43 protein-coding genes, 4 tRNA genes and 2 pseudogenes are annotated in these 55,667 nt (G+C 34.3%); 15 read left to right on the forward strand and 34 right to left on the reverse strand.

All coding sequences use genetic code 11. From position 1 onward, the window contains the following. Positions 1-220: 220 nt before the first annotated feature. On the reverse strand, positions 221-1,747 hold the full coding sequence (locus tag QO200_RS02080) for a GH3 auxin-responsive promoter family protein (protein WP_371535735.1): 1,527 nt from the start codon (positions 1,745-1,747) through the stop codon (positions 221-223). Between the two features lie 201 nt (positions 1,748-1,948). On the opposite strand from QO200_RS02080, the gene QO200_RS02085 reads away from it, so the two are divergent. After that, positions 1,949-2,743 carry a DUF2797 domain-containing protein gene (locus QO200_RS02085; protein WP_371535736.1) on the forward strand — a complete coding sequence of 265 codons (795 nt, stop codon included), beginning with the start codon at positions 1,949-1,951 and terminating at the stop codon, positions 2,741-2,743. Positions 2,744-3,075: 332 nt separating this feature from the next. Here QO200_RS02085 and QO200_RS02090 read toward each other — a convergent pair whose 3' ends face one another. Both QO200_RS02090 and sppA read right to left on the reverse strand, forming a co-directional pair. Continuing rightward, entirely contained in the window at positions 3,076-5,715 is a 2,640-nt protein-coding gene (locus tag QO200_RS02090) for an AsmA-like C-terminal region-containing protein (protein ID WP_371535738.1), read from the reverse strand. A gap of 290 nt (positions 5,716-6,005) precedes the next feature. After that, entirely contained in the window at positions 6,006-7,766 is a 1,761-nt protein-coding gene (sppA, locus tag QO200_RS02095) for a signal peptide peptidase SppA (RefSeq protein ID WP_371535739.1), read from the reverse strand. Positions 7,767-7,902: 136 nt separating this feature from the next. Here sppA and folK point away from each other — a divergent pair, with 136 nt between their 5' ends. Next, positions 7,903-9,039, forward strand: coding sequence for a 2-amino-4-hydroxy-6-hydroxymethyldihydropteridine diphosphokinase (gene folK, locus QO200_RS02100; protein ID WP_371535742.1), 1,137 nt, complete (start codon positions 7,903-7,905; stop codon positions 9,037-9,039). 1 nt (position 9,040) lies between these two features. Here the strand turns inward: folK and QO200_RS02105 are convergent, their stop codons facing one another. From QO200_RS02105 to QO200_RS02115, 3 genes are all read right to left on the reverse strand, one after another. Then, on the reverse strand, positions 9,041-11,938 hold the full coding sequence (locus QO200_RS02105) for a T9SS type B sorting domain-containing protein (protein ID WP_371535743.1): 2,898 nt from the start codon (positions 11,936-11,938) through the stop codon (positions 9,041-9,043). Between the two features lie 73 nt (positions 11,939-12,011). Then, on the reverse strand, positions 12,012-12,551 hold the full coding sequence (locus QO200_RS02110; protein ID WP_371535746.1) for an RNA methyltransferase: 540 nt from the start codon (positions 12,549-12,551) through the stop codon (positions 12,012-12,014). Between the two features lie 75 nt (positions 12,552-12,626). Beyond that, on the reverse strand, positions 12,627-13,061 hold the full coding sequence (locus tag QO200_RS02115; RefSeq protein ID WP_371535749.1) for a DUF1573 domain-containing protein: 435 nt from the start codon (positions 13,059-13,061) through the stop codon (positions 12,627-12,629). A gap of 161 nt (positions 13,062-13,222) precedes the next feature. Between QO200_RS02115 and mutS the strand changes: the two genes are divergently transcribed. The 4 genes from mutS (at position 13,223) to QO200_RS02135 (ending at position 16,708) form a co-directional block, all read left to right on the forward strand. Next, positions 13,223-15,859: a DNA mismatch repair protein MutS gene (mutS, locus tag QO200_RS02120; RefSeq protein ID WP_371535752.1), complete on the forward strand. Its 2,637-nt coding sequence runs from the start codon at positions 13,223-13,225 to the stop codon at positions 15,857-15,859. Positions 15,860-16,008: 149 nt separating this feature from the next. After that, a tRNA-Gly gene (locus QO200_RS02125) sits at positions 16,009-16,081 on the forward strand. Between the two features lie 14 nt (positions 16,082-16,095). Then, positions 16,096-16,181, forward strand: a tRNA-Leu gene (locus QO200_RS02130). A 179-nt stretch (positions 16,182-16,360) separates the two neighbouring features. Next, complete coding sequence (locus tag QO200_RS02135) at positions 16,361-16,708, forward strand: DUF1508 domain-containing protein (protein WP_371535755.1); 348 nt, start codon at positions 16,361-16,363, stop codon at positions 16,706-16,708. Between the two features lie 135 nt (positions 16,709-16,843). On the opposite strand, the gene QO200_RS02140 is transcribed toward QO200_RS02135, so the two are convergent. Both QO200_RS02140 and QO200_RS02145 read right to left on the reverse strand, forming a co-directional pair. Next, a complete protein-coding gene (locus QO200_RS02140; RefSeq protein ID WP_339918861.1) occupies positions 16,844-17,032 on the reverse strand; it encodes a hypothetical protein in 189 nt (62 codons plus the stop codon). A 462-nt stretch (positions 17,033-17,494) separates the two neighbouring features. After that, a pseudogene (locus QO200_RS02145) lies at positions 17,495-17,833 on the reverse strand (3-deoxy-D-manno-octulosonic acid transferase); the annotation flags it as partial. Positions 17,834-18,339: 506 nt separating this feature from the next. Between QO200_RS02145 and QO200_RS02150 the strand changes: the two are divergent. The 3 genes from QO200_RS02150 (at position 18,340) to QO200_RS02160 (ending at position 22,549) form a co-directional block, all read left to right on the forward strand. After that, the gene (locus QO200_RS02150) at positions 18,340-20,343 is read left to right on the forward strand and encodes an alpha/beta hydrolase family protein (RefSeq protein WP_371535758.1); all 2,004 of its coding nucleotides are present in this window, start codon (positions 18,340-18,342) and stop codon (positions 20,341-20,343) included. Between the two features lie 319 nt (positions 20,344-20,662). Next, complete coding sequence (locus QO200_RS02155) at positions 20,663-21,736, forward strand: sensor histidine kinase (protein WP_371535761.1); 1,074 nt, start codon at positions 20,663-20,665, stop codon at positions 21,734-21,736. Positions 21,737-21,826: 90 nt separating this feature from the next. After that, the gene (locus QO200_RS02160) at positions 21,827-22,549 is read left to right on the forward strand and encodes a LytR/AlgR family response regulator transcription factor (protein WP_371535764.1); all 723 of its coding nucleotides are present in this window, start codon (positions 21,827-21,829) and stop codon (positions 22,547-22,549) included. Here the strand turns inward: QO200_RS02160 and QO200_RS02165 are convergent. Next, entirely contained in the window at positions 22,539-23,771 is a 1,233-nt protein-coding gene (locus tag QO200_RS02165; RefSeq protein ID WP_371535767.1) for a 3-deoxy-D-manno-octulosonic acid transferase, read from the reverse strand. The genes QO200_RS02160 and QO200_RS02165 overlap by 11 nt on opposite strands. Positions 23,772-23,992: 221 nt before the next feature. Between QO200_RS02165 and QO200_RS02170 the strand changes: the two genes are divergently transcribed. Both QO200_RS02170 and galE read left to right on the forward strand, forming a co-directional pair. Then, positions 23,993-25,123, forward strand: coding sequence for a DegT/DnrJ/EryC1/StrS family aminotransferase (locus QO200_RS02170; protein ID WP_371535769.1), 1,131 nt, complete (start codon positions 23,993-23,995; stop codon positions 25,121-25,123). 58 nt (positions 25,124-25,181) lie between these two features. Next, entirely contained in the window at positions 25,182-26,201 is a 1,020-nt protein-coding gene (galE, locus tag QO200_RS02175) for a UDP-glucose 4-epimerase GalE (RefSeq protein WP_371535772.1), read from the forward strand. A 37-nt stretch (positions 26,202-26,238) separates the two neighbouring features. Here galE and QO200_RS02180 read toward each other — a convergent pair whose 3' ends face one another. The 13 genes and pseudogenes from QO200_RS02180 to QO200_RS02240 form a co-directional block, all read right to left on the reverse strand. After that, complete coding sequence (locus QO200_RS02180; RefSeq protein ID WP_371535775.1) at positions 26,239-26,490, reverse strand: hypothetical protein; 252 nt, start codon at positions 26,488-26,490, stop codon at positions 26,239-26,241. A 190-nt stretch (positions 26,491-26,680) separates the two neighbouring features. Beyond that, positions 26,681-27,556 (reverse strand): ACP S-malonyltransferase, encoded by an 876-nt coding sequence (fabD, locus tag QO200_RS02185; protein ID WP_371535778.1) that lies wholly within the window; start codon positions 27,554-27,556, stop codon positions 26,681-26,683. A gap of 291 nt (positions 27,557-27,847) precedes the next feature. Then, the gene (locus QO200_RS02190) at positions 27,848-28,375 is read right to left on the reverse strand and encodes an NADPH-dependent FMN reductase (RefSeq protein ID WP_371535780.1); all 528 of its coding nucleotides are present in this window, start codon (positions 28,373-28,375) and stop codon (positions 27,848-27,850) included. Between the two features lie 32 nt (positions 28,376-28,407). Then, positions 28,408-28,563, reverse strand: coding sequence for a (4Fe-4S)-binding protein (locus QO200_RS02195; protein ID WP_371535782.1), 156 nt, complete (start codon positions 28,561-28,563; stop codon positions 28,408-28,410). A gap of 39 nt (positions 28,564-28,602) precedes the next feature. Continuing rightward, positions 28,603-29,010, reverse strand: a complete 408-nt coding sequence (locus QO200_RS02200; RefSeq protein ID WP_371535785.1) for an OsmC family protein — start codon at positions 29,008-29,010, stop codon at positions 28,603-28,605. A gap of 35 nt (positions 29,011-29,045) precedes the next feature. Continuing rightward, entirely contained in the window at positions 29,046-29,330 is a 285-nt protein-coding gene (locus tag QO200_RS02205; protein WP_371535787.1) for a GNAT family N-acetyltransferase, read from the reverse strand. A gap of 13 nt (positions 29,331-29,343) precedes the next feature. After that, positions 29,344-30,060, reverse strand: coding sequence for a pirin family protein (locus QO200_RS02210; RefSeq protein ID WP_371535789.1), 717 nt, complete (start codon positions 30,058-30,060; stop codon positions 29,344-29,346). Between the two features lie 207 nt (positions 30,061-30,267). Next, positions 30,268-30,843, reverse strand: coding sequence for a Crp/Fnr family transcriptional regulator (locus QO200_RS02215; protein WP_371535792.1), 576 nt, complete (start codon positions 30,841-30,843; stop codon positions 30,268-30,270). After that, a complete protein-coding gene (locus QO200_RS02220; protein WP_371535795.1) occupies positions 30,843-31,178 on the reverse strand; it encodes a DUF6370 family protein in 336 nt (111 codons plus the stop codon). Before QO200_RS02220 ends, QO200_RS02215 begins: the two co-directional genes overlap by 1 nt. 2 nt (positions 31,179-31,180) lie before the next feature. Further along, positions 31,181-32,344 (reverse strand): annotated as a pseudogene (gene purT / locus QO200_RS02225) (formate-dependent phosphoribosylglycinamide formyltransferase); the annotation flags it as partial. A 349-nt stretch (positions 32,345-32,693) separates the two neighbouring features. Next, the gene (locus tag QO200_RS02230) at positions 32,694-33,146 is read right to left on the reverse strand and encodes a PA2169 family four-helix-bundle protein (protein ID WP_371535798.1); all 453 of its coding nucleotides are present in this window, start codon (positions 33,144-33,146) and stop codon (positions 32,694-32,696) included. 254 nt (positions 33,147-33,400) lie between these two features. After that, positions 33,401-34,588 carry a pyridoxal phosphate-dependent aminotransferase gene (locus QO200_RS02235; RefSeq protein WP_371535801.1) on the reverse strand — a complete coding sequence of 396 codons (1,188 nt, stop codon included), beginning with the start codon at positions 34,586-34,588 and terminating at the stop codon, positions 33,401-33,403. A 109-nt stretch (positions 34,589-34,697) separates the two neighbouring features. Next, positions 34,698-35,789 (reverse strand): fatty acid desaturase, encoded by a 1,092-nt coding sequence (locus tag QO200_RS02240; protein WP_371535803.1) that lies wholly within the window; start codon positions 35,787-35,789, stop codon positions 34,698-34,700. A 109-nt stretch (positions 35,790-35,898) separates the two neighbouring features. On the opposite strand from QO200_RS02240, the gene rsmG reads away from it, so the two are divergent. After that, positions 35,899-36,528 carry a 16S rRNA (guanine(527)-N(7))-methyltransferase RsmG gene (rsmG, locus tag QO200_RS02245; RefSeq protein WP_371535806.1) on the forward strand — a complete coding sequence of 210 codons (630 nt, stop codon included), beginning with the start codon at positions 35,899-35,901 and terminating at the stop codon, positions 36,526-36,528. Between the two features lie 110 nt (positions 36,529-36,638). Here rsmG and pruA read toward each other — a convergent pair whose 3' ends face one another. The 12 genes from pruA to QO200_RS02305 form a co-directional block, all read right to left on the reverse strand. Then, on the reverse strand, positions 36,639-38,267 hold the full coding sequence (gene pruA, locus QO200_RS02250) for an L-glutamate gamma-semialdehyde dehydrogenase (RefSeq protein ID WP_371535808.1): 1,629 nt from the start codon (positions 38,265-38,267) through the stop codon (positions 36,639-36,641). A 169-nt stretch (positions 38,268-38,436) separates the two neighbouring features. Further along, positions 38,437-38,823 (reverse strand): Co2+/Mg2+ efflux protein ApaG, encoded by a 387-nt coding sequence (gene apaG / locus QO200_RS02255; protein WP_371535811.1) that lies wholly within the window; start codon positions 38,821-38,823, stop codon positions 38,437-38,439. Positions 38,824-38,904: 81 nt separating this feature from the next. Then, the gene (locus QO200_RS02260; protein ID WP_371535814.1) at positions 38,905-40,164 is read right to left on the reverse strand and encodes a DUF5103 domain-containing protein; all 1,260 of its coding nucleotides are present in this window, start codon (positions 40,162-40,164) and stop codon (positions 38,905-38,907) included. Between the two features lie 82 nt (positions 40,165-40,246). After that, positions 40,247-41,017: a class I SAM-dependent methyltransferase gene (locus tag QO200_RS02265; RefSeq protein WP_371535816.1), complete on the reverse strand. Its 771-nt coding sequence runs from the start codon at positions 41,015-41,017 to the stop codon at positions 40,247-40,249. Positions 41,018-41,160: 143 nt separating this feature from the next. Continuing rightward, positions 41,161-41,979, reverse strand: coding sequence for a type I methionyl aminopeptidase (gene map / locus QO200_RS02270; protein ID WP_371535818.1), 819 nt, complete (start codon positions 41,977-41,979; stop codon positions 41,161-41,163). Positions 41,980-42,022: 43 nt separating this feature from the next. Next, on the reverse strand, positions 42,023-43,411 hold the full coding sequence (locus QO200_RS02275; protein WP_371535821.1) for a TolC family protein: 1,389 nt from the start codon (positions 43,409-43,411) through the stop codon (positions 42,023-42,025). Next, positions 43,411-44,760: an HlyD family secretion protein gene (locus QO200_RS02280; protein WP_371535823.1), complete on the reverse strand. Its 1,350-nt coding sequence runs from the start codon at positions 44,758-44,760 to the stop codon at positions 43,411-43,413. The genes QO200_RS02275 and QO200_RS02280 overlap by 1 nt, the downstream gene beginning before the upstream one ends. 4 nt (positions 44,761-44,764) lie before the next feature. Continuing rightward, entirely contained in the window at positions 44,765-46,423 is a 1,659-nt protein-coding gene (locus tag QO200_RS02285) for a peptidase domain-containing ABC transporter (protein WP_371535825.1), read from the reverse strand. A 3-nt stretch (positions 46,424-46,426) separates the two neighbouring features. Continuing rightward, positions 46,427-47,104 carry a TetR/AcrR family transcriptional regulator gene (locus QO200_RS02290; RefSeq protein ID WP_371535827.1) on the reverse strand — a complete coding sequence of 226 codons (678 nt, stop codon included), beginning with the start codon at positions 47,102-47,104 and terminating at the stop codon, positions 46,427-46,429. Positions 47,105-47,232: 128 nt separating this feature from the next. Then, entirely contained in the window at positions 47,233-48,750 is a 1,518-nt protein-coding gene (gpmI, locus tag QO200_RS02295) for a 2,3-bisphosphoglycerate-independent phosphoglycerate mutase (protein WP_371535828.1), read from the reverse strand. A 140-nt stretch (positions 48,751-48,890) separates the two neighbouring features. Further along, entirely contained in the window at positions 48,891-51,308 is a 2,418-nt protein-coding gene (locus QO200_RS02300; RefSeq protein WP_371535830.1) for a DUF5916 domain-containing protein, read from the reverse strand. Between the two features lie 140 nt (positions 51,309-51,448). Then, positions 51,449-53,845 carry a DUF5916 domain-containing protein gene (locus QO200_RS02305; protein ID WP_371535833.1) on the reverse strand — a complete coding sequence of 799 codons (2,397 nt, stop codon included), beginning with the start codon at positions 53,843-53,845 and terminating at the stop codon, positions 51,449-51,451. Positions 53,846-54,035: 190 nt separating this feature from the next. On the opposite strand from QO200_RS02305, the gene QO200_RS02310 reads away from it, so the two are divergent. The 3 genes from QO200_RS02310 to QO200_RS02320 all read left to right on the forward strand — a co-directional run bounded on the left by QO200_RS02310 (position 54,036) and on the right by QO200_RS02320 (position 55,667). Beyond that, the gene (locus tag QO200_RS02310) at positions 54,036-54,758 is read left to right on the forward strand and encodes a murein L,D-transpeptidase catalytic domain family protein (RefSeq protein ID WP_371535836.1); all 723 of its coding nucleotides are present in this window, start codon (positions 54,036-54,038) and stop codon (positions 54,756-54,758) included. A 577-nt stretch (positions 54,759-55,335) separates the two neighbouring features. Continuing rightward, positions 55,336-55,408: transfer RNA gene (locus tag QO200_RS02315), tRNA-Gly, on the forward strand. 186 nt (positions 55,409-55,594) lie between these two features. Then, positions 55,595-55,667 (forward strand) — tRNA-Gly (locus QO200_RS02320).

Raw genomic sequence — 55,667 nt, forward strand, 5'->3', positions numbered from 1 at the left:
CGTGTCATTTTATAACGACACGGGAATTCTTTGTTTATGCTATTTTTAGTTTGTGTTATTATCCGACATCTTTAATCGATACGCTCTTTTCAGGCTGCACCCATTCTAATTGTTGTGAATTCTTGCAAATTCCGCGTGCTCCACAACCCATGCGGTGCGGTCCGCAGGAACTGAGGAGAAGTAGTGCTGTTAAGATGTAAAATAATTTTCTCATCATTCTTTAGCATAATATTTTAACCTGCATCTCTTTCAATTTTTCTAAATAATCTCTTTGATTGGATAATCTCGGAATTTTATGTTGGCCGCCTAGTTTGTCCCGACCTTTCAGCCAGTCGTAAAACAAATTCTTGCGAGCTACATTAATAATTAACGGATTTAAAGTCATGTTATTGAGACGTTTGGCCTCGTAATCAGAATTTAAGTTTTGTAATGTTTCGTCTAATATATTTCGGAAAGTGTCAATGCATTTTGGAGTTTCTTTAAATTCAATCATCCATTCATGTGCTCCTTTTTCTTTGTCAATCATGAAAACTGGGGCAACGGTATAATCTACGACTTCGTTCTGGGTCATTTTACAAGCTTTGGCAATAGCCATATCTGTATTTTCGACCATTAATTCTTCTCCAAACACGTTGATGTGGTGCTTCGTTCTTCCTGTTACTCGAATGCGGTAGGGACTTAAAGAAGTGAAACGAACGGTGTCGCCAATCAGATAGCGCCATAAACCAGAATTAGTCGTGATGACGATTGCGTAATTTTTAAAAATTTCTACATCGGCTAAACGAACCACCTTTTGATCCGGTGTTCCAAAAGTATCCATTGGGATAAACTCATAAAAGATACCGTAATCGAGCATTAACAATAAATCACTAGAATTGTTGAGGTCCTGAATGGCAAAAAATCCTTCGGAAGCATTGTATATTTCGTAATATTTAAAATCTTTTTTAGGGAGTATTTTTCTATATTGTTCGCGGTAAGGTTCAAAATTCACACCGCCATGGAAATAGACTTCCAGGTTAGGCCAAATTTCAAGTAAATTTCCTTTTCCGGTTTCCTCGAGCATTTTATTCATTAAAACGAGCATCCAGGAAGGAACACCAGCAAAACTGGTTACATTTTCTTTTTTAGTTTCATTAATAATAGCGGCAATTTTTGATTCCCAATCACTCATAAGTGAAATCTTATTGCTTGGTGTGCTACTAAATTCAGCCCAAATAGGCATGTTCTCAATCAGAATAGCAGATAAATCTCCAAAGAAGGAATTGTTGTCCTCATATATTTGAGAGCTACCTCCTAAGCGAAGACTTTTCCCCGTAAAGAGTTCGGAGTTTTCATTATTGTTCAAATACATGCACAACAAATCTTTGCTTCCTTTATAATGACAATCTTCTAAGGCCTCCGGGCTTACTGGAATAAATTTGCTTTTGGCATTAGTCGTTCCGCTTGATTTTGCAAACCATTTTATAGGAGTTTCCCAAAACAGATTTTGTTCACCGCCACGGGTGCGTTCGATCAAGGGTTGGAATTCTTCGTACGTACTAATCGGAATCCTTTCGGCAAAAGTAGCATAGGAATTTATGGAAGCATAGTCATACCCCTTACCTAGTTCCGTATTTTTTGCAGATTGAATTAAATTCATAAGCAACTCATTCTGAACCTCATTAGGGTATTTCAGAAAAAGTTCGATCTGATGGATTCGTTGTTTTAGAACCCATGAGGCAAATGAATTTATTAATTGAATTGGCATTTTTAAAGGTTGAGTTTTAGGATTGGCTTTTTAGAATTTGCATTTGAATATCAAATAACAAATACTAACTTTACAACATTATCAAAAATAGTAAAAATTTATAGAATTCCTAGCGATTGCCCATCATTTCGGGCTATGAAATAGGCAGTTCTAAGAAAAACTATCTATAAAAGATAAAATTTATAATCCACAATCAAACCTATGCAATACGAAGGAGTACTTACTAAAATGCAAACTGAATTTGGGAACCCAATTCAATATTATTTAGTTTTTGAAGATAGTTTTCTAAATGTGAATCAATTATTGGATAAAAACCTTGAAATTAATTTTGTAGGCTATCAATGTTTGAATTGTAAAAAGAAGAAAAAGATATTCCGTCAGGGATTTTGTTACGACTGTTTTTATTCAAGTGCGGCAGTGGGGGATTGGATTATGAAACCGGAGTTGAGTACTGCTCATCTTGGGATACAGGACAGAGATTTAGCTTATGAGGAAAAAGTGCAGCTGCAGCCTCATATTGTGTATTTAGCCCTGTCAAGCGAAGTGAAAGTAGGGGTGACTAGAAAAACGCAAATGCCTACGCGATGGATTGATCAAGGAGCAAATGAAGCCATTTCTATTGTAGAAGTGCCTAATCGTTATTTAGCCGGAATTACTGAGGTAGCGCTAAAAAATCACTATGCTGATAAAACCAACTGGCGTAAGATGCTAACTAATAATGTCGAACATGTTGATTTAGTAGCCGAAAGATTAAAATTGGAAAACCTTATTCCTGATGAGGCCAAAGAGTATTTCTTTTTGAATAAAAACGACTTGTACGAGATGCATTATCCTGTTCTTGAATACCCAACGAAAGTAAAAAGCTTGAGTCTAGAAAAAACCCCAAGTTTTCAAGGGAAGCTAACTGGAATTAAAGGACAGTACTTAATTTTTGAGGACGAAACAGTATTTAATGTTCGCAGTTCTGAGGGGTATGTAGTCCAGATTGCAGTATGATAAAGTAGGCTTTGGCGTGACCTTATTGAAAAAATAAGAAAAATATTTTTTCAATAAGGTCGGGCTATATGCTATATCTTTTATTCCATTTCATTTCATAAAAGGATGCCGCTTTTATCCCTCACGCGAGACAAGAACTAGTTTTACTTTCCCAGTTTCAAAATGAGAGCCCGTACTTATTTATGAGAGTAGTATAGGTGCGATAGTAGGTGTCAGTTAAACGGGAGTAAAAAAGATAAAAATTAAACTGGCTTTTGATATAAATAAAAAGGAGTACTCACTACCAGTTTGTGAGTACTCCTTTTATATTTCACCGAAATAAACCTTGAAATTTATGGGGTCGTTGTGGGTTCTGCAGGTTTTGGTTCCGCAGCTTTCTTTTTCTTAAACAAACCATTGATTAAATCTGAGGCTTTAGCTTTTACCTCTTCCTTAGCCTGAGTTTTTGCTTCCTCTTTAGTAGTAGGAATCGCAGATGTTGCTGTTTTAGTAGTATCAGCAGTTTTTTTATTTTTATTGATTAAATCAGTCAAAGCTGATGTGCCTTGTTTTACTAATCGCTCTTTTTGCTGTTGCACTAATTGATTCGTCAGATTAGTTACGGCAGTTTTAATATCAGTAGAGATTTTTGGATTAGTAAAATTTCCGGTCAAGGAAGCATTAATTGGAATGTTTTCTAATTTAGCTGCTTCTGCAGGAGTCAGTCTTGCAATCAATTCATTGGCTTCCGTCCCTAAATATTTAGCAGGCACATCAAATTTGATATTATAGTTCATACTTTGGTCAAATCCATGTGTTCCTCCAATAGTCGCTTTAATATCTTTGTAATTGATGTTAAAAGGTTTTACGCTTACCATACCATCCTTAAAAGTAACGGCTGCTTTCAGATTGTTTAAATTGATTTTACTTGCGTCGATGAATTTTAAATTAGAGCCTAACGCAGTCAATAAAGTGGAGTTGGTAGAATTTAGAGTTGTTGATAATAGTTGTCCTAATAAATCGCCAGTTAATGTTGTTAAATCAGGTTTCATCGCGGTGGCGTCAAGATTTCCGTTCAGTTTGATTGTTGAATTTAATTTCCCGTTTACAATTCCTGCTATTGGAGCTAATTTTTTCAATAAATCTAACTGCGTAAATGATTGTGCGATATCCACTTGTTTCAGCGAAAGATCCATGTTGAAAGTAGGTACTTTTTCTTTTGTAGAAACTGCTCCGTTCAAGCCAATGGTTCCATCAAAAATAGAGGTTTTTATGTTTTCCATTGTTAATTTCTGGTCCTTTACAATTAGTTTTCCAGACACGTCTTTCAATGTTAAGTTGTCATACAGTACCGTATTTGCTTTGGCGGTAAGCGAGGCGTTTAAAAAGGCAGGGATTTTCATCGCTTCTGTTTTCGTATCCGTTTTACCCGCTTCTGCTGTAGTCATAAAATCGCTAACGGCTAACTGATTTGAATTCAGATTGAAATTTCCTTTCAGTTCTTGGTTCTTAAAAATAAAGCCGTAAAAATTTTCTAAAATCCCAGTAACACTTAAATCACTCTTTCCTGTTGTAGCGTTAAATTGTTTTAAATTTACCTGACTTGGATTAAACTGAATCAGAGCGTTGCTGATGTTCATTGTTTTTCCGTTTTCGTCGGCATATTTAAAATCAGACAAACTCATGGTACCAGCATTATTGATTTTTTCATATTGGCTTTTCTCCACAGATTGCATGTCAAACTTAGTAGTTACATCTGCTTTTAAAATTCCGGTTAACGGTTTTTCTAATTTTATAGGATAAGCTTTAGACACATTAGCTAAATTGATTGTTCCCTTTAAGACAGCATCAATAAGTGCATTTTCAGTGATGTTTCTAATGTTTGCTTTAGCATTAAAAACATCTTGGTCTATTCTAAAAGAGAGTTTGTCAAGATTGATGTAGGTATCATTCAAAATACCTGTTTCATTTATAATTTTACTAGAAATTATTATATTTTGAATTGACTTTGGTAAATCAGGATATTGAACCGAAGCATTGTTGGAGGCAATATCGATATTGAATTTTGGTACCGTTGTATCACTATACAATCCTTTTGCAAAACCAGCCACGGTAAAATCACCTGTTGTTTTTACATTATCTAAATTGGCTGCATAAACAGCGGGGATAATTCCAAGGAAATTTTTAAAGGATGATGTAGGTGTTTTAAATTTTAAATCATATTCCTGACCGGCATCAACGAGTTGAATAAATCCATCAAATTCTAAAGGCAATTGATTGATTAATGCTTTGTTCTCTTTAAAAGTATATTTGCTTTTTGCTAAATCGATTCCTAAAACGGCATCTAATGTCAGGGGTACATTTTTCATGTAGTTGACCTTATCCATGTCAAGGGTGATTTTTGCAGTTGATTTTGTAACCAAATCTAATTTTGATGCTGCAAAATCGCCAGTTCCTTCATGGTTTATACTGTCAATTACCATTTTTATTTTAGAACTTTCGTCAAAGTACTTGAACTTGAAATTCTCGATTTCATACTTTTTAATGTTTAATGTCAAAGGCTTACTCGCGGCATTGCTTTCTTCGCTTTTTAAAGCAATTTCATAATTTCCTATTCCGTCTTTATTGAAGAGAATGTTTATCATACCATTTTTTGTGGCTATTCCTTGAATATCCATGGCTTCATCTTTTCCTTTAAAAAGTTCCTTAATAGACATCTTTAAATCTATTTCTCCTATTGACACAAGTGTATCACCTTCAAACGGGGCTTTATTGATAATGTTCAACTTGTATAAAGTAACATTCGCGTTGGGAAAATTTTTAAACAGACTTAAATCAGCATCTTCAAAACTAACTTTAGCATCTACTTTTTTGTTTATTGCCTCTGTGATTTTAGCTTTTATTTGATCTTTGAAAAAATAAGGAACTGCAAATAAGGTTACCGCAAGCAGAATGAGTATACTTCCGATTATTTTTAAAATTTTACTTAGCATATGTTTTTAGGTGTTTTATTGATAGCTTCGACAGCAAATATGTTGCCGTAATTTATTTACAAAAATAGCATTTTATGAATTAGTCATACTCTAAAGTTTTCATAAATAATGTTTTGCTTAATTTTCACTATAAAAAGATTAACGAATTCCTTGAAAATAATAATTTGGAAAAGCATAAAAAAATCCGTTTGAAAAGAGATCAAACGGATTTAATAGTAATTTATTAATCTAATTTTTATTGGACTAGATTAAATAGGTAAACGGTATAACTTTTAAAAGGTATCCGTACTTTATTGAATGTTTATTTCAAAAGGCATTGCCATTTGTACTCCTTTTTGAGATTTTATCTTTTTTATTTCTTGTAATATTTTATAGTTTTCTTCTCCTATTTCCTCTTTTATAAGGTTTGCTTTCGATTCTGAAAAAGGTAAATTAGCTAAAAGATCATTTAAATCTTTTTTGTATTCAGGATAGTTTTGTGTTTTGTAGGTTTTTATTTTTGCTAGAGTTGCTGCTTCGTGTATCGCATCGTTAAGACTTCCAATTTTATCAACAAGACCAAGCTTGATAGCTTCTGATCCTGCCCAAACTCTTCCTTGAGCAATTGAATCCACTTGTGCGAAAGTCATTTTTCGTCCTTCAGCAACATGAGTAACAAACGTTTTGTAGATGTGCTCTACACCTTCTAGAGTCACTGCTTTAAACTTATCGTCCAATGGTACAAACGGGCTATATTGTGCCGAATTTTCATGTGTAGTCACCTGCTGTGTGTGGATGCCAAGTTTAGTAGTTAACTGGCTGAAATTAGGTAATATTCCAAAAACACCAATAGAACCAGTAATAGTATTGTTTTGAGCAAAAATAGTATTGGCGTTACAAGCAATGTAATATCCACCTGAAGCGGCATAATTACCCATAGAAACAACTATAGGTTTTACTTTTTTAGTCAGTTCTATTTCTCTCCAAATTAGATCTGATGTAAGTGCACTTCCTCCAGGGCTGTCAATACGAAGTACAATAGCTTTTATATCTTTGTTTTTTCTAGCTTCCTGCAAAGAGCGGCGCATCGAACCTTCTCCTATGGTGTTGATATCTCCTTCTCCACTTTGAATTTCTCCTTGTGCATAGATAATAGCAATTTGATTTTCTGAATCTATACTTACGCCAGTAGTAGTCATCTTTTTTGTGTATTCAAAGATGCTGACTTTGTTGTAGTCTTCATCTTTTTTTACTTTTAATGCTTTTCTGATGGCGTCGTGGTACACATCTTCGTAGGCAATAATGTCTACTAGTTTTTGCTCTTTTGCCATTTCTGGAGTTCGAGCTAAAAGACCATTTGCAATTTCATTCAATTTTTCAACTGAGATATTTCTGCTTTTCGAAATGTCAGCTGTTACTGAATTCCAAACTGAATTTAATAGGGCCGTAACTTGTTCTCTATTGGCATCACTCATTTGATTCTCAAGGAAAGGTTCTACAGCGCTTTTGTATTTTCCGTGACGTATCACTTCCATTTTCACTCCAGTTTTTTCTTGAAAATCTTTGAAAAACATCAGTTCAGCAGATAATCCTTTAAAATCCATATCACCTACTGGGTTTATATAGATAGGACTTGCTACTGAGTTCAGGTAGTATTCTTTTTGAGTATAGGAATTGGCATAAGCCATTACAAACTTCCCTGACTTTTTAAAACTTTCTAACTCATCCCTCAAAGCTTTGCTTTGCGCCATTCCTAAAGAAGATTGGTTATTTAAGATAGATATACCTTTAATATCATCGTCTGTTTTAGCTTCTTCGATCGCTTTGATAACATCACTAAGTCCAACGCTTTTTTTATCTGCAAAAATAGTGATCCACGGATCTTCGTATTTTCCAGCATAGTCGTACTTTATATCTTCGAGGTTTAATTCGATTACAGAATTATTTTTAACTTTTATCGTTTCGGAGTCACCACCAAAGACTGCCCCGATAATTAGTATTCCAAAAAAGAACAGCATGAAAAAAATAAATAGACCAATAATGGTCGCCAATACATTTCCTAAAAACTTCATAATTATATTTTTACATATTAGTAGTAAAAAATGTGAATTGTTACAGATTTACATTTGCAAAAACTGAAATTACCACTTATACTTTGTGCAAATATATCGCTAATTCTAAAATTGTTTTAGTTAATTTGTGCCTAATATGAAATCACAACATCAAGTTATTTTATCTATAGGCAGTAATCAAGGGAATCGACTTGAAAACGTGAAGCAGTGTATAGAATTGATCCATCAGGAAATTGGTACGGTAATTAAAGTTTCCAAAATATATGAAACTCCCGCTTGGGGCTTTGATAGTGATGCCTTCTATAATTGTGCGTTAGTTTTACACACTTTTACTTCGGCCCATAAGATTCTTACTCAAGCCTTAAAGATTGAAAAGAAATTAGGACGTATTCGCAGTAATAAAAAAGGGTATCAATCTCGAATTATCGACATTGATCTAATTGCGTTTGATGAAGAAATAATTGATTCTGAGAAGTTGAAGATTCCTCATCCATTGATGCAAGATAGAAAATTTGTGTTGTTACCTATTCAAGATTTAAATTTGGATTGGAAGCATCCACTCTTGAAAAAGAACATATCAGAGTTATTAGAGGTTTCTTCAGATCAGAGTGTGTGTGGAACTATCGAAACAGTAGAAAGTCCGTTGCAAAATATTGCTTTAGAGCAATTTAATTATGTTGCTCTGGAAGGAAATATTGGAGCAGGGAAAACAACTTTAGCAACAAAAATTGCCGAAGACTTCAATGCAAAAACGGTATTGGAGCGCTTTGCTGACAATCCTTTTCTGCCAAAGTTCTATAAAGATCAAAATAGATATGCTTTTCCGCTTGAGATGTCTTTTCTAGCCGACAGATATCAGCAATTATCAGATGATTTAGCGCAGTTTGATTTGTTTAAAGATTTTTTAGTTGCAGATTATCATATTTTTAAATCTTTAATTTTTGCTAAAATAACGTTAGCAGAAGATGAATACAGGCTGTATCGAAATCTTTTTGATATTGTTTACAGAGAAATGCCTAAACCAGATTTGTATATTTATTTGTACCAAAACTCAGAACGACTTTTGCAGAACATAAAGAAAAGGGGCAGAAGCTACGAACAAAAAATCCCTGCTGATTATTTGGACAAGATCAATAGTGGCTATCTTGATTATATTAAATCGCAAACAGATTTGAATGTTTTAATTATTGATGTTTCCAACAAAGATTTCGTGAAAAACCAAGAAGATTATCTTTATATTTTAGAAGAAATCAGGAAGAAAATCGAAGGATAATTTATCTTTTTAATGTAAAATGACCTCGTATTTCTGGCTTGGTATTGTCTAGTTTTAAACGGTACCAATAATCATCTGCAGGTAAATTTTTACTGTTGTATTTTCCATCCCAACTATAATTAGAAAAGTTTAGTTCTATAATTAACTTACCATATCGGTCAAAAATTTGAGCGATTGAATTAGGGTAATCCACCATTTCCTTTATTGTCCATACATCATTGAAGCCGTCATTATTTGGGGTGAAAAATTCAGGGATAGTAAAGATTATGAATTGTTGCGTTACTATATTGCAACCATTATTTTCTCTTACAAAAGCCGTGTGTTGGCCAGTTGGAATATAAGAAAATTGATTTAAAGCTTGAAAATCTGTGCTGTTAATCGAGTATTCAAAATAGTCTTCAGGGTTTTCGAGTTCTATTACGATTGAATTTTCATTTACAGCAATTGAACTGATAATAGGTTGTGGATGTTCGATTACACTAATGTCTTTTTTGGATTCACAAGAAATAATCGTGGGTGAACTAATTGTCACGCTATGATTCCCTATTGTAGAAGCAACAATAGTCTGAGTAGTTTCGCCTCCTGGGGACCATAGATAGATCATGTTTGGTATTGAAGCGTCTAATGTCGTAGTTTCTCCTTGGCATAAAATCACTTCCTCGGTAATTGTATTTATAGGGAATACTGTTGCTGTGACTGGAGTTCTGTTGCTTTTGCAACCATTTGAAACGGCCTCGGCATAATAGGTTGTTGATGTGTTTAAGGCTAGGGTTGTAAATGAATTTCCAGTAAATATTGGTGAACCTCCGATAGCAACATCAAACCAATTTACATTTCCAGTAGAAGGATTAGCTTCAAGAATTACTGATCCTGAACCACAACGAGATGATGCAGTTGTTGCTGTAATTGTGGGAGAATTATTAACTGTAGCTGTAATGGCAGTTCGTGATAAGCTTGTACAACCGTCAGCAATGGCTTCAGCGTAATAGGTTGTAGTGGTCGAGATGCTTGGAGTTGTGAATGTTGATCCAGTGGCTAAAATACTTCCTCCGGTGGAAACGTTATACCAATTGATTGTACCTGCTGAAGCTGTCGCTGCTAAAGTCGCAGTTCCAGAATTACAAACGGAACCTAGAGTTGTGGCTGAAATTGTTGGAGGTGATTTTATAGTTGCAATAACTTCTGTTCTAAGGTTGCTTGGACAATTCCCATCTGTGGCATCTACGTAATAAGAGGTTGTTGTAGATAGAATTGGAGTTGTGTAACTGTTTGCTGTTGCTAAAGAAGTTCCGCCAGTTGCATTTGCGTACCAGTTTATTACTCCGTTTGAAGCAGTTGCTTGAAGAGTGACAGTTCCAGATCCGCATCGAGAGTCTGGGGTTGAACTTGTTACTTTAGGGATTGTTATCGTAGTAGATGCTGCTATGTATAAAATAGGGTCTCCGGGCATTCCGCCATATTCAACGATATACCCCTGGGGTTGGTAATTTCCTGAAGGCTCACCAGTGTTCGATAAATCATTCCAAGAACCTAGAATTCCAACTCCGGGAGCTGTAATGTGTGCGTAATCTTCATTTCCTAAATTGTTGGGTTCATTAGTTTTGGTATTCCAAAAAGTAAATTGATTTGGCGGTGCTGAACCATTTGCTGCGCCGTTCCAAAAGACTGTCCCTGTTCCTCCGTTAGCTAAACCTTCAGGACCTGTCACCCATTTCCACACGCCTTCAGTTGTAGCGTCGCTTCCGCCAATCCATCCGGCTCCTGCGGCTTGTTCCCCAGAAATCTTGGCTTCGTCTGCTGCAGTTATAGTAGCTAAGTATCCTTGTAAGCCGTAATAGTTACTTGCTTCTGCTTCTGCTTTAGCATTGGTCCATGTAATTCCTAAATTAGAGAAATATTGATAATAATGACCATTTGATGGTAAATAATTAGCCTCACCAATACTTATTGAAAAGTCGCGAATACCAGATGGCGAATTATTAGAGTTATTAAATACTACGTCTTTAATGGCAGCGATAAATTCAACATAGGGAACTTGTGTGTTGGTTAAAGGACTCGATAATTTTAATTTTCCTTCGCTGGCAATCCAACTTGCGTTTATATTGGGGTGAAGGGAAGGGTTGGAGAGCGTTAGTAGATCTTGTCCGTTGACATAGCCATTAGAAATTTGAATGTAAATGGCATCGGTACTTGTATCATCAGGATCTGTTATGGTTACTGCGGTAGCTATTTTTAGTGATGATTGTGGGCAGTAAACTTGATTGCCGGTTGCTGTAATTATGGGGGCGACGTTGGCTTGACAAGTTGCAGAAAAACGTGAAGTTAAATCTTTAAAAACAGTATAACTGGCATTATAATAAGCTACATTGTCAACTAAAATACAAGATAAATCGGGGTTTAAAGTGGAATCAAGAGCTAAATCATTTCCGTTTTTTAAGTTTAGTGTTGTAAGTTTATTGTTCTTACAGTCTAACCGTGTAAGTTGGGTATTTTTAGAAACGTCTAGATTTGTTAATTGATTTTGTTTGCAGCTTATATATGTTAATTTAATATTCTTAGAAACATCTAGAGTTTTTAAATTGTTTTGATCGCATTTTAAAACTTGTAGATTGACATTTTTAGAAAGGTTTAAATTATTAAATTGATTTCCTATGCTGGTGGCGAGATAAATCAAACTCGTAAAACTTTCTATGCCTGGTAAGTCAGTAATGTTAGCAAATTGAAGATTTATACTTGAAACTCCACTCACATTAGCCGTAAGTACTCTTCCGTCAATTGCACCGCTATCTATACCTAAGTTAATCAATGCTTGCTCAAAATTGGTGTCAGGAAGTGTTGTGTATTGAGCTTGCAAGGCAATTGTAGTAAGTAGGATAAAAAGTAAGAATAGCTTTTTCATGAAAATAATAATAATTGGCAAAATAATGATAATCAATGAAATTATATTATTATGAGCCAATTATTTATGTTTCTTATTTTGAGGGCCAATTCATTTTAGAAAATAAATCCCAAACTACGATCCCTGCGCTTACGGAGATGTTTAAAGAATGTTTAGTACCAAGTTGGGGAATTTCGATACATCCGTCACATAATGCAACAGCTTCTTGAGAGACACCATGAACTTCATTTCCAAAAACCAAAGCATATTTTTTGTTTTTCTCGACTTTGAAATCCTGAAGAAAAATAGCGCTTTCTACTTGCTCGATTGCGAGTGTGGTAACGTCTTCTTTTTTTAAGTTTTCGATTACTTCAAGAACATTTTGGTTGTGTTCCCAAGTTACCGTTTCAGTTGCTCCAAGTGCTGTTTTGTGAATTTCTTTATTTGGGGGTGTTGCAGTGATACCACACAAATATATTTTTTCGATTAAAAAGGCATCGGCAGTTCTAAATACAGAGCCAATATTGTGTAAACTACGGATGTCATCTAAGATTAGAATAATAGATGTCTTTTCTGAGCTTTTAAAATCTTCAACGGATTTTCTTTCTAATTCGCTGTTTTCTAGCTTTCTCATTCTTCTTGGGAATTATTTAAATAAAAAAAAGCTTCCGGAACTATGGAAGCTTTTTTATAATGCTGTAATTAAAATTTAGCTTTTTGAAGCATCATCACCTAAAACAATACCTTTTATAGTAAGAATCTTAGTTGCTTGTCCACTAGCATTTGAAGTTACTGTCACTGTTTTAGTGAAGGCTCCAACTCTGTCAGTTGCATATTTTACACCAATAACACCTTTTGCTCCTGGAGCAATTGGCTCTTTTGGAGAAGTAGGAACAGTACAACCGCATGAACCTTGAGTATTTGTTATGATTAAAGGTTTAGTACCATTATTAGTAAAAACAAATTCGCGTTTTCCGTCTGAATTGTGAGCAACCGTTCCGTAATCAATTGTTTCTGAAACAAAAACTAACCCAGCTCCATCAACTTTGGCAACTTTTGCTTTTATTTTTTTTGTAGTTTCTTGTGCATTAGAAGTAGTTACTCCTAGAATAGTGAGCATCGCTAGTACAATTATTTTCTTCATTACTTTTTGATTTTATTATTATTAGAACAAAATTAAAGAAAAAATCATGCCAATAGCTTAATTTTTCCTTAAAAATGGTTTTAATTTTTGAAGTGATAGTTATTCGCTATAAAATATTTAAATTCGCTGTCACATTTTACATTAATTAAATACAATATAAGTTGGCATCTAAAGATAAAGAGGTTAAGGAAACACCATTAATGAAACAATATAATGAAATCAAAAGGAAGTATCCTGATGCTTGTTTGTTGTTCAGAGTAGGTGATTTTTACGAAACATTTGGAGATGATGCTGTTAGGGCTTCCAAAATATTGGGAATAACCCTGACAAAGCGTGGTGCGGGTTCTGCAACAGAGACTGCATTAGCTGGTTTTCCGCATCATTCCATCAATACGTATTTGCCAAAATTAGTAAAAGCTGGACTTCGTGTTGCTATTTGTGACCAACTTGAAGATCCTAAAATGACTAAAACCATTGTGAAAAGAGGAGTGACTGAGCTTGTGACTCCGGGAGTTTCCATGAATGATGAGGTTTTGCAATCTAAGGCAAATAATTTTTTAGCTTCCGTTTTTTTTGCCAATAAGTCAATTGGAATTTCTTTTTTAGACGTTTCCACTGGGGAGTTTCTTACTGCTCAGGGAAATGCAGAATATATAGACAAGCTATTACAGAACTTCAGTCCTAGTGAAGTTTTGATTCAAAAAAATAATAAAAATGATTTCAAGGAAAGCTTTGGGAATGACTACCACTGTTTTTATTTGGAAGATTGGATTTATAAAGAAGACTACGCATTCGAAATCCTGACCAAGCATTTTCAAACAGTGTCTTTAAAAGGATTTGGTATTGAGGATTTGAAAGAAGGAATTATAGCATCAGGTGCTATTTTATATTACCTATCTGAAACACAACATAATAGAGTGCAGCATATCACGGCAATTCAACGAATAGCTGAAGATGCTTATGTATGGATGGATCGATTTACGATTCGGAATCTGGAATTGTACCACAGTTATAATCCAAATGCGGTGACGCTGCTAGATGTTATTGATAAAACGCTTTCGCCAATGGGTGGTCGTTTACTGAAACGTTGGTTGGCATTACCTTTAAAAGACAGTAATAAAATACGAAGCCGTCACAAGGTTGTTTCTTACTTACAAGAAAATCAGGAGGTGCTGCAAAAAATGCAATACCAAATAAAGCAAATTTCCGACTTAGAGCGTTTAATTTCTAAAATAGCCGCAGGGAAAGTGTCGCCACGTGAAGTGGTTTATTTGAAGGAATCTTTAGACGCTATTATTCCTATAAAAACCTTGGCGTTAGAAAGTCCGCAAGAAGCGGTGAAGATCATTGGTGACAGTTTGCATAGCTGCGATTTATTGCGGGAAAAAATCAAAACTACCTTAAATCAAGATGCGCCGGTCGCGATCGCTAAAGGAAATGCTATTGCAAAAGGTGTTAATGCTGAATTAGATGATTTACGTGCGATTTCAACGTCTGGGAAGGAGTTTTTGGATGGAATTGAAAAAAGAGAGTCTCAATTGACAGGTATTTCTTCGTTGAAAATTTCATTTAATAATGTTTTTGGGTATTACATCGAAGTTAGAAACCTGCACAAAGATAAAGTTCCTGCGGAGTGGATTAGAAAACAAACCTTAGTAAATGCAGAGCGTTATATTACCGAGGAGTTGAAGGAATATGAAACTAAGATACTAGGTGCTGAGGAAAAAATACAAAAAATAGAGGCAGAGTTGTTTGAGCAATTAGTTGCTTGGATTGCAACGTATATAAAACCAGTTCAACTGAATGCTAATTTGGTGGCTCAGTTAGATTGTCTGTGTTCTTTTACCCAATTAGCTATTGAGAATAGATATGTTTGTCCTGAACTAGATGAAACATTCGAACTGGAAATCAAGAATGGAAGACATCCTGTTATCGAAAAACAATTGGCTGTTGGGATGCCTTATATTGCTAATGATGTATTTCTCGATCGAGAAACTCAGCAGCTGATCATGATTACGGGACCCAATATGTCTGGAAAATCAGCTATTTTACGCCAAACAGCTTTAATTGTACTCTTAGCTCAAATGGGGAGTTTTGTTCCCGCAGACAGCGTGAGAATGGGAGTAGTCGATAAAATATTCACCAGAGTGGGGGCTAGCGATAATATTTCGATGGGAGAATCTACTTTTATGGTCGAAATGAATGAAACGGCTTCGATCTTGAATAATATTTCAGACAGGAGTTTGGTGTTGTTAGATGAAATAGGAAGAGGTACGAGTACCTATGATGGAATCTCAATTGCTTGGGCAATTGCAGAATTCTTACATGAGCATCCATCTAGGCCTAAAACACTATTTGCAACGCATTATCATGAGTTAAATGAGATGAGTGAATCTTTACCTCGAATTCAGAATTATAATGTGGCGGTGAAGGAGTTAAAAGACACGGTTCTTTTTGTTAGAAAATTAGTAAAAGGAGGAAGTGCTCATAGTTTTGGAATTCATGTAGCAAAAATGGCCGGGATGCCGCAAATCGTAATTTTAAAAGCGCAAAAGCTTTTAAAGAAATTAGAGAAGAATCATTCTAGTGATATGTTGAACGGAATCAAATCTGAAAAAGATGGCTCGAGCCTGAAAGGCGAACAGGCGGAGCAAATGCAGATGAGTTTCTTTAATTTGGACGATCCTTTATTGGAAGAAATCAAAGAAGAGATTATAAATCTTGATATAAATACCGTAACTCCTGTTGAGGCTTTGATGAAACTCAATGAAATCAAGAGAATGCTTACTCGAAAATAATTTTTTTTATTTTTAAAGTTTAGGTTATCAAAACGTTAGCTTTTTTATTTAATTTTTTTCTAAAAAACGCTTGTTTAATTCAATAAATGTCCTAAATTTGCATCCGCAATACAGAACAAGTATCGCGGTTCTTTTTAAGGATTGAAAATGCGAAAATAGCTCAGTTGGTAGAGCGCGACCTTGCCAAGGTCGAGGTCGCGGGTTCGAGCCCCGTTTTTCGCTCGACACCATATAATGCTCGGATGGTGAAATTGGTAGACACGCTGGACTTAAAATCCAGTGAACAGCAATGTTCGTGCGGGTTCAAGTCCCGCTCTGAGTACTAAGAAAGCTTCAAACTATGTTTGGAGCTTTTTTTTTGTTTAAAATCGAAACCTTTTTTAGGGAGATGTTGATTTAAGGTTGTATTTTCGGTGGATTGGTTTTCTATGTGTAGTTTGTTATTGTAAAAGCTAGTTTAGTCTTTGTTTATAATGATCTGTTTTATTTCAATAATTATTTATGGCGACTTTTGTAATTAGTAAAAGATTTAGTGGTGATTATAAGTTTGAATTTACTTCCAGAAAAGGGAAGACAATTTTTACGAGTAACGCATATGAGTTGCGAATGGATTGCGAATCGGCAGCAGAACACATACGGTCGGTTTTAGAGACTTGTTCTTATGTGAAGTTTAAAACGACTAAGGGAAAGTTTTTCTTTAGGGTAGTCGTTGAAAATGTGGTAGTAGCAACAAGTAGAAAGTATAGTACAGAGTTGATGGTTCAAAAAGGGATTCTCGAGATAACTAAATATGGTCCAATCTCGGAGATATTGGATTTTTCGAATAATAATTTTGTTTTTGAAGATTGACGCAAGTTGTTTTAATAGGGGTAAAAAAGGGTCTCTGAAATAAGTATTTCAGAGACCCTTTTTTAGGAATTCCTATAAATAAAAAAAGCCATCTCGCTTGCGCGGATGGCTTTAATTTTGTGATGTAATTTAAAATTACTCAGCAGCAGGTGCTTCAACAGCAGCAGAATCAACAGCTACAGCAACAGTATCAACAGCTACAGAATCAACAGCTACAACAGTAGTGTCAGCAGCCATAGTTTCTTCAGCAGCAGCGTCAGATTTTTTACAAGATACAACAGTTAAAACAGCAACAACAGCTAAACTTAAAAATACTTTTTTCATCTTAATTTAATATAAAGGTTAATTATTAATTCGACGCAAAGATATAAAATATTTGATATGTAAATTTTTTTTTTGTTTTTTTTTTAAAATATTTTTGTTTTTTTTTATTTGCTCATTTTCACAGTCACAGTCCCTATTGATGAGGATTGTACAGTAGAATGTTTTTGGGAGAACTATTAATTTAGTACTGATCTATTTTCTGCTATAATAAAAGGAACTCTTTTTATGAAATAGAAGCGCTAGGTTTTTTAATTAATTGAGGGTAAATAAATTAGCTTTTCATAGCAGAGAATGCTGTTATGCTAGTCTCTGCTTTTTTATCGTTGCTTTTTATTTTTGAGAAACTATTCTTTAGTTAATGGTTAACCAAAACTATTCTTACAATAAATCAGGAACTCGTTTTGAACGATTATGAAGAATTATACGTCCGTCTAAATTAGCAATGGGAGTTCAATTTGAACGCTATTGAGCAATGTTTTTCATGATCATATTTGTTGCTGCTTTATTCATCTGAACAAAAGTGCTGTAGATATGACCTTTTTCGCTGCGGAAGTTGGCATCTACAATTAAGTCTTTAAAAGCAGCGTTTAATTGGGCTTTGTCAGAAACAGAGATGCATCCTCCCATATTAACTAAAGCAGTTGCTTCTGCAAAATGAGAATAATTTGGACCAATAACTATTGGAATTCCAAAAGTAGCGGGTTCCAGTAAGTTGTGTACGCCAGGATTGCCGAAACCACCACCTACAAAGGCGATATCTGCATAGCTATAGATTTTGACTGTGATTCTAACGGTATAGATGTTGGGGATTTTGATTTTATCAGTTTTACCGTTCGCCATTTTGAAATGGCCACTCGTCATTTTTTAAGAAAATTTTAAAAGCCGCCGTTATACATTTGCCTCATCAAAAAATAAAAAAACATAATAATGAAAACAGAAAAGAGTAGTGCGAAAAAGATAATATTGAGTTTCGCTGTAGGTGCGGTATTTGGAGTTGCCGGATATTATTTGCTTAAATACCTGTATTTGTTAATTTAAGTGGTCGAATTGGAATTCGCTCTATAGTTATGTTGGCTCTTGCTTTCACTATAACTGTCAAAATTAGCAATGCTATAAATAGGAATGTATCAATTAAAAGATGCTCTTAAGTAGAAGTTTCACAATCAATAAAACTTAATAAAATGAAAAATTTAAATTTTAAAACTATAGCTATACGCGTAGTACTGTTAATTATAGGAGTAATGCTTACCATTTTTATCGCAGGAGTGGTAGTTGGTATTAATGAAATTTTATAAATAATTGTAATCATGAAAAAAATACAAATAACTTTATTAGCATGTAGCTTTCTCTTGACGGTAAATACTTTTGCACAAGAAGGTAAATCCGTAACTTCAAAACTGGATACTAATTTATTGGCGTCTTCAAAAGAAGTATTGGATGAATTAGCTTCATTTGAAAAAGGGAATTATAAATATTCTGTTGAAGATTTTTTCGCCAAACCTAAGGCTAGAACATTTAGATTGTCGCCAAACGGGGAGTATATGTCCTATTTTGAAAAAGATGTAAATGGTAAAAGTCATGTTTATGTAAAAAACACCAAAACAAATGAAGTGACATTAGCTATTGAAGAGAAAAAAGAATTAATTAGAAGTTACGAATGGTTAAACAACACGCGCTTAGGGTATGTCATGGATAAAGGAGGGAATGAAAATAAACATATTTATTCGGCTAATATCGATGGAACTAACATATTAGATCTAACTCCTTTTGAGGGGGTGCAGGCCTCTATTTCTATGATTCTGAAGGAGCAAAAAGAATTTATTGTTGTTATGATGAATAAAGACAATCCGCAGGTAATGGAGCCTTATAAAATTAATATTACCACTGGAGTATTTGAAAAATTATATGCCAATGCAGATCTGAAAAATCCTATCGCGGTGTATAATTTTGATAAAGATGGGGTTTTAAAAGGTTTTGTGAAACAATTCAATAGTGTTGATTATCAATATTATTATAAAGCTGCAAATGATACTGAATTTAAATTAGTCAAAGAATTTGGTTCATCAGACACCTTTGGTGTGTTAAAATTTAATTATGCAAGTGAAAATCCTGACGATGCTTATGTTGTGACGAATTTGGATTCAGACAAGATGAAAATTGTTTTATATGATTTGAAGCAAAATAAAATATTGAAAGAAATATTTTCTAACGAAACCTATGACGCATCTATTTTTAGTTTATCTGAAAAAAGAAATTATGAATTAGATTATGTTGGTTTTAACGGAGAGAAGATTACGGTAATTCCATTGAGTAAGACTTTTAAAAAAATAAATAAAAGATTGTCTGCAGAATTTGGGAAGCAACAGTTTAGAATTGTTTCTCAAAATGACAATGAAGATAAAATGTTAATAATTGTTGATAGTGATAAAATATTTGGAAAATATTATCAATATGATGTTTTGACGGATAAAATTAATTTTATGTATGATTTAATGCCCAAATTAAAGGAAGATGAAATGGCGGTAATGCAACCGATAACTTTTAAAAGCAGAGATGGTTTGACCATACACGGATATATAACGTTACCAAAAGAGGCAATGCAAGGAAAAAAAGTTCCGTTAATCGTGAATCCGCACGGTGGTCCTCAAGGAGTAAGGGATTCATGGGGTTATAATCAAGAATCGCAATTGTTTGCCAGTCGGGGTTACGCCACCTTACATGTTAATTTTAGAATTTCAGGAGGGTATGGGAAAGAATTTTTGAAAGCAGGTTACAATCAAATTGGCCGAAAAGTGATGGAAGATATTGAAGATGGCGTTCAGTATGTACTACAAAAAGGCTGGGTAGACAAAAATAAAATTGCAATTTATGGAGCCAGTCATGGAGGATACGCCACTTTAATGGGATTAGTTAAGACTCCGGACTTGTATGCTTGTGGTGTCGATTATGTTGGTGTTTCTAGTATTGAAACATTCTTCTCTTCCTTTCCTGAGTACTGGAAGCCTTATAAAGAAGCAGTAAAAAAGATTTGGTATAATCTGGATAACGCTGAAGAAGCAAAAATTGCTAAGCAGGTGTCACCGTTGTATCAAGTCGATAAAATTACAAAGCCATTGTTCGTTATACAAGGCGCAAATGATCCAAGAGTAAAAATGGCAGAATCTGACCAAATCGTGACGGCATTAAGAACAAAAGGATTTGCGGTCCCTTACATGTTAAAGTATAACGAAGGACATGGGTTTGCAAGAGAGGAAAATCAAATCGAATTATATAAAACAATGATGGGTTTTTTCGCTCAACACTTAAACTAATTATTAAACCTTTATCTTTGGTAGAGTATAGCTTTGCCAAAGGTTTAATGTATTCAACCTAAACTTTTAAAAAGATGATACAAATTATGTTGTTTTTAGTTAATACCATTATTGAGTTTTTAGTTTATATTGTGAATGAAATTATTTAAAAGCTACTAACACCATTTTGTGAATTTGATGGGTTTCGTAATGTATAAAAGGATATGAAATTAAAAAAAAATATAGTAACAATAATTGTACTGATCGCTGTTGTTGTATGGATTGTTTTTATGATTGGGATTGTAAATGGGTATACTGATGAAATAAACGTTATCAAAAAATGAAATTAAATAAAAATATTAAATTCATATTTTATCAGTTTTTATTTTGGGGAGTAATTTTTGGGTTTACATTTTTACCACAAATTATTATTCCTAAAAGAAACGTTCTTAATTATGAAACGTGGCAGTTGTGCTTGGATTACTTTATGAATGTATTGTTTCTTATAGTGATATGCTTAGGGATTAGGCATGCTTTTAACAGTAGAATTAATCTCGTTGAGTTTAATGGGTGGGAACTTACTAAATTTATATTTCTTTTTATTTTAGCAGCTTTTTTATATTACTTAGTACTTAAGTCATACAATTATTTTGTTTTGACTTATGTTTATAAAAGGCCGGATGTGTTTAATCATCCCTCCCAAAAAATGAAAGCGCAAGTAGCTTTTGCTATTATCATGTGTTTCATTTTCTTTTTGTGGACATTGTTTTACACCGTATACAAGTCAACACTTCAGTTAAAAGATAATATTTTGGAAAGATCTTTACTCGAATCCACGCTGAAAGAATCTCAGCTTAATGCCTTAAAAGGTCAGATCAATCCACACTTTATGTTTAATAGTTTAAATAACATAAGAGGTTTGATTTTAGAAAATCCAGAAAAGTCTCGTGAAATGATTACTCGTTTGTCTGAAATGCTGCGGTATTCCTTGACCAAAAACAATATAAATACTATTGTTATGGAAGAAGAACTGGAAATGGTCGATAATTTTATTGCCATATCCAAAATTCAACTTGAAGACCGATTGCAGTATGTAAAAGAAATTCAAGCCGAAACCATTAAGCTTCAAATACCGCCGATGATTATTCAGCTACTGATTGAAAATGCGATCAAACATGGAGTTTCAAAATTAAAAGAAGGGGGCGAAGTCAGATTGAGTACTATTTTTGACGGTAATTTTTTAACCATTATGGTGCGCAATTCAGGGAAGTTGGTGCTGGGTGAAAATTCGACCCAACTTGGGATTAAAAACATCAAAGAAAGAATTTCTTTATTGTACGGTAAAGAAGCTTCTTTTACTTTGGAAGAAATAAAAAGTCATGTAATTGCAAAAATTAATATCCCAATTGTTTAATAGATAAAATGAGCATACCGAGGATTCTGTGCAAACACCGATTAAACCTATGCGAACTACTTATTCCACTACTAACAATATTTCCTATATATGAAAACTATTAAAGCTGTCATAGTTGAAGATTCGCGTTTGGCTAGAAATGAGCTAAAAGAATTGTTGAAAAACCATCCCGATATAGAAGTGATTGGCGAAGCTGAAAACGTTGATGTGGGGTATGCCTTAATCAATGAAACACAACCTGATCTGCTATTTTTGGACATCAATATGCCCGAAAAAGACGGTTTTGAATTGTTGGAAATGTTAGACAATGTTCCTATAACTATTTTTACAACTGCATTTGATGAATATGCCATAAAATCATTTGAATATAATGCCTTGGATTATTTGCTAAAACCTATAAATCCTGTGAGATTTGCAAAGGCTTTAGAAAAAGTAACAACTAAGGTTCAGGAAATCTCAGAAAAACGCATTGAAAAACTATCCCTTTCTAATCAAATATTTATTAAAGATGGAGAGAAATGCTGGTTAGTTAAAATTTCAGATATTTATTTGTTTGAAGTGGATGGTAATTATACCAAGGTGTTTTTTTTAAACGAAAAAGCAATGCTTAATAAATCATTAAATCAAATAGAAAAGAAATTGCCTGAAGCATTATTTTGTAGAGCCAATAGAAGCCAAATTATTAATATTGATTACATTTCTAAAATGGACGTTTGGTTCAGTGGAAATTTGTTGGCTCATTTGCATAATGATTCGAAGGTTGAAATTTCCAGAAGACAAGCATCTCATTTCAAGGAAAGGTTCAGTTTTTAATATAATTGATTATTATTCCCGTTGCCCCTTTATTCATCTGCACAAAGGTGCTGCAGATATGACCTTTTTCATTTCGGAAGCTATTGTCTATGATTAAATCTTTAAAGGCAGCAATTAATTCGGTTTTGTTAGATACAGAGATACAACCGCCCATATTGACTAAGGCGATTGCTTCGGCAAAATGAGAATAATTGGGTCCTATGATTATCGGAACTCCAAAAGTAGCGGGCTCCAGTAAGTTGTGTACGCCAGGGTTGCCAAAACCACCACCTACAAAGGCGATGTCTGCATAACTATAGATTTTAGTAAGAATACCAACAGTGTCAATAATAAACACATCAAAATCTGCAAGATTCTTACCCTTCATTTCTGAGAACAAGACTGTTTTTTTTATGATGCTGTTTTTCAACTGTTCAATTTCGTCGCTCTTGATGTTGTGAGGAGCGATAATGAATTTTACATCTAGTGTGTTTGTATTTATAAAATCTAGCAATAAGGCTTCGTCTTTTGGCCAGGAGCTTCCTACGACAATGGTTAGAGTATTGTTTTTAAATTGCGAAATATAATCTAAATCATTGTCTTTCTCTAAAATAGCGGCAACGCGGTCAAAGCGGGTGTCACCTGAAACGGCTACATTAGTTTTTCCTAATTGCTGTAGTAATTTTTTAGAGCCTTCGTTTTGTACAAAAAAGTAGGTAAAAGTGTCTAATGCTTTTCTATAAAAGCCTCCGTACCATTTAAAGAACATTTGTTCTTCTCTGAAAATTCCAGAGATTAAATAGGTAGGCGTTTTTGATTTATTCAGTTCATTTAAATAATTTAACCAATATTCATACTTGATAAAAAATACCATGTCGGGATGAACGAGGTCTAAAAATCGTTTTGCATTTTTTTTGGTGTCTAACGGTAAATACACGGTTGCGTCTGCAACGGTATTGTTTTTGCGGACTTCATATCCAGACGGAGAAAAAAAAGTGAGTACTATTTTATGTTGCGGATATTTTTCTTTAATTTTTTCTATTACCGGTAATCCTTGTTCATATTCGCCTAATGAGGCGGCATGAAACCAAATTGTTTTATCTGAAGGCTTTATTTTTTGTTCTAAAGTGGTGAAAACAATTTTTCTGCCATCAATAAAAAGCTTGATTTTTAAATTGAAAAGTGCAATGACGTTGAGCAATGAACCAGTAATTTGTATTACTGTGTTATAAAGAAAAAGCATACCAGAATTTTTATTTTGCTAAAATACAGTTTCTTTTGTTTATCATTTAAATCTTACTGCTTAAATTCATATTTTTGCAGATAAGAGTTTTAATAAAGTCTAAAATAATTACTTCAATTTATAAAAGCGCCACAGCTTAATAGTAAAATAGCAATTTGTCTATTTTGCTTGTTGTGGATCTTTTTTGAACGTAGAGATTAATTGGTTTAAATTAAATATAAATGAAAAAAATCCAAATGGTTGACCTAAAAAGTCAATACGAAAAAATAAAAGAAACGGTTAATGTTTCAATTCAAGAAGTTTTAGATACCAATACGTATATCAACGGACCACAGGTTCATCAATTCCAAAAATCATTAGAAGAATATCTTGATGTGAAGCATGTGATTCCTTGTGCAAATGGAACGGATGCTTTACAAATTGCGATGATGGGATTAGATTTACAACCCGGGGACGAGGTAATCACGGCTGATTTTACTTTTGCCGCAACAGTTGAGGTGATTGCTTTATTGCAACTGACTCCTGTTTTGGTCGATGTAGATTTGGTTAATATGAACATTTCTATCGATGCAATTAAGAAAGCAATTACGCCTAAAACAAAAGCAATAGTGCCTGTTCACTTATTTGGTAGAGCTGCTAATATGGAAGCTATTATGGCAATTGCTAAAGAACATAACCTATATGTAATTGAGGATAATGCGCAGGCTATTGGTGCTAATTGTAATTTTTCTGATGGAATTAAAAAGAAAGCCGGAACTATTGGACATGTAGCTTCAACTTCATTTTTCCCATCTAAAAATTTAGGATGTTATGGCGATGGAGGAGCAATTTTTACAAATGACGATGCATTGGCTCATAAACTTCGCGGAATTGTAAATCACGGAATGTATGAGCGCTATCATCATGATGTGGTAGGAGTAAATTCTCGTTTGGATAGTATTCAAGCAGCAGTTTTAAATGCAAAATTGCCTTTATTGGATCAATATAATAGCGCCAGACAGAATGCAGCACGCAAATATTCTGCAGCATTTGAAGGACATAAAAACATCATAGCGCCAAGTATTTGTGACATCTGTGACTGTCACGTTTTTCATCAATATACTTTGCGTATTGTAGATGCAGACAGAGATGGTTTGATGAAGCATTTGTTAAGCAAAGATATTCCCTGTGCAATCTATTACCCAATTCCACTGCATTCACAAAAAGCATATTTAGATGCAAGATACAAAGAGGAAGATTTTCCTGTAACTAATCTATTGGTAACAGAAGTGATTTCTCTTCCTATGCATACGGAATTAGATGACGAACAAATAAAATTCATAACAGACAGTGTTTTAGAATTTCTTAAATAAAAAAGTGTTAAATTAGTTTATAGATTAATAAATCAACAAAACGCTAAATCAACAAAAGATGAAAATACTAGTAACGGGAGGTTTGGGTTTTATAGGGTCTCATACGGTGGTCGAATTACAAAATGAAGGTTTTGAAGTAGTGATTGTAGATGATCTTTCTAATACTTCTTTAAAAGTGTTAGATGGTATCGATGCGATTACAGGGAAAATTCCGGCATTCGAAAAATTGGATCTAAGAGATAAGAATAAAGTACAGGATTTTTTTAAAAGACACCATGACATTTCAGGGGTAATTCATTTTGCAGCTTCAAAGGCGGTGGGTGAAAGCGTTGAAAATCCGTTGTTGTATTATGAAAATAATATTAATGCCTTGGTCTATGTGTTGCAGGAATTGCAGAAAATGACCGAAGCTAACTTTATTTTTAGTTCGTCTTGTACCGTTTATGGTCAAGCCGAAAAAATGCCAATTACGGAAGACGCGTCGATTCAAATAGCGGCGTCTCCTTATGGAAATACCAAGCAAATTGGAGAGGAAATTATCACTGATGTTGCCAAAGTAACTGATATAAATGCTATTTTATTACGCTATTTCAACCCGATAGGAGCGCATCCTTCAGCTGAAATTGGAGAATTACCTATTGGAGTACCTCAAAACTTGGTACCGTTTATTACACAAACCGGTTTTGGATTGCGAAAAGAACTTTCTGTCTACGGGGATGATTATCCTACACCTGATGGAACAGCAGTAAGGGATTATATTCACGTAGTTGATTTGGCGAAAGCCCATGTAATCGCTTTGCAACGATTATTAAATAAAAAAAATATCGCTAAAGTAGAAACATTTAACTTAGGTACAGGTACAGGAAGCTCAGTCTTGGAAGTTATCAAATCTTTCGAAAAAGTAAGCGGACAAAAATTGCCCTATAAAATTGTAGCTCGCAGAGAAGGAGATATTACTTCGGCTTATGCTAATACTGATAAAGCAAATACGGTTCTTGGATGGAAAGCACAATCTACTCTTGAAGAGGCGATGGCTAGTGCCTGGAAATGGGAACAGAAGATAAGAAGTAAAGAATAAGAAAATGGCTGCCAGTTGGCAGCCATTTTTTTGTAGATTATTTTTCAGCGTCTTCTTTCATTCTGTCGGCTTTCTTGTCCATTTTTTCAGCACCTTCTTTCATCGTTTTACTAATTTTAACTTTAGTAGAATCTAAGGCTGCACCAACTTTAACGGCTGCTGTATCTACAGCATCGCCCATTTCTGTACCTATTGCATCAGTTGCTTCACCTACTTGGTCTTTAGTTTCCTGTTTACATGATGTCATTAGGGCTAAAACAAAGGCTAAACTTAAAAGTACTTTTTTCATATTTTATATGGTTTAATAATTTACATTAATTGTTGGTTAAATGTACAATTTTTCAGATAACACAGCTGTTTAATTAAAAAGGAATCACTTTCCTGTTTTTGTTACTTATATGAAGTGAAAAATCTCCATAAACTTTCGCTTATGGAGATGGTATGTTTAAGTATAAATTGTAAAAACTGCTACCTGAAATTTAGGCGTTAGCTGTAACTGCTTCTTTATCGATTTTTCCAATCAACCCAGCTAATACTTTTCCAGGGCCAACTTCAGTAAATAAAGTAGCACCATCAGCAATCATTTGCTGTACAGACTGCGTCCATTTTACTGGAGCTGTCAATTGTATGATAAGGTTTTTCTTGATCTCTTCTGGAGATGAAACTGCAGTTGCAGTAACATTTTGATATACCGGGCAAATTGGAGTCGAGAAAGTAGTCGCTTCAATCGCTGCTGCTAGTTCTTCTCTTGCCGGTTCCATCATTGGCGAGTGAAATGCACCACCTACGGGTAATAATAAAGCGCGTTTTGCTCCAGCTTCTTTCATAGCAACACATGCTGCTTCAACAGCCGATGTTTCTCCCGAAATTACTAATTGTCCCGGGCAGTTGTAATTTGCAGCAACTACAACACCGTCAATAGAAGCGCAAACTTCTTCCACAATAGTGTCAGCAAGTCCTAGAACTGCCGCCATAGTAGAAGGTGTTATTTCGCATGCTTTTTGCATTGCTATAGCACGTTGTGAAACTAATTTTAATCCGTCTTCAAATGATAAAGCGCCATTAGCAACCAATGCCGAAAATTCTCCTAATGAATGTCCAGCAACCATTTCTGGTTTGAAATCATCACCTAAAGTTTTAGCTAAAATCACCGAATGTAAAAATACCGCTGGTTGCGTTACTTTAGTTTCTTTCAATTCTTCGGCAGTACCTTCAAACATAATGTCTGTGATACGGAAACCTAATATTTCGTTTGCTTTTTCAAATAAGTCCTTTGCTAATGCAGAGCTTTCATACAAGTCTTTGCCCATTCCTGTAAATTGTGCACCTTGACCTGGAAATACGTATGCTTTCATAAAAAGTTGTTTAAAGTTTAAGGTTTCAAGTTTCTCCAATAATTAAAATAAAACCGTCTGCAAAAATACTATTTTTTTTAGGAGCAGCAACTTTTGTTCTTCTAATCAACAATCTTCCTGCTGTACGCTGCAATCTTTATATCCTGAATTTGCTTCAGGATATAAAGGATTTTCACTTCCATCAGGGCTAAAGAGAAACAGTCGTTTTTCAATAAATAAAAAAAGCGTTGTGCTTATAACAACGCTTTTCTCACTAAAAATGGAAATATTTCCTGAGTAAGTGAGTATAAATTATAATTCGATTGATTTTATAATTTCTAACAACTGATTGTTTAAATCGGCATTAATGATTCCATTAGTCGTGTCAAAATTTTCATTGAAATTAGGTAACGAAAAACTTCCTTTTACCACAGCACCTTGAAAAGGGAAACGATTTTTTGCAATTTCTAAAACGGAACTTCCTCCTCTTGGCCCTGGTGATGTAGCTAATATTAGGGTTTGTTTGTCTTGAAATGTTTTAGCGTGAATTCTTGAAGTCCAATCAAAAATATTTTTAAATGCCGTAGAATAAGCACCGTTATGTTCTGCAAAAGAGATTACAAGTAAATCTGCGGTTCCAAGTTTAGTATAAAAATCTGTTGCTAAGGTTGGAATTCCAGTTGCTGCTTCTTTGTCTGTTGAGAAAATGGGCATTTCATAATCATTCAAATCTAAAACTTCTATTGAGGCATTTTCAAATTGTCCCGCAGCATAAGTAGCTAACTGCTTGTTAATAGAGTCTTTACTGGATGAAGCGCCAAAAGCGATAATTTTTTTCATGTTTATTTGTTTTTGTAATACGTTAATGCGCCCTAGGAGCATTTATTAATTGTATCTATAATTTTCTCCGTCGAAGAAGAGTCAATCTTGATCCAAGTCTTTTCTTTTGGTTGGAACCCACCTGGATTGTTTCTAACACAGTTTCCGGAGTGAATGCATTTTGCGGATTGCCACCACGGTAACCTCACCGTTTGTATATTATTTTGTAATGTCTTTTGCGCCCATAATTATAGCGTTGTATTAATTACAATGTTGTTTTTTAATAGTTTTGACACCGGACATTTTTCGGCGACATTTAATAATCGCTTTTTAATATCGTCTTCAATTTCTGTTGGAAAACTAATTGATCTTGAAATTGTTGTCGTGAGTTCAGGGTCACTTTCTTGGTAAAAGTTTAATGAAATATTTATTTCAGGAATATCCCATCCTTTTCGATCAATATACATTCTTAAAGTAGATAGCGTACATGATGCTAATGAGGCTAGGAGTGTAGAGTAAGGATCAGGACCAAGGTCTTTTCCTTCAATACTCTCAGGTTCATCCATAATAAGTTGGCCGTTTCTCCAAGTAATAGTGCACAAATACTTTTGAGTGCCTATGTGTCCCGTAATATCTTCGTCGAATACATTTTCCATGCTTTAATTTTTAAAATTATCCCTTTCGGGTTAGATTACAAAACATCTCTTAATTCAGGTGTTTTATCAAAAACGCTTTTAGCAAACGGACACAATGGAAGAATTGTTATACCTTTTTCACGACTAAATTTTACCGCTTCAAACACTAATTTTTTGCCAAAACCTTTTCCTTTGTTGCTGGGGTTTACTTCCGTGTGGTCGATGATCATTTTAGTTGCACCAGCAAAGACAAATGTCAATTTTGCTTCGGTTTTATTATCTACTTTTAAATATAAAGTACCCTTTTGATCATTGTGTTCTAATTCTATTACTTCAGTCATAATGGGGTTCAGATTAATGTTTCATTGGAATTTCCATTAATAAAAACTCGGCATCAGAAGCTGCTTTAATATCCAGAGAATTAACATCCCAAATTCCGAAACCGTCTCTAGTTTCTAATTCTTGACCGTTAATCGTCAGGCTACCAGAAAGTATAAAAGCATAAACACCATTTCCTTCTTTTTTCAAGTTGTAAGCTGCGGTTACTCCTTTGTCAAATTTACCCAAATGAAACCAAGCGTCCTGATGTATCCAAACGCCTTCATCTTCTGCATTAGGCGAAAGGATTTGTTGTAGTTTGTTTTTTCTTTCTTCGGGATTCAAAGAAATTTGTTGGTATCTCGGTGCTATATTTTGTTGGTTTGGAAAAACCCATATTTGCAACAATTTCGTTCTTTGGTCGTCGTTTGGATTAAATTCACTATGCTTCACTCCAGTTCCAGCACTCATGACTTGTACATCGCCATTTTTAATGATCTCCGTATTTCCCATGCTGTCTTTGTGCGCTAAATCTCCTTCCAGCGGAATGGTGATAATTTCCATGTTGTCGTGAGGATGTGTGCCAAAACCCATTCCTGCAGCAATTGTATCATCATTTAAAACGCGTAACGCTCCAAATTGTACCCGATCTGAATTGTACCAACTTCCAAAACTAAAACTATGGTAAGCATTTAACCATCCGTGATCTGCATGTCCTCTTGTATCTGCTTTATGTAATACTGTATTTTCCATGATGAATTAAATTTAGTGATTTTATACTACAAATTTACAAATAGTGTAGCGTGATCGCACTTAACCTAGATTAAGAAAATTAGTACTTAGTGTTGAGGGTAATAAGTGTTCAGTAAATAACTACTTAGTGGAGAGGTTTTAAAGATTGGGTATTTATAATAAATTTGCTTGATAGGTCTGCTACTAAAAAAGATTGAGTACTGGCCACTACTTTCTGAGCAACTTCGATTTCATCCTACTAAAGAATTCTGGAGTAACACCGATGTAGGAGGCAATTTGTTTTTGAGGTATTTTTTGAAGTAGCGTAGGGTATTTTATGCGAAATTTTTCAAAGCGCTCTTCTGCGGATAAACTTAGATTATCCATGAGGCGTTCTTGGTTCGCAACCAAGGAGTTTTCAGTCAGGATTCTGAAAAAACGTTCTAGTTTTGGGATTTCGGTATATAATAGTTCTTGGTTTTCTTTAGAAAGCATAACGATTTCGGCATCTTCTAAAACTTCAATGAATAGATTGCCCGGTTTTTGTGAAATTAAGCTATACATGTCGCCAATCCACCAGCCTTCGCAGGCGAAAGTTAAAATGTGTTCGACTATATTATCGTTGATATTGAAACTTCTCAAGATTCCCGAATTCACAAAATAGGAATGTTTGCAAATTTGTCCAGAATTCAATAGAATAGTTTTTGCTTTAAAAGTATGAGTCTCAGTTTTAGAGAGAAACAGCAGTTGCTCTTTTGGAGTAAGTGCAATGTGTTTGCTGATATTTTGAATGATTAGCGACACTATTTTTGCTGAGTTTTCTTTTCTTCAGGAAGTAATTTGAATGATGAAGCTACAAAACGATTGTTTTTTATTTCACCCACAACGGCTGCTTTTCTAACAGTAACACAAAAACCATCATTAGCGTGAGCATCACCATGAGAATCGATGGCAGTACCATCTACAAAATATGATTTTCCGTCTATGCGCACTGCTAAGTCACATCCTTTTTTTTTCATTCCAAATTGACATTGGCCACAGGAAGCTTCAACAATTTGAGATTTTGATTCTTCTTTGTTTTCTTGAGCACTTACTATGGCTGTAACGAATAAAAATGTTGCTAAAAGTATTTTTTTCATGATTACGAATTTACTTTAATTAAGGCTGCAGCTGCTTTTGCTCTTTCGACAATTTCTTCGATTGGGGTTTGTAATGCGTCATTGACTAATGCAACTCCCATTCTGCGATACGGTCGTGAAGAGGGTTTGCCAAAGAGTCTAAAATCAGTTTTAGGGAGACAGGCAATTTGTTCTAATCCGGTGAATGTGGGGTTTGAACTATTTTCTGAAGCTGAAATTACCGCACTGGCAGCTGCTTTTTCTAGGGTAATTTCGAATATAGGTAAGCTTAAAATAGCACGTAAATGCAATTCAAACTCATTAAAGTTTTGTGTTCCTGCTAGCGTTACCATTCCTGTATCATGTGGGCGAGGGGACAATTCAGAGAAATAAACGCCATCATCAGCCAAGAAAAATTCTACCCCAAAAAGACCTGCTCCACCAAGAGCTTCAGTCACTTTTTCGGCCATATCTTGTGCTTCATACAAGTCCTTATCTAAAATTCTGGCGGGTTGCCAGCTTTCTTGGTAATCGCCACGTTCTTGACGGTGACCAATGGGTGCACAAAATAAAGTTGGATTATTATTTTGAACAACGGTTAACAAGGTAATCTCCGAATTGAATTTGACAAAAGCTTCAACAATCACTTCTACAACATCTCCTCTTGATCCTTCCACGGCATAGTTCCAAGCTTTCTCGATGTCAGCTTCTGTTTTTATAGTCGATTGTCCTTTTCCTGAGGAAGACATTAATGGTTTTACCACACAAGGCATCCCAACGGCTTCGACTCCTTTTTGCAATTCTTCGGCAGTAGTGGCGTAGCGATAATTGGCAGTTTTTAAGCCCAGTTCTTTGGCAGCGAGATCCCGAATGGCTTTACGGTTCATAGTAAAGTTGGCCGCTTTTGCAGAGGGAACTACAGTGATCCCTTGTTTTTCGTAATCGTAAAAACGTTCAGTACGAATAGCTTCTATTTCAGGAACAATAAAATCAGGTTTGTGTTTTGCTACAATACGATCGAGTTCTACTCCATCAAGCATATTAATAATTTCAAAACCATGTGCAACTTGCATGGCGGGTGCGTTTTCATAGCTGTCAACAGCAATTATGGTTTGCCCGATGCGTTGCGCTGCGATTGCAAATTCTTTTCCTAATTCACCTGAACCTAGCAATAGTATTTTCATGTTTTTGTTGTCTTTATTGAAATGTAAAAATACTGAATTGCTTTTTTTGGTGACCGCAAATTCGCAAATTATTTTGAGAAAAATGGTTGGAATTTAAAGGAACTCATTTTGTGCCGCAAAGTCGGGAGACATTTGCGGAGCAGCTACACTTTGCGGAGCTTGGTAGAATTGGATCATTTTTAGAGCACTGTTTGCGTGAGGGATAGTAGCGGCATCCTTTTATGTAGCGGAGCGGAATAAAAGATACAGCGAATAGCCCGACCCTTTTGGGACACGCCTAAAAAAAATCCCTCACGAAATCTCTTAAGGGATTTTAACAACTATTTTAAGATATATAAGTATGTATGGTAGCTTAATTATTTAAGTTTAGTTTCATTAAAATAGCTTTAATGCTACTTAATTGTTTTGTAAGAAGTGCTTTTTGACTAGCTTGTAATTCCTCTTTCTTTAAGGCCTCTTCGTATTTTTCAATCGCAGCTTCTTCACCAGTAATACAAGCATTAACTATAGCCTCAGTATCACCACTTGTAAAAGTTGATTTGAAGTCAATCCAAGCACGGTGTAAAGTGCTTAATACTCCACCTCCAGCGGTATCAGTAGATTTCCCTAATCTGTTAATTTCATCTTGTAGTTCTACAATAAATAAGGCGCGTTCTCGTGCATATTGTATAAAATCACTTTTAATGGCTGAGTTTTCTATATGCTCAGCGGCATTGGTATACCCAAGTTTTCCGTCTTCAAGAATAGCAATTAATTCATCTAATGTACTAACAATTTCTGTTCTGTTTTCATCTGTATTTGTCATGATATTTGTTTTTAAGTATATGTATAATACAAAGATGGGAATAGAATCCATTTATTGTTTTACAACATTTCTATCCTTTTTTATAAAATTGTGGAATCAAGATTTTATAGATTATTTTTTTTATCGCGTTAAACTTTAGAGTTGGTATTCGGATGTTTATGGCGGTTAGGCTATTTTTCACTGAGGAATATAGTTAAAAAAAGTGCCTCAAGAAATGAATCTTGAGGCACTGTAATATATAGGTGAAAAATGAATTAAGCTACTGCTTCTTTTATTCTTTTTAGAGCTTCTATCAAGATGTCTTCGCTTGTTGCGTAAGAGAAACGGATACAGTTTGGATTTCCAAAAGCATCACCAGTTACAGTTGCTACATTTGCTTCTCCCAAAAGATACATAGAAAAATCGTTAGCATCTTTAATTAAGGTTCCTCTTAATGTTTTTCCGAAGAAAGAAGATACATCAGGAAATACATAAAATGCACCTTCTGGAACGTTGATTTTCATTCCTGGAATTTCTTTGATTAATCCTACTACTAAATCTCTGCGGCTGTGGAAAGCTTGAACCATTTCGTTCAACACAGATGGATCAGCATCTACAGCAGTAATAGTAGCACGTTGTGCAATACTATTAGCGCCAGAAGTTACTTGACCTTGGATTTTAGTACATGCTTTAGCAATAAATTCAGGTCCTCCAATATAACCAATTCTCCATCCTGTCATTGCAAATGCTTTTGCAACTCCGTTTACGGTAACTGTTTTTTCTAACATTCCTGGGATAGATGCAATACTGCAAAAAGTTCCCGAGAAGTTGATGTGCTCATAGATTTCATCTGCAACCACAATTATGTTAGGATAATTTTCTAATACTTTAGCTAATGCTGTTAATTCTTCTCTATTGTAAACAGAACCACTTGGATTACAAGGAGAACTGAACCACATCATTTTTGTTTTTGGTGTGATAGCTGCTTCTAGCTGAGCTGGAGTGATTTTAAAGTCGCTTTCAATAGAAGTAGGTACTTCAACTGGAACTCCTCCAGATAATTTTACGATTTCGAAATAAGAAACCCAGTATGGTGCTGGTAAAATAACTTCGTCACCATCGTTTAACATTACTTGTGCAATGTTGTATAAAGATTGTTTTGCTCCTGTAGAAACTACAATTTGAGAAGGTTTGTAATCTAAATCATTGTCTCTTTTGAATTTTCGGCAAATTGCTTCTTTCAATTCAGCATATCCGTCTACTGGAGAATAAGTACTGTAATTTTCGTCAATCGCTTTTTTAGCTGCTTCTTTGATAAAGTCAGGAGTATTGAAATCTGGTTCTCCTAAACTTAAACTGATAATGTCTTTTCCTTGTGCTTTTAGTTCTCGCGCTAATGCTGCCATTGCTAATGTTTGTGATGTAGCAAGGTTGTTAATTCTGTCTGAAAGTAAATGATTCATTAAAAAAGTGTTGATTGCCCTAACTTGTTAATAGAAAATGAGGGTGGTTAATTATTTATTTGATTCTATCGAGATGCGCTGTAAAGCATCATCTATACAATGTGTGTTCTTACATTGCTGGTTTCATTCCTAAATCTTTCAAATGTTTGAAATGAGCAATAACGGCACTTCGCATTGTTTTGTATTCGTAATATGGCAAATTGCATTCTGCTGCAGTTTCCTTAACGATTTTTGCAATATTACCATAATGAATATGGCTGATATTTGGAAAAATATGATGTTCAATTTGGTGATTCAAACCACCAGTATACCAGTTTACTATTTTGTTTTTTGGAGCAAAATTAGTCGTGGTAAATAATTGGTGAATTGCCCAAGTGTTGCCCATTTCTCCTAATTCGTTTGGAGAAGGATTATCTGTTTCTTCGACAACGTGTGCCAATTGAAATACGACACTCAAAATTAATCCAGCAGTATAGTGCATGATAAAGAAACCAATTAATACTTTCCACCAAGCAATTCCAATAACGATAGGTAATACAATCCAGATAGAAACGTAAATCACTTTTGTGATAATCAAAGTTGTCCAAAGTGTTTTTGGGCTCTTGGCTTCACCGTATGATAATTTTCTTTTTAGGTAGGTTCTCATTTGCTTAAAATCGGTTGTAATTGCCCAATTGAAAGTTAATAAACCATATAAAAAGACAGAGTAGTATTGTTGAAAGCGATGGAAAGAATGCCATTTTGCATCTTTTGTAAATCGTATAATTCGTCCAGCATCCAGATCTTCATCATGGCCAGGGATATTAGTATAGGTATGGTGCAATACATTGTGTTGAACCTGCCAGTTGTGTACATTTCCGGCAAGAATGTAAATGGTACCACCCATGAATTTATTGACCCAGTTTTTGTTAGAATAGGAACCATGATTTCCATCATGCATTACATTCATCCCAACTCCAGCCATACCTATGCCCATAACGATTGTTAATAGTAGGTGTGCCCAGAAAGGCATATCAAGAGTTAATATTAAAAAGTAAGGCGCAAGAAAAACGGTTATCAGGATAATAGTTTTTAAATGGAGTTTCCAGTTCCCCGTTTTTTTGATATTATTTTCCTTGAAGTAATTGTTAACCCGTGAGTTAAGCGTTCTAAAGAACTTTAATTTATCTTGCTTCGCAAATGTAGGAGGTGTTTTGATCATATCAATAATGTAATAAGTTGTAAAGATAATTATTATAAATTTTAACTATGCCAAATTGAGTTAAATATTTAAGAGTTAAAAACTGTACTTTTGTTAAAAAATTTGAACGATGGACGAGATTCTTAAGTATTTTCCTAATTTAACTGATATCCAAAAGGAGCAATTCGAAAAGTTAGACTTTTTATACCACGATTGGAACGAAAAAATAAATGTTATTTCGAGAAAAGATATTGACGCTTTATATACAAAGCATATTTTGCATTCTTTGGGGATTGCCAAAATTATAGATTTTGTACCAGGTACTTATGTCCTTGACGTGGGAACTGGTGGTGGATTTCCTGGAATTCCATTAGCGATTCTTTTTCCGGAAACACGTTTTCATCTGATTGACATAATAGCAAAGAAAATCAAAGTAGTTCAGGCTGTTGTTGATGCATTAGGACTTGAAAATGTTAAGGCAGAACAATTAAGAGCAGAATTAGTTAAAGGTGATTTTGACTTCATCGTGAGTCGCGCCGTGACTAATATGCCGGATTTTGTTTCTTGGATAAAAGACAAAGTAAAAAAGAAAAGCAAGCACGAGTTGAGAAATGGTATTCTCTATCTAAAAGGCGGAGATTTGAAGGAAGAGTTGAAAGACTTTCCAAAAGCAACACAATACGATTTGGCTGATTTCTTCGAAGATGAATTCTTTGAGACAAAGAAGGTGGTTCACGTACCTTTGAAGTTTACGAGTTAGGAAATTCGAATTCCTATTTATAGAAAAACCCACAAAATCTCAAACGAATTTGAGTCTTGTGGGTTTTTATTTATGTTGTACTTCGTAAATAAAACTTGGTACTAAAAAAACTATTCTCCCAAAAATGGGTATCTGTAATCTACTGGAGTTACAAAAGTTTCTTTTATTGTTCTAGGAGAAGCCCAACGCAATAAGTTCAATGGAGAACCTGCTTTGTCATTCGTTCCTGAAGCTCTTGCTCCACCAAATGGCTGTTGTCCTACGACAGCACCTGTTGGTTTGTCATTGATATAGAAGTTACCAGCAGCATTTTGTAATTTTACAGTCGCTACTTCAATAGCATAACGATCTTGGCTAAAAACAGCTCCTGTTAATGCATATTCAGATGTAGTATCTACTAATTCTAATGTTTCTTCCCATTTAGCATCTTCGTAAACGAAAATAGTCATTACTGGTCCGAATAATTCAGTTGCCATTGTAGAGTAATGAGGGTTTGTTGTAACGATAACTGTTGGCTCAATAAAGTACCCTACTGATTTGTCGTAGTTTCCTCCAACGATGATTTCAGCGTCAGTATCTTTTTTAGCTTGGTCAATAAAACTAGCCAATTTATCAAATGAACCTTCGTGAATTACTGCAGTAATGAAATTACTAAAATCTTCAGGAGAACCCATTTTCATTGATTTTACATCAGCGATAATTTGTTCTTTTACTGCTGGCCATATACTTTTTGGTACATAAGATCTAGAAGCTGCTGAACATTTTTGTCCTTGGAATTCAAAAGCTCCACGAACAATTCCTGTAGAAACTTGTTTTGGGTTCGCACTTGAATGCGCTATTATGAAATCTTTTCCACCTGTTTCACCTACGATTCTTGGGTAGGTTTTGTAGTGGCGGATGTTAGCTCCGATTTTTGCCCAGATATCTTTGAATACGTTAGTTGAACCGGTGAAATGCAATCCTGCAAAATCACGACTTGCCAAAACCGTATCGGTGATCATTTCAGGGTCTCCGAAAACCACATTAATAACTCCATCAGGAACACCTGCTTCTTTGAATACTTCAATAATGATTTGTGCTGAGAATACTTGACTGTCGCTTGGTTTCCAAACAACAACGTTACCCATTATTGCAGCACTTGCTGGAAGATTACCGGCAATCGCTGTAAAGTTAAATGGTGTAATTGCATATACAAATCCCTCAAGAGGTCTGTATTCTAGACGGTTCCACATATCTGAAGTAGATGTTGGTTGGTCTCCGTATATTTGAGTCATGAATTCTACGTTGAAACGTAAAAAGTCAATAAGCTCACATGAAGCATCAATTTCTGCCTGATGAACATTTTTAGACTGCGCAATCATTGTTGCAGCATTGATTCTAGCTCTGTATGGTCCAGCAATAAGTTCAGCTGCTTTTAAGAAAATAGCTGCGCGTTGTTCCCAAGCCATATTTGCCCAAGCTGTTCTTGATTCTAATGCATTTGCAATAGCTTTCTCAACATGAGATTTTTCAGCAAGGTGATATGTTCCTACGATATGTTTATGGTCGTGAGGAGCCGACATGTTTTTAGTATTTCCAGTTCTAATTTCTTCGGCTCCGATATATAAAGGAACGTCGATTTTAGAATTCCACATTTTAGTATAAGCTGCTTGAACGGCTGCTTTTTCAGGTGAATTTGGTGCATACCCTTTTACTGGTTCGTTTACCGCTTTTGGTACGTGAAAAAATCCTTTTAGCATGATATTGTAATTTGATAACCTGTTAGTTTACAGGTAAGATTAGACAATTGAACAAATAAATTATTCAAAAAGTTGCGAATAATTTATTTCATAGCAAAAGTACAAAGGATAAATTAAAAATATGATAAATAAACTATAAGAAAGTGAAATATATTCAGAAGAGTAAAGATCAGTTCAATGCAAACGGCGCACATAATTTAAATGTGGGGATAAAAACCTTGAAGTTTTTTGTACTCGTAAAGTTGATCATGTTGAAATAACCTTTCATAGCACCGTATGGAGAGCCTAATAAACATCCAGAACTGTAAGTATGAAGTTCGCCAGGTTTTAGAACGGGTTTTTTTCCAATAATTCCTTCGCCATCAACAATTTCAATATTGTTTAAAGAATCATAAATTTCCCAATGACGAGAAGTTAGTTGAACAGAATCTTTGCTATGGTTCTCTATTGTTACTTGGTAACTAAAGGCAAAATGGATCTTATAGTTCTTGAAGTACGTGCCTTCAAAACTAGTCAATACTGAAATTTTTATGCCTCTTGTTATTTGAGATACCATTATGGAATAGTAGTTAAGTGTTTAATAGATAACAAATTTACAAAATTTTGATTTTGTATTGAGGCTTTTCTAACTATTTTTTTAATTGATGATGTTTAGGGAGTTAGCGTTTCCTTTTCCAACTACCCTATCATAACGATCTGTGTTTTTACGATAATAGACTAGAATTGTATAATCATTTTCTGTTTGGTAAAAATTACCGTCTATTGCATTTTTATTATCGATGGCTCCTTTACGGTCGACAATCACATATTCAAAATTTGTAAATCCTTGTTTTATCAAAAGGGCTTTTTCGTATATTCCTTTTTTTGGATTGTAGTCCATCTTGAATTCAGGAGTCAGGCTATAATTGTTAAACATCCCGTTAATATAGATTGCGTTGTCGTTGTTAAAAGTGGGAGCAGAGAGGCTGAAATAAACCCAAGCATAATCTGCTTCAATCTTACTATTATTAGTCGCATTTAAATTGCGAACGACAAAATTTCCATTAATATCTTCGTAGACGGTATAAGGAAAATTTGCACGTGCGTTATTTGTGTATAAATAGGAACTGTAGATATCAGTCGTTGCATCAACACGTGCGACGTTATTATTGGCGGCTCTAATATCTTTGTTTTCAAAATACAAAAATTCGTTACCGGCCCAATACTGAGTCTCAGTATCGTATTTATAGATTAAATCATTCCCAATGGTATATTGCGGTTGAATATTTTTCATTGCACTATCGAATTTCCCGTTTTGTAGTAAAACTACTTTCACATTTTTTAAAGGATTTTGAAAAGCGAGCGTATTCGATTTTATGGAAAATTCTAGGTTGTGCTTGTATTCTAAATTGCTTACCGTTCTTGCTCGTTTTACCTGCAAGGGAACTGTTACCAAATCTTCATACAAAATAAACTTTCGTGTAAACACAATCTCTTTATCATTATTTAAAACTTTCAGAATGTAATTTCCACTAATACGCAACTGCTGCGTAAACTGATTTGGGATAGATAATGTATAGTGGGAATAAATCTGTAAGGTGTTAAACGAGTTGGTGTAATTTTGAATCCTTTGGTTGTCAAAACCCTGTAGGTATTCGTTTTTAGGAATTTCTGATGGTTTCCAGTTATAGTCGCAGTGAATTATTTCGTAATAATAATCTGCTTCATTTCCATATAAATCATCAAATTGTAATTGGAATCCGCTGCCTAATTCAAATATAGGAACAACATTTTCATTGTTCTGAATAAAGGAAACGGTCTTGATGTTAAATGGCGGGGCGATTTCATTTTCTACTTGTGCAGTAGCTGAAGTAATGATGAAAAGCAGTACTATTTTTTGAAAAAAGGAATTAAGCATAATTATTAAATTGCTGAAATGTAAATATAACGAATTAAGTTATACCATAATTATGCCAGTTATTTACCGCGTTTTAAGTGTGTTATTTAAAACACACAGGAATGATTTCACCTTTTGCTAAACAATATTTTTCCACGAGTTCTGGAGCAATTTTATTTGTATAATCTTCTTCAATTACTTTAAATCCAATGCTTCTTAGTTTGTCAAAATAATCACGACCATAAATACGAACATGATCATACTGTCCAAATATCTTAGCGCGTTCTTTTTGATCGGTTATTGTGTCGTCAGAAAAAGTTACTGCTCTAGATAAATCTTGTGGAATTTGCAAAATCGCCATTCCGCCAGGTTTCAATACACGATACAATTCTTGCATTGCTTTCGTATCGTCTGGGATATGTTCTAAAACATGATTACACAAAATTACGTCATACTGATTGTCTTCAAATGGTAAATCGCATATATCTGCTTTTACATCTGCCAGAGGAGAGAATAAATCAGTAGTCGTATAATCCAGATTTTTCTGGTTTCTAAATAACTTATAAAATGCTTGTTCAGGTGCAAAGTGAAGTACTTTCTTTTTTACATTAGAAGTAAAAAAATCTGATTCTTCATTAAGAAATAACCAAAGTAAACGATGTCTTTCTAAAGAAAGTGTGCTTGGTGATAGTACATTGTTCCTTTGTGTTCCGTAGCCATAAGGCAAGAACGATTTAAAACTTTTTCCGTCTATAGGATCGGTAAATTTATCCCCTTTTAAAGCTAAAGCCAAAACAGGTCTGGCTACATAACTTAAACGAATAAGCAATGGGCGAGGGATGGTATTGAGTATTAATTTAAACACATATTTCACAGATGCTCACAGATTAATTTATAAAATAATTCTTTTGTATTTTAGATTTTTCTTTTCACAAATAACTAGCAATCCAATTTTGTTTTTAGAGGCTACAAGTTAGTTTTGAGTTTACTTTATTGAAAAATCGGTGTTCTAAATAATTATAACACTAATGGTACTTTTCTAAATTCGTCCTCTTCCGTACTCACAATTCCTAATGCTTGATATACATAAGCAAATGTGGATAATATTTCTGGTTTACCGTCAATAAGAGCAACGTCATGCTCAAAATGGGCACTTGGTTTATTATCGGCTGTGGTTATTGTCCAACCGTCTTTGTGCTGTTTAATGTTTTTTGTTCCTAGGTTGATCATTGGCTCAATTGCTACAACCATACCTTCTACAAAAAGTTTTCCACGACCACGTTTTCCGTAATTAGGCATTTCTGGATCTTCGTGCATTTTTTGCCCAAGACCGTGTCCGACTAATTCACGAACTACTCCGTATCCGTGTGATTCAGTATATTTCTGGATGGCATTACCAACATCTTCTACGCGATTTCCAGCTTTGAATTCGCGGATACCTACGTACAATGATTCTTTAGTAACTTGTAATAGCTTTTTAGTTTCTGGATCTACTTCCCCTATTTCAAATGAATAAGCATGATCTCCATGGTATCCATTTTTATAAGCGCCACAGTCTACTGATATGACATCCCCACTTTTAAGAGGCGTATTGTTTGGGATTCCGTGTACAACTTGTGCATTCGGACTCATACATAATGAGTTTGGGAAGCCATATAAACCTAGGAAACTAGGGACAGCACCATGGTCACGAATGAATTCTTCTGCTAATTTATCTAAATGTAATGTGGTAACTCCTTCTTTAATTTCAGAAGCAATCATTCCTAATGTTTTCGATACTATTAAAGCACTTTCGCGCATTAATTCTATTTCTTCGCGGGATTTAACTATGATCATACTTTGTTATTTTCAGTTTGCAAAAGTACGATTTTAAAATTGTTTAATCAGGATTGGCCATGATTTTAAAAAGTTCCGAATTAGAAACATAAAATCGATTCTCTAAAGTTATTTGAGCAAGCTGCGCACTGACCAAATTATTCTCGCGAGTATTGATTAAAAACAGAGAGCTTTCGCCAATAGAGAACAAACGTTCTTCGGCATTTAGCATGGTGCTATTGTCTTTAACCAAGGCCTTAATTAATGTTTTTTGTTTCAAAAGAGATTCGATTTCAAATTTTTGAGCATTGATTTTATTGCTTAACTGCACTTTCTCTAAATTTAAAACGAACTCAGTTTCTTGTATTTTGTAGTTGGCTAACTTCAAACTTCCGCGCTCTTTTCTTAAAAATAAAGGAAAATAAAAATCCAATCCAATTTTGTAATCTTGAAATTGATAGTTGTCGATATAACTTGGTTCAGATAAATAAGTGTAACCAATATCGATTTTAGGTAATAGCATATTCGCTTTTAATTTCTTTTCAATAGTTAAAATATCAATTTTAGAAGTAAGGGCATTTATTTTTGGATGATTAGCAATGTCAAAATCTTGATTTACTAAATCATTTGTTTTTAAAGTTTCCTGAATGGTAAATTCCAATTGGGTTTCTGGAATTAGGTCATCCGAAAGTTCTAGTGGAATATTGTTTTCTAACCAAAGGAAATTAGATAACTCAAGTTTAGCTTTGTTTAATTTAAGTGTAGCGTCTTCTAAACTAAGCAATCTGTTTCTGATAATTATTCCTGCTTCTACGCTGTCAATTGCAGGTTTGTCGCCGTATTTAATCAAGGATTGAATTCCTTTATATCTAATTTCGGCATTTACTTTATAACTTTCGTACAGTTTTACTTCATTGTTGGCTTTTTTCCAATTAAAATAGGATAGGGAAGCATCATATAAAACGGCAATGGCCTGTAGTTTTCGCTCCGCCTGACTCAGTTGAATTTGTATTTTAGCTTTCCTTACATCAGCCATTCTTTGGTTGATAAGCAAACCCTGTCCCAATGGAACACTTATTCCTAGTGATGTCAATCCTTTATTAGGAACCGTGTTTTCAGGGTTTAGATAAATCCCTTCATTGTTGTCAAAACCTGCTTTAATTTCGATTCCGTACCAAGTGGGGATTTTAAAGCTACTGTTTAAAATTGAGTAATACTCCTTATCTTTAAATTGTTTTTTATTAAAATCAACGTCTATTTTAGGGTCAAAGCCACCGCGAGCCATCATCAGGTTAGCCTGGGCTTTACTAATTTCTAGATTTGCATTTTTTACCAGCGGATGGTATTTTTTTACATATCCCAAATATTCGTTATAGGTGAATTCGTTTGCCTCTTTTTGTTGTCCAAAGACAGCAAATCCTAAGAATAGAAAAACGAGAATTAGGTGCTTCATTATTTCTTTGCTTTAGTTTCAGTGGTTGCTTTTTTGTAATAATTCGGAGGAAATCCGTTTAAGGTTCTCCATATTTCAAACCATATAGGAACAGTATCTAATAGTGCAATTGTTTCTGCTCCTGAACCTATGCTAAGTTGTTTTGGCCATTTAGCTTCGTTTTTATCTGGAGCAATCAGTACTCTGTATTTTCCATTGTCACTTATGAAATTTTCAATAGCCACTATTTCTCCTCCAAAAGTACCATAAGACATATCCGGCCAGCCTGAAAAGACTATCGTTGGCCAACCGTCAAACCAAACTCTTACTTTCGCTCCTCTGCTGATCAAAGGCAGATCTATAGGATTTACATACGTTTCTACCGCGATATCATATACGGCGGGCATAATTGTTACAATAGGAGTCCCTTCTTTTATAGTCTCGCCAATTCCAGACTGCAAAGCCCTGTTGATATAGCCGCTTTGTGCCGCTTTTATGTAATACATTCCATTTCTAATGCTATAATTTGCATATTGATTTTCAAGTTTACTTACTTGTGCTTGGGTGTCGTATTGATTACTTAAGGCTGTGTATTGGTCACTTTCTGCTTTTGCAACCTTCTCTGCATATTCCGCATTAATTCTATTAGTTTCAACTTTAGAGTTGATATATTCGTTTTTACTACTAAGAAGTTTGTTTTCTTGCGTTATAATCTTTGCATCTACTTCTTGAAGCTTTAATCTTTTTTCTTCTACATCAGTCATTGGCTTTAAACCTTCTGTATTTAGTTGTAACGATCTGTTGTATTGTGTGTTTGCAATTTTCAAATGTGTTTTCACAGCGACTAAGTCCATACTATCACTTTTTATTTTAAGAAGCGACTGTAGGATTTTATTTTGTGCTTGTTCTAGTTTTAATTTTTTTTCAATTTCAATAGATTGAATTTGGTTCGAAAGTGTAGTTACTTTCGAGCCATAAGATTGTAAAGACAGTTTTTTCGCGTTTACTTGGTTCTGAGTGTTTTCAACAAGATTTGGATCCATATAATCTTCTTTGATTTCAGATATGTACAAAATTGTGTCTCCTTTGTTGACAAAATCACCTTCTTGAACATACCATTTCTCGATGCGTCCTGATATCACACTTTGTATGGATTGCGGTCTTTGATTAGGCTTTAAAGTAGTAACTGCACCAGAGCCAGATATATTTTGTGTCCAAGGCAAGAAAAGCGCAGCAAGCCCAATTACAGCAATTAGAACAATTATTCTGTTTAAGATTTTATAATGCGCCTTATTACTCAAATTCTGGATTGTTTTATAATGATCCAGAGATTGAAGCTTAGGTTTGTTGTTATCAGATATATTAAGCATTTTTCTATTTTTTAGTATCTAAAAGGACTTTACCACCTTGCATCGTAATGTTACGGTTGCATTTAGTATTCCAATACGGATTTTTGGATGAAACAATTATGGTCCAGTTGTTCTTATCAGATGTTATGAAATCAATGATTTCATTAGCGACGTTCTCGTCCATTGCATCTGTCGGATCTTCGTAAAAGAGAATTTTTGGTTTGTGTATAATACTCCTTGCTAAAAGTATTTTTTGAGCATTTGACGAAGACAATTGTCGGCCTTCAGGAAATACTTTAGTATTTAACCCTTCGGGCAACGTTTTAATCAAGGAAGTTAACTGGACACCATCTATGGCCCATTTTAAATCTTCTTGACTTACATTTTTATCGTTAAAAGCAATATTCTCAATTATTGTTCCTTCAAAGGGTGTTTCTCCTTTAATAATACTCCCTATTTGAGAACGATATTGTTTCAAATCAATTTTCTGAAAGGTATCGTCATTTATAAAAAAGGAACCAGATGTAGGTTGCATTAAACCGGATAACACACGCATTAAAGTTGTTTTGCCTGATTCATTTTCTCCATCAAGGAATATTTTTTCACCTTGCTCGATTTTTAATGAAATTGCCTTAAGGATCGTCTGTTTTGAATCTGGAAAATTAAATCGCAAGTTGTCTGTTTCGAGGATGATTTCCGTGAAGCAATTCAAAATGTCACTTTTTGATTCTTCTTCTAAATCCATGTCGGTGATTTGTCCAATTTTTTCGACAGAAGTTAAAACATCATAAAAAGTTTCTAGTCCAATAATTATTTTTTCGACGGAGTTTATAACTAATAAAATAATGATTTCAGCAGCAACAAATTGTCCAATATTCATTTGCTGGCTGAGTACTAAATAGCCACCAACCGATAATAAGCCTGCAGTAATAATAATTTTGAAAAAGATTAACTGAGTAAATTGTCTCTTGATGACGTTAAAATGATTTTCCCTATACTTCAAATAAGTAGCGACTAGTTCGTCATTTTTTTCTAATGCATACGCGAAGTTGAGTTCGTTTCTAAAACTATAGTTGTTACGTGCTATTTCTTGAAGCCAACTTGCTACTTTGTATTTATATTTGGATTCCTTTAGGCTAGTTTCTAAGCCAGGATGGTAGGAAAATTTAAAAATGAAATACAAAAGGAAAAATAAAAGCAGTCCGAATATAATAAAAAACGGATGGTACAAGGATAAAAGGATTATTCCGAAAACAATTTGTAGTAATGCTGCCGAAAAATCTAACAATAATTTTGAAGTCCCTTTTTGAATGGTTAAGGTGTCAAAAAAGCGGTTAGCTAATTCAGGTGGGTAATTGCCATATAATTCTTCAAATTTTATTTTGGGTAATCGTGCCGCAAACTCAAATGAAGAACGAACAAATATTTTTTGTTGTAGATTTTCAGTAATTCTCAATTGCATTAATGAAAGCAGGCCTACTAAAGCCACTCCAAAAACAACAAGAATAACCAGTACGATCCATGATACACTGACTCTTCCTGATTGAATAAAATTTATAATTGCTTGAATTCCTAGGGGTAATGATAAACTTACTAGTCCCGCAATTATAGCATAGAAGAATAATTGGGAGACATCTTTCTTATCGAGTTCTAATAAGTTATAAAGTCGTTTTAAAGGAGTCATGGTCTATTTGTTTGTTAGTAAAGTTGAAAGAAGGTTAATATAGAAATCAGTTGGACTAATTTCATCATTGCAATTCGTAATCGTTTTCAAATGATCTCTTAAAAAATGCTGATGAAGTGCTCCTTCAATTATGGAGGAAGCAAGACTTCTGGCGTATAGATATTTAGGATTTACTTCATTAATTATTTCAACTAATCGATTAATTACTCTTTTGTAAATTAAAAAAAAACCTTCTTTGTTTTCTTCATCAACCTCCTTAGTATGGAGTGTTTTTGTGAATTCAGCTATGATTATTTTATTTAAAACTGATTCGTTGATGTGTTCTGTAGCCAAGTCATCTTCAATTTTCTCTGTTACTACAGTAATCGCTTTTTTTAGTTTTTCAAATGAGTCGTCAATGTTACTCGTGGCAAAAAACAGCTTGTACTCAATCCAACTCCAATACCATGAAGAAAGATACAACAATAATTTATGTTTGTTTTCAAAGTAGCGATAGATTGAACTTTCGTTAGAGTTGATTTTTGCACCTAATTTTTTGAAAGTAAAATTATCAAAACCTATATCTTCAATTAAAAGGATGCTTTCTTTTATAATTTTTTTTCCTAGTGCTGAGGTTTCAGGATCTTTGACGTAGATTTTTTCATTGATCTGAATTTTAATAGTAGAAAATATCGCTTTCATATTTAAATGTAATTTATGCAAAGCTAATAGTAATACTATTAAAAACAAATATTTTTCTGTTTTTTATTAAAAAAATAAAGGCTATTCAATTTGAATAGCCTTTAGAAAGAGGTTGCTATAAGGATGTCTTAAAGCAAAGAATGCTGAGTCATCACTGCGGGCTTTTCGATTCCCATTAAATCTAAAATAGTTGGAGCTATATCACCTAGAACCCCATTGTGAATTTCTTTCAATTCTTTGTCCACTAAAATAATAGGGACAGGATTTGTGGTATGTGCTGTATTTGGACTTCCATCAGGATTAATCATCGTTTCACAGTTTCCATGATCTGCGATTACAATCGTGGTATAATCATGGGCTAATGCCGTTGTGATTACTTTTTCGACACACTTGTCAACTGCTTCACATGCTTTTATCGCTGCGTCCATCATTCCAGTATGACCTACCATGTCACCATTGGCAAAATTAAGGCATACAAAATCAACATCTCCTTTTTCAAGTTCTGGAACTAAGGCATCAGTTAATTCAAATGCGCTCATCTCTGGTTGCAAATCGTAAGTAGCGACTTTTGGAGAGTTTTTCAAAATTCTTTTTTCACCTCTAAATGGAATTTCTCTACCACCTGAGAAGAAAAAAGTAACGTGAGGATATTTCTCTGTTTCAGCAATTCTAATTTGGCTTTTATTGGCTTTTTCTAAAACCTCGCCTAAGGTTTCTGTTATGTTGTCTTTATTATAAACAACTTTTACATTATTATAAGATTCATCATAATTAGTCAGAGTTACATAATACAAATTCAATTTGTGCATGTTCTCTTCATGAAGATCTTGTTGAGAAAGAGCTTCTGTCAATTCTCTTCCTCTGTCAGTTCTGAAATTGAAGAAAATAACAACATCATCATCTTCAATAGTCGCTAGTGGTTTGTCATTTACATCAGTCATTACAATGGGATGGATGAATTCATCTGTTACATTGTTTTCATAACTTTCTTCGATACTCGCCACTGCGTTTTGTGAAGGATTTCCTTGACCGTTTACCAATAAGTCGTAGGCTAATTTTACTCTTTCCCAGCGCTTATCACGATCCATTGCGTAATATCTACCAATTATGGAAGCTATTTTTACAGAAGTGTTTGCGATATAATTTTCAAGATCCTGAATGTATTTTTTTCCAGATTTCGGGTCAACGTCACGACCATCAGTGAAAGCATGAACAAAAACCTCTTTTAATCCATAATCTTGGGTTGCATCAATCAGGCCTCTTAAATGGGAGGTATGAGAATGAACTCCTCCATCTGAAACTAATCCTAAAAAATGTACTTTTTTATGATTGTCTTTGGCATATTGAAAGGCATCTTTAAGTACTTGCTCTTTCGCTAGTGTTTTATTAGCTACAGCCAAATTTATTTTTGCTAGATCCTGATAAACTATTCGTCCTGCACCAAGATTCATGTGTCCTACTTCACTATTTCCCATTTGTCCTTCAGGTAAACCTACATTTAAACCGTCGGTTCTAAGCTGGGCGCTTGGGTAGTTTTTATAAAGACTATTTATAAATGGAATGCTGGCATTGTCGATTGCAGATACTTTAGGGTCAGGGGATTTTCCCCAACCATCTAATATCATAAGAATTACTTTTTTATTCATTATAATTAATTTTAAACAAAGATAAAGTATTTCTAAAATCTTAGAAGGGAACGAAATCACTATTATGCATTCGGGAAAGAACGTGCCTAAATAATGTTAATTTTGTTACGGAATGCGTCTTTTTTTAAAATTAACGCACCTTAGATTTTGTTTTTTAAGCTATTATAATCAATGAAATATTTTACACTTATAGAAAAGGTATGATTCAAGGCATCGTTGTTTAATAAATTTGTGATATTTTTCCGGAAGTCTTTATTGATTTCTCTATCAAAATCAGCAGCGTTATTTCTATACAAAACAGAAACTTGGCTTCCAGGAGCAAACCACCAAGAATAAGAAAGATCAAAATTCCAGGAGTAGAAACTAGAGTCTTTATTGGTATTGTAATTTTGATAATCCTCTAGTCTGCCATCTTGTTTTAGATATAGGAAATTCTTATTCTCGGCATAAGACCAATATTGGCGCACAGCCACATTAAAATTCATTTTGCTACTTATGGAGTATTTTCCAGAAAGACTATTGCCATAGGTAATCACATTTCTATTGGCAAAAATAATAGTCTCCGGAGTGGAGTTATTTGTATCTCCATCTACGCTGTCAACATAGCCTTTATTGTTGTTTTTTCTCAAGAATTCAAAATTATAAACTAACGAGAACTTGTCGTTAAAACGGTACCTTGGACCTAATGTGAATTCATAAGTTCTTCTTTTGGTTTCATTAAAAACAGAATAGCTAGGATTGAAATCAAATGCAAATTTATTATTGTAGTTTGTAGAGATGTAAAGCCAGGCATCATAACTTTCAGGCAGAATTACATACCTGTTCTCTGCTCTTGCTTCATAAAAATCATAGGATTCAACAGGAGCTATGTTAACACCAAATCCTACGTAGTGATTTTTTTTAGTGTCAAGGTTTAGATTGACATTAATGTTGTTTCCTTGAATTTTCCCGGTTTCCTTATGAAATTGGGTGTACATATTATAGTTTATCCTAAAAGTGTTAAACAGTTTTGTGGGGTTTAAAATTCTGTAATTAACGTTCCCGTAAACACTATAGTAGTTTGTTTCAAAGTTGATTCCCAAATCATTATTATCGAAATCCTTTGTGACTAAATCAGCTCCAACACTATATCTGTACTGGCCGCTGGTTTCACCAAAATTTAGAGAGGTGTAAACTCCTTTTTTATCCACGATGTCATTCACATAACTGTATTTAAAGTTTCCTGAAAGATTATAAGTGTTCTTCATCGTGTTTAGATCCCAAACTAAAGCTGATACATTTGCATCACGAAAACTACCGTTTCTAGTGACATTGGTGTTGATAAAGGAAACGGCAGAGTTTCTGCGAAAGCGTTGGTCTAATACAAGTACGTTATAATTTGATAGAGGTTCTACTTCTTGTCTTCTTGTTTCTTGCGTGTCTGTATTTTCAATTTTGGCAAATGTTCTTTTTGTTACTGCATTTAAAATTCCTATACCCAGTCCGTCTTTTGTTCGGCCCGATACTTTCAAAGCATTGATTAAATCTACACCAGCAGGGTTATCAATAACCGTCTCATTTTCTGCAGTTGTTGGGTGAGTACTGGGTCTGCCTCCAATTCTTCTGGAATAGACTAAATCTCCTTTGCTAAATAAGTCGGTACCTTCTGTAAAAAACGGTCTGTTTTCGTTAAATTGCTGTTCAAATGGACCTAGATTTAATATCTGATCATCATATTTGGTTTGGCCAAAATCAGGAATCAGTATAGCGTCAAGTGTAAACGCATCGTTAATGCCATACTTTATGTCTAGGCCTCCTTTTAAGGTCCCCACCGTTTTTTGATGTCCGTTACCATTAACGTAAAAGGAGGAGTAGGGTAAAAGAAATAAACGGGTAGGGGGTTTAATATTTTCGATACCTTCAAGAATTCCGTTTTGTTGCGTCGAGTTTGCGATTTTTGAGTCGATGAAATTCCAGGTGTATTTTTGACGGTCTCTTTTTACTTCTCTAAAAAAGTTAAGTCCCCAAGTTTGTTTTTGTTCTCCAGAAAAGCGTAGCGCAGCATAAGGAATTCTCATTTCAACGACCCAGCCAAAGTCAGTAATAAGCGCTTTGCTTTTCCATATTGCGTCCCATGAGTAGTCTTCCCCGTTAGTATTAGTCGTAATGCAATCAGCCTGCCCATCGGCAGCGTTGACAAAAAATTGAAAATCTTGCTGTCCGTCATTAAAAGCGTTTATAAAGACGCCAAAAAGATCTGAAACTCCAAAACTGTCTCGTTGGGAAATCTCTTTCCTGATTTTATCTGGTTCGTCATCATATAATAATGCGGCAACATAAATAGCATCATTATCATAAAGCACTTTTACAATTGTTTTTTTATTTTCTGCAATTGGTTTGCCGTTATCAGGCTGGAACATGATGAAATCTGTAGCTTCTGGAGTAGATTGCCAGATGCTTTCGTCCAGTTTCCCGTCAATAGTTATGTTATCAGTTGTGAATTTAGTTTGTAATATTTTTTTTTGGCTGTAGCCAAAGGAATAGGTCAAAATAAATAATATCAAAAAAAGGTACTTCATAAAACAATCTATAGATGAAACGAAATTAATCTAGAGCCATTTTTTATAAGTTTAGTATATTAGAAAAAAACAGAAATTAAAAAGGCTTCAGATAATAGACAAGTTTCAAAACAGATTGTTACACTTTTGTTGTAGAAATTTTAAAATTTATGTTTTATTCGATTGTAATCAATGAAATAACGAACACTTACAGATAGTATATTGGTCATGTTGCTATCAAAAACAGTTTTAAGATTTCTGTTTAATCTCTTTTCAACAGTACTACTTCCTTCTTGAGCGTAGTTACGGTATAAGATGGATAATTCACTTCCCGGTGCAAACCACCAAGAGTAAGAAAAATCAAGATTCCAAGAGTTGAAATTTCTATTTCTATTTAGGATGTACGTACTGTTTTCGGATAAGCTTCCATTGTCTTGTAAAGTATAGAAGTCTTTGTTTTCTGAGTATGACCAGTAGTAACGAGCAGTTAGATTAAGTGTCATCTTGTTGTTGATGGAATATTTACCAGTCAAGTCGTTTTGTAAAATTTCTCTATTCCTTTTACCAATTATAATATCAGATTTTTCAAAACCAACCCAGCCCAAGTCATTTATTTTGTGTGTATAATCTGCTACAAGATAAATTGAAAACTTGTCGTTAACTCTATACTTTGGCCCAATTGCTATTCCGTAAATATATCTTCCTTCTTGGTCGTACTTTGTGAAACTTTGAGTAAAATCAAAAGTAAAAGCGTTGTTGCGATTAAATTCTACGCCTAAATACTCGCCTATGCTTTTTGGTAAATGTAAATAACGACCATCAACTCTAGGTTCATAAAAGTCATATGCTTCAAATGGCTTAATGTCTAACCCAAATTCATAATAGTGATTGCGCTTTGTAGTTGCTTTAATTGTTGGTTTGTATAAACCTTCTTGAAGTTTTCCAGTAGTGTTGTCGTACGTCACACTAAACTCATTAAAAAACTTGAAGGTGTTGAAACTTTTTGTGGGATTTAATATTCTGTAACTTATATTGCTGTATAGATTGTAGAAATTAGTGTAATAATTAATTCCTAGGTCATTGTTGTCGTAACTTTTTGAGGTATATCTCCCTGAGAAGGAATATCGGTACTGTCCGCTTGTTTTAGCAAAATTTAGAGATGATTTAAATCCATTGTAATCTTCGATGGTATTGATGGTGCTATATTTAAAATCACCATATAAGTTATAAGAATTTGCTTTGGTACTTAAGTCAAATAATAAAGCAGAAACATTTGCATCTCTAAAACTTCCATTGCGTGTTGTATTAGTATTAACAAATGAAACAGACGAATTTTGATTAAAACGCTGGTCTAATACTATGACGTTATAATTAGTCAGTGGTTCAATTACTTCTTTTCGCTTTTGTTCAGTAGCGGTATTTTCGATTGTTGCGTATGTTTTTTCTGTAACAGCATTGAGGAAACCTATACCTAAGCCTTTCTCTGTTCTTCCAGATACTTTTACGGCATTTATTAAATCTACAGAGCTGGAGTAGTTTGTAACTTCTTCGTCTGCTGCTACATTTGGGTAGGAGCTTGGTTCTCCACCAATTCTTCGGGAATAAAATATATTTCCAATGTTGAATAAGTTAGTTCCTTCCGTAAAAAAAGGTCGGTTTTCTTCTAGTTGTTGTTCGAAAGGTTCCAGATTTAGTATGGCATTGTCAAATTTAGTCTGACCAAAGTCAGGTATTAAAATGGCATCTAACGTAAAAGAGTCGTTGATACCATATTTGATGTCAAGCCCAGCTTTAAAAGTTCTGTCGGCTGTAAAATCATCCTCCTGATAATAAGCGGAGACATAAGGGATAAAGAATAGTCGTATTGGAGGTTTGATATTTTCGATTCCCTCGAGCGTTCCTGCTTGAGTAATCACAGCTCCAATTTTAGTATCGACGCGATTCCACGTGTATTTTTGGACATCGCGTTTTATTTCACGCATAAAGTTCAGTCCCCAAGTTTGTTTTGGTGTATTAGTAAAGCGTAAAGCGGCATAAGGGATTTTCATTTCAACGACCCATCCAAAATCGGTGATAGTCGCTTTGCTTTCCCAGATAGCATCCCAAGAAAAATCTTCACTTGCTTCTGTAGCTAAACAATCCATTTGAACATTCGCTGCACTGACATAGAATTTAAAATCTTGCTGCCCATCATTAAAGCCATTTATAGAAACAGAAAAGTGATCTGATACACCAAATACATCCCGATTTGTTATTTCTTTCTGAATTTTATTAGGTTCGTTATCGTATAAAATTGCCGAAATATAAATCGCTTCGTTGTCATATAAAACCTTTACTTCAGTCTTCTTATTCTCACTGATAGGTTTGCCGTTGTCAGGCTCAAACATAATGAAATCAGTAGCGATGTTTGTGTCTGTTATCCATGCCTGTTCATTAGATTTTCCGTCAATAAGTATGGTTTCAGTAGTGGCTTTTGCAAAAAGAGTCTTTTTCTGACAATATGTGTTTAAGCTAAATAAAATGAAAAAAAGTATAATAAAAGAATAGAACTTTGGCATGAATTATGATTTGGTTAAAACAAAAGTAATGAAATTAACATAACTATCAAGTTCTGTGATATATTTTTAAATGTCAGAATAGTACTTAAAAATGGTTAAAGATTCCTTAAATAAAAGTTTTGGTTGTCTTGCTTAATTAATTTTAATACTTTTGTAATCCTTAATCTATCATTTAACACAATTAAAATCAATGATTTATAAAATATTCCCTGCTCTGTTTCTAATGGTCGTTTCTATTTCTGCCAGTAATTTATTTTTCTCTGAGGTTAAAACTGAAAAGAAGACAGAAATTGCTAAAGTTAGATACGTTACTTCCGAAAGTACTGAAGAAGTTGTTTACAACAGCTTAAACTCGAACCAATTTGCTTTACCAAAATTAAAAAGCTTTACAGAAGCCCTTAAAGGGTTCTACTTATTAAAAGAAAAAGGATTAGTTAGTAAGAACATACTAACCCTTATTGATTTTAGTATGTCGTCTAACTCTAAAAGACTTTGGGTAATTGATCTTACGACTAATACAATTTTATACAACTCTTTAGTTGCTCATGGAAGAAATACCGGAGATGAATTTGCTACTAGCTTTTCAAATTCAGCTCAATCTTTCAAAAGTAGTCTGGGATTCTATGCCACAGGTGAAATATATAGTGGTAAGCACGGAAAATCACTTAGATTGGATGGCTTAGAAAAAGGAATTAACAATAATGCAAGAGAAAGAGCGGTTGTTATTCATGGTGCAGATTACGTTTCTAATTCTTTTATACATAATAACAAGCGGCTAGGAAGAAGTTTGGGTTGTCCTGCGCTACCAATGAATCTATCCAGCGAGATAATACAAACGATAAAAGATAAATCGTGTTTGTTTATTTATTACCCATCAGACAGTTATAAAATAGCTTCTAAGTTGGTTTCGTAAATTTATTAAGATTGAAAAAAAGACGCCGTTTGTAGTTTTACAAACGGCGTCTTTTTTTTGTGCGAGAATTTGGCTAGAGTCGCTATTAACTCCCTGTGTTTTTTAAATAGATAGCTTGCTGTAAAATAAGCTTTCCTTGATTGCTTTTTTAGACAAGTCGATGTCTTTTCTAGTACTTTATATATTTATTGGAATTTCTTTTTCTTGCTAAAACGACTATTATTCGAGTCTGGGGTTCGATGTTTTGTTCAATTAATATGTGGGATGTAATGTAAAATGAGAGGGTACCACTTAACTTTTTGTTTGATACCAAGTCAAAAACAGAGTTCGTTTCTATATTATCAGCATTAAATAGAGGGCTAATGGTGATTATGCCAAGTAAGGGGACAGCTTATTGGGTTAAACAGCTCGTTCTAAATGGTACTTTTATAAGAATACGCATAGTGTTGAGAAAAAATAAAATTTGTAACATTTTAATTTTAAAACGGTTATAATTAAAGTGTGTTTTTTTTGTGAAATTTTCATCAAAAAACTTGTTTTAAAGCTAACTTATTATCTATATTTGCACCACAGTAATGCGAAAGTAGCTCAGTTGGTAGAGCTCCAGCCTTCCAAGCTGGTTGTCGCGAGTTCGAGCCTCGTCTTTCGCTCTTCAAAGCCGAAACTTAATTGTTTCGGCTTTTTTATTACTAATGTTGAATTGTTTTTTAACCTTTAGAAGAGGTTTGAAATAGTGTATTGCTCATTCTTGATTTTAATAAATGAAAGTGTTTTTATTTTTTTATAAAAAAACTTGCGTTGGTTTGAATTAGTTTGTATATTTGCACCCTGTTAATGCGAAAGTAGCTCAGTTGGTAGAGCTCCAGCCTTCCAAGCTGGTTGTCGCGAGTTCGAGCCTCGTCTTTCGCT

Origin of the sequence: Flavobacterium sp. Arc3 (assembly GCF_041431375.1) — a bacterium.
Taxonomy (GTDB): Bacteria; Bacteroidota; Bacteroidia; order Flavobacteriales; family Flavobacteriaceae; genus Flavobacterium.

Coding starts and splice junctions, on each gene's coding strand:
- QO200_RS02290 (WP_371535827.1), bottom strand. CDS start 47,104: ATGAAAGCGATATTTTCTACTATTAAAATTCAGATCAATGAAAAAATC.
- QO200_RS02240 (WP_371535803.1), bottom strand. CDS start 35,789: ATGATCAAAACACCTCCTACATTTGCGAAGCAAGATAAATTAAAGTTC.
- QO200_RS02220 (WP_371535795.1), bottom strand. CDS start 31,178: ATGAAAAAAATACTTTTAGCAACATTTTTATTCGTTACAGCCATAGTA.
- QO200_RS02090 (WP_371535738.1), bottom strand. CDS start 5,715: ATGCTAAGTAAAATTTTAAAAATAATCGGAAGTATACTCATTCTGCTT.
- QO200_RS02190 (WP_371535780.1), bottom strand. CDS start 28,375: ATGAAAAAAATTATCGCTTTTGGCGCTTCATCCAGTAAAGACTCTATT.
- QO200_RS02230 (WP_371535798.1), bottom strand. CDS start 33,146: ATGACAAATACAGATGAAAACAGAACAGAAATTGTTAGTACATTAGAT.
- QO200_RS02300 (WP_371535830.1), bottom strand. CDS start 51,308: ATGAAGTACCTTTTTTTGATATTATTTATTTTGACCTATTCCTTTGGC.
- QO200_RS02105 (WP_371535743.1), bottom strand. CDS start 11,938: ATGAAAAAGCTATTCTTACTTTTTATCCTACTTACTACAATTGCCTTG.
- QO200_RS02165 (WP_371535767.1), bottom strand. CDS start 23,771: ATGCTTTTTCTTTATAACACAGTAATACAAATTACTGGTTCATTGCTC.
- QO200_RS02170 (WP_371535769.1), top strand. CDS start 23,993: ATGAAAAAAATCCAAATGGTTGACCTAAAAAGTCAATACGAAAAAATA.
- QO200_RS02275 (WP_371535821.1), bottom strand. CDS start 43,411: ATGAAGCACCTAATTCTCGTTTTTCTATTCTTAGGATTTGCTGTCTTT.
- QO200_RS02150 (WP_371535758.1), top strand. CDS start 18,340: ATGAAAAAAATACAAATAACTTTATTAGCATGTAGCTTTCTCTTGACG.
- QO200_RS02210 (WP_371535789.1), bottom strand. CDS start 30,060: ATGGAAAATACAGTATTACATAAAGCAGATACAAGAGGACATGCAGAT.
- galE (WP_371535772.1), top strand. CDS start 25,182: ATGAAAATACTAGTAACGGGAGGTTTGGGTTTTATAGGGTCTCATACG.
- map (WP_371535818.1), bottom strand. CDS start 41,979: ATGATCATAGTTAAATCCCGCGAAGAAATAGAATTAATGCGCGAAAGT.
- QO200_RS02115 (WP_371535749.1), bottom strand. CDS start 13,061: ATGAAGAAAATAATTGTACTAGCGATGCTCACTATTCTAGGAGTAACT.
- QO200_RS02310 (WP_371535836.1), top strand. CDS start 54,036: ATGATTTATAAAATATTCCCTGCTCTGTTTCTAATGGTCGTTTCTATT.
- QO200_RS02085 (WP_371535736.1), top strand. CDS start 1,949: ATGCAATACGAAGGAGTACTTACTAAAATGCAAACTGAATTTGGGAAC.
- sppA (WP_371535739.1), bottom strand. CDS start 7,766: ATGAAGTTTTTAGGAAATGTATTGGCGACCATTATTGGTCTATTTATT.
- QO200_RS02160 (WP_371535764.1), top strand. CDS start 21,827: ATGAAAACTATTAAAGCTGTCATAGTTGAAGATTCGCGTTTGGCTAGA.
- QO200_RS02200 (WP_371535785.1), bottom strand. CDS start 29,010: ATGGAAAATGTATTCGACGAAGATATTACGGGACACATAGGCACTCAA.
- folK (WP_371535742.1), top strand. CDS start 7,903: ATGAAATCACAACATCAAGTTATTTTATCTATAGGCAGTAATCAAGGG.
- QO200_RS02110 (WP_371535746.1), bottom strand. CDS start 12,551: ATGAGAAAGCTAGAAAACAGCGAATTAGAAAGAAAATCCGTTGAAGAT.
- QO200_RS02280 (WP_371535823.1), bottom strand. CDS start 44,760: ATGCTTAATATATCTGATAACAACAAACCTAAGCTTCAATCTCTGGAT.
- QO200_RS02080 (WP_371535735.1), bottom strand. CDS start 1,747: ATGCCAATTCAATTAATAAATTCATTTGCCTCATGGGTTCTAAAACAA.
- QO200_RS02180 (WP_371535775.1), bottom strand. CDS start 26,490: ATGAAAAAAGTACTTTTAAGTTTAGCCTTTGTTTTAGCCCTAATGACA.
- QO200_RS02205 (WP_371535787.1), bottom strand. CDS start 29,330: ATGACTGAAGTAATAGAATTAGAACACAATGATCAAAAGGGTACTTTA.
- QO200_RS02140 (WP_339918861.1), bottom strand. CDS start 17,032: ATGAAAAAAGTATTTTTAAGTTTAGCTGTTGTTGCTGTTTTAACTGTT.
- fabD (WP_371535778.1), bottom strand. CDS start 27,556: ATGAAAGCATACGTATTTCCAGGTCAAGGTGCACAATTTACAGGAATG.
- QO200_RS02305 (WP_371535833.1), bottom strand. CDS start 53,845: ATGCCAAAGTTCTATTCTTTTATTATACTTTTTTTCATTTTATTTAGC.
- rsmG (WP_371535806.1), top strand. CDS start 35,899: ATGGACGAGATTCTTAAGTATTTTCCTAATTTAACTGATATCCAAAAG.
- QO200_RS02260 (WP_371535814.1), bottom strand. CDS start 40,164: ATGCTTAATTCCTTTTTTCAAAAAATAGTACTGCTTTTCATCATTACT.
- pruA (WP_371535808.1), bottom strand. CDS start 38,267: ATGCTAAAAGGATTTTTTCACGTACCAAAAGCGGTAAACGAACCAGTA.
- apaG (WP_371535811.1), bottom strand. CDS start 38,823: ATGGTATCTCAAATAACAAGAGGCATAAAAATTTCAGTATTGACTAGT.
- QO200_RS02155 (WP_371535761.1), top strand. CDS start 20,663: ATGAAATTAAATAAAAATATTAAATTCATATTTTATCAGTTTTTATTT.
- QO200_RS02135 (WP_371535755.1), top strand. CDS start 16,361: ATGGCGACTTTTGTAATTAGTAAAAGATTTAGTGGTGATTATAAGTTT.
- QO200_RS02235 (WP_371535801.1), bottom strand. CDS start 34,588: ATGAATCATTTACTTTCAGACAGAATTAACAACCTTGCTACATCACAA.
- QO200_RS02285 (WP_371535825.1), bottom strand. CDS start 46,423: ATGACTCCTTTAAAACGACTTTATAACTTATTAGAACTCGATAAGAAA.
- gpmI (WP_371535828.1), bottom strand. CDS start 48,750: ATGAATAAAAAAGTAATTCTTATGATATTAGATGGTTGGGGAAAATCC.